Source organism: Streptomyces sp. NPDC001406, assembly GCF_042895285.1.
GTDB lineage: Bacteria > Actinomycetota > Actinomycetes > Streptomycetales > Streptomycetaceae > Streptomyces.
Map to the genome: position 1 here is coordinate 225710 of NZ_JBIAWG010000012.1, position 56107 is coordinate 281816.

At 70.0% G+C, this 56107-nt stretch carries 51 protein-coding genes, 1 tRNA gene and 2 pseudogenes (2 of these 54 cut by a window edge); 29 read left to right on the forward strand and 25 right to left on the reverse strand.

Going from position 1 to position 56107, the window contains the following annotated elements; translation table 11 throughout:
• From ACFY1J_RS28795 to ACFY1J_RS28805, 3 genes are all read right to left on the reverse strand, one after another.
• Positions 1 to 1613: the 5' portion of a polyamine aminopropyltransferase gene (locus ACFY1J_RS28795; protein ID WP_390708158.1), read on the reverse strand. 28 nt of this gene lie to the left of the window's left edge; 1613 of the gene's 1641 nt are visible here — the first part of the coding sequence; it begins with the start codon at positions 1611 to 1613; the stop codon falls past the left edge of the window.
• A gap of 87 nt (positions 1614 to 1700) precedes the next feature.
• On the reverse strand, positions 1701 to 2225 hold the full coding sequence (locus ACFY1J_RS28800; RefSeq protein ID WP_390708159.1) for a DUF2617 family protein: 525 nt from the start codon (positions 2223 to 2225) through the stop codon (positions 1701 to 1703).
• 374 nt (positions 2226 to 2599) lie between these two features.
• Positions 2600 to 2932 carry a hypothetical protein gene (locus ACFY1J_RS28805; RefSeq protein ID WP_390708160.1) on the reverse strand — a complete coding sequence of 111 codons (333 nt, stop codon included), beginning with the start codon at positions 2930 to 2932 and terminating at the stop codon, positions 2600 to 2602.
• A gap of 149 nt (positions 2933 to 3081) precedes the next feature.
• Between ACFY1J_RS28805 and ACFY1J_RS28810 the strand changes: the two genes are divergently transcribed.
• Positions 3082 to 4275 carry a pyridoxal phosphate-dependent aminotransferase gene (locus tag ACFY1J_RS28810; RefSeq protein ID WP_390732234.1) on the forward strand — a complete coding sequence of 398 codons (1194 nt, stop codon included), beginning with the start codon at positions 3082 to 3084 and terminating at the stop codon, positions 4273 to 4275.
• A gap of 1 nt (position 4276) precedes the next feature.
• Here the strand turns inward: ACFY1J_RS28810 and ACFY1J_RS28815 are convergent, their stop codons facing one another.
• Positions 4277 to 4591 (reverse strand): hypothetical protein, encoded by a 315-nt coding sequence (locus tag ACFY1J_RS28815; RefSeq protein WP_390708162.1) that lies wholly within the window; start codon positions 4589 to 4591, stop codon positions 4277 to 4279.
• A gap of 200 nt (positions 4592 to 4791) precedes the next feature.
• On the opposite strand from ACFY1J_RS28815, the gene ACFY1J_RS28820 reads away from it, so the two are divergent.
• Positions 4792 to 6012 carry a hypothetical protein gene (locus ACFY1J_RS28820; protein WP_390708163.1) on the forward strand — a complete coding sequence of 407 codons (1221 nt, stop codon included), beginning with the start codon at positions 4792 to 4794 and terminating at the stop codon, positions 6010 to 6012.
• A gap of 19 nt (positions 6013 to 6031) precedes the next feature.
• Here ACFY1J_RS28820 and ACFY1J_RS28825 read toward each other — a convergent pair whose 3' ends face one another.
• Positions 6032 to 6562 carry a YbjN domain-containing protein gene (locus ACFY1J_RS28825; protein WP_390708164.1) on the reverse strand — a complete coding sequence of 177 codons (531 nt, stop codon included), beginning with the start codon at positions 6560 to 6562 and terminating at the stop codon, positions 6032 to 6034.
• A gap of 139 nt (positions 6563 to 6701) precedes the next feature.
• On the opposite strand from ACFY1J_RS28825, the gene ACFY1J_RS28830 reads away from it, so the two are divergent.
• Positions 6702 to 7205 (forward strand): hypothetical protein, encoded by a 504-nt coding sequence (locus ACFY1J_RS28830; RefSeq protein ID WP_390732235.1) that lies wholly within the window; start codon positions 6702 to 6704, stop codon positions 7203 to 7205.
• Between the two features lie 62 nt (positions 7206 to 7267).
• Here ACFY1J_RS28830 and clpB read toward each other — a convergent pair whose 3' ends face one another.
• The gene (clpB, locus tag ACFY1J_RS28835) at positions 7268 to 9865 is read right to left on the reverse strand and encodes an ATP-dependent chaperone ClpB (protein WP_390732236.1); all 2598 of its coding nucleotides are present in this window, start codon (positions 9863 to 9865) and stop codon (positions 7268 to 7270) included.
• 167 nt (positions 9866 to 10032) lie between these two features.
• On the opposite strand from clpB, the gene ACFY1J_RS28840 reads away from it, so the two are divergent.
• Entirely contained in the window at positions 10033 to 10446 is a 414-nt protein-coding gene (locus ACFY1J_RS28840) for a pyridoxamine 5'-phosphate oxidase family protein (RefSeq protein WP_390732237.1), read from the forward strand.
• 146 nt (positions 10447 to 10592) lie between these two features.
• Here ACFY1J_RS28840 and ACFY1J_RS28845 read toward each other — a convergent pair whose 3' ends face one another.
• Positions 10593 to 10928 carry a hypothetical protein gene (locus tag ACFY1J_RS28845; protein WP_390708168.1) on the reverse strand — a complete coding sequence of 112 codons (336 nt, stop codon included), beginning with the start codon at positions 10926 to 10928 and terminating at the stop codon, positions 10593 to 10595.
• A 366-nt stretch (positions 10929 to 11294) separates the two neighbouring features.
• Here ACFY1J_RS28845 and ACFY1J_RS28850 point away from each other — a divergent pair, with 366 nt between their 5' ends.
• Complete coding sequence (locus ACFY1J_RS28850; RefSeq protein WP_390732238.1) at positions 11295 to 12266, forward strand: helix-turn-helix transcriptional regulator; 972 nt, start codon at positions 11295 to 11297, stop codon at positions 12264 to 12266.
• 613 nt (positions 12267 to 12879) lie between these two features.
• Here the strand turns inward: ACFY1J_RS28850 and ACFY1J_RS28855 are convergent.
• From ACFY1J_RS28855 to ACFY1J_RS28885, 7 genes are all read right to left on the reverse strand, one after another.
• Complete coding sequence (locus ACFY1J_RS28855) at positions 12880 to 13926, reverse strand: LuxR C-terminal-related transcriptional regulator (protein WP_390708171.1); 1047 nt, start codon at positions 13924 to 13926, stop codon at positions 12880 to 12882.
• Positions 13927 to 14270: 344 nt separating this feature from the next.
• Positions 14271 to 15377 (reverse strand): substrate-binding domain-containing protein, encoded by a 1107-nt coding sequence (locus ACFY1J_RS28860; protein ID WP_390732239.1) that lies wholly within the window; start codon positions 15375 to 15377, stop codon positions 14271 to 14273.
• A gap of 389 nt (positions 15378 to 15766) precedes the next feature.
• Complete coding sequence (locus ACFY1J_RS28865) at positions 15767 to 16213, reverse strand: heat shock protein transcriptional repressor HspR (protein WP_363296325.1); 447 nt, start codon at positions 16211 to 16213, stop codon at positions 15767 to 15769.
• 5 nt (positions 16214 to 16218) lie between these two features.
• Positions 16219 to 17403, reverse strand: coding sequence for a molecular chaperone DnaJ (dnaJ, locus tag ACFY1J_RS28870; RefSeq protein ID WP_390708173.1), 1185 nt, complete (start codon positions 17401 to 17403; stop codon positions 16219 to 16221).
• Between the two features lie 33 nt (positions 17404 to 17436).
• Complete coding sequence (gene grpE / locus ACFY1J_RS28875) at positions 17437 to 18090, reverse strand: nucleotide exchange factor GrpE (RefSeq protein WP_363296323.1); 654 nt, start codon at positions 18088 to 18090, stop codon at positions 17437 to 17439.
• Positions 18087 to 19937 carry a molecular chaperone DnaK gene (gene dnaK, locus ACFY1J_RS28880; RefSeq protein ID WP_390708174.1) on the reverse strand — a complete coding sequence of 617 codons (1851 nt, stop codon included), beginning with the start codon at positions 19935 to 19937 and terminating at the stop codon, positions 18087 to 18089. Before dnaK ends, grpE begins: the two co-directional genes overlap by 4 nt.
• A gap of 94 nt (positions 19938 to 20031) precedes the next feature.
• Complete coding sequence (locus ACFY1J_RS28885; protein WP_390732240.1) at positions 20032 to 21069, reverse strand: MraY family glycosyltransferase; 1038 nt, start codon at positions 21067 to 21069, stop codon at positions 20032 to 20034.
• A gap of 194 nt (positions 21070 to 21263) precedes the next feature.
• On the opposite strand from ACFY1J_RS28885, the gene ACFY1J_RS28890 reads away from it, so the two are divergent.
• Positions 21264 to 23546, forward strand: coding sequence for a (Fe-S)-binding protein (locus tag ACFY1J_RS28890; RefSeq protein ID WP_390732241.1), 2283 nt, complete (start codon positions 21264 to 21266; stop codon positions 23544 to 23546).
• A 107-nt stretch (positions 23547 to 23653) separates the two neighbouring features.
• On the opposite strand, the gene ACFY1J_RS28895 is transcribed toward ACFY1J_RS28890, so the two are convergent.
• On the reverse strand, positions 23654 to 23980 hold the full coding sequence (locus ACFY1J_RS28895) for an antibiotic biosynthesis monooxygenase family protein (protein WP_390708177.1): 327 nt from the start codon (positions 23978 to 23980) through the stop codon (positions 23654 to 23656).
• 110 nt (positions 23981 to 24090) lie between these two features.
• On the opposite strand from ACFY1J_RS28895, the gene ACFY1J_RS28900 reads away from it, so the two are divergent.
• From ACFY1J_RS28900 to ACFY1J_RS28910, 3 genes are all read left to right on the forward strand, one after another.
• Complete coding sequence (locus tag ACFY1J_RS28900) at positions 24091 to 25389, forward strand: FG-GAP repeat domain-containing protein (protein WP_390708539.1); 1299 nt, start codon at positions 24091 to 24093, stop codon at positions 25387 to 25389.
• Between the two features lie 194 nt (positions 25390 to 25583).
• Entirely contained in the window at positions 25584 to 27065 is a 1482-nt protein-coding gene (locus ACFY1J_RS28905) for an FG-GAP and VCBS repeat-containing protein (protein ID WP_390708178.1), read from the forward strand.
• Positions 27066 to 27117: 52 nt separating this feature from the next.
• Positions 27118 to 28128 (forward strand): YIP1 family protein, encoded by a 1011-nt coding sequence (locus tag ACFY1J_RS28910; protein ID WP_390708179.1) that lies wholly within the window; start codon positions 27118 to 27120, stop codon positions 28126 to 28128.
• A 73-nt stretch (positions 28129 to 28201) separates the two neighbouring features.
• On the opposite strand, the gene ACFY1J_RS28915 is transcribed toward ACFY1J_RS28910, so the two are convergent.
• Together ACFY1J_RS28915 and dcd are read right to left on the reverse strand one after the other, a co-directional pair.
• A complete protein-coding gene (locus ACFY1J_RS28915) occupies positions 28202 to 28699 on the reverse strand; it encodes a phosphoribosyltransferase (protein ID WP_390708180.1) in 498 nt (165 codons plus the stop codon).
• Positions 28700 to 28704: 5 nt separating this feature from the next.
• Entirely contained in the window at positions 28705 to 29280 is a 576-nt protein-coding gene (gene dcd, locus ACFY1J_RS28920; protein ID WP_225824744.1) for a dCTP deaminase, read from the reverse strand.
• Between the two features lie 555 nt (positions 29281 to 29835).
• Between dcd and ACFY1J_RS28925 the strand changes: the two genes are divergently transcribed.
• Positions 29836 to 29909: transfer RNA gene (locus ACFY1J_RS28925), tRNA-Gly, on the forward strand.
• 191 nt (positions 29910 to 30100) lie between these two features.
• Here ACFY1J_RS28925 and ACFY1J_RS28930 read toward each other — a convergent pair.
• Positions 30101 to 31540, reverse strand: a complete 1440-nt coding sequence (locus ACFY1J_RS28930) for a hypothetical protein (RefSeq protein WP_390708540.1) — start codon at positions 31538 to 31540, stop codon at positions 30101 to 30103.
• 266 nt (positions 31541 to 31806) lie between these two features.
• On the opposite strand from ACFY1J_RS28930, the pseudogene ACFY1J_RS28935 reads away from it, so the two are divergent.
• Together ACFY1J_RS28935 and ACFY1J_RS28940 are read left to right on the forward strand one after the other, a co-directional pair.
• Positions 31807 to 32463 (forward strand): annotated as a pseudogene (locus tag ACFY1J_RS28935) (HAD family hydrolase).
• On the forward strand, positions 32453 to 33064 hold the full coding sequence (locus tag ACFY1J_RS28940) for a hypothetical protein (protein ID WP_390708181.1): 612 nt from the start codon (positions 32453 to 32455) through the stop codon (positions 33062 to 33064). The pseudogene ACFY1J_RS28935 and the gene ACFY1J_RS28940 overlap by 11 nt, the downstream one beginning before the upstream one ends.
• Here ACFY1J_RS28940 and ACFY1J_RS28945 read toward each other — a convergent pair.
• Positions 32990 to 33910 carry an NADP-dependent oxidoreductase gene (locus ACFY1J_RS28945; RefSeq protein ID WP_390708541.1) on the reverse strand — a complete coding sequence of 307 codons (921 nt, stop codon included), beginning with the start codon at positions 33908 to 33910 and terminating at the stop codon, positions 32990 to 32992. The genes ACFY1J_RS28940 and ACFY1J_RS28945 overlap by 75 nt on opposite strands.
• 797 nt (positions 33911 to 34707) lie before the next feature.
• Between ACFY1J_RS28945 and ACFY1J_RS28950 the strand changes: the two genes are divergently transcribed.
• The gene (locus ACFY1J_RS28950) at positions 34708 to 36465 is read left to right on the forward strand and encodes a SpoIIE family protein phosphatase (protein WP_390708182.1); all 1758 of its coding nucleotides are present in this window, start codon (positions 34708 to 34710) and stop codon (positions 36463 to 36465) included.
• Between the two features lie 33 nt (positions 36466 to 36498).
• Here ACFY1J_RS28950 and ACFY1J_RS28955 read toward each other — a convergent pair whose 3' ends face one another.
• Complete coding sequence (locus tag ACFY1J_RS28955) at positions 36499 to 37173, reverse strand: hypothetical protein (RefSeq protein WP_390708183.1); 675 nt, start codon at positions 37171 to 37173, stop codon at positions 36499 to 36501.
• Between the two features lie 422 nt (positions 37174 to 37595).
• Here ACFY1J_RS28955 and ACFY1J_RS28960 point away from each other — a divergent pair, with 422 nt between their 5' ends.
• The 10 genes from ACFY1J_RS28960 to ACFY1J_RS29005 all read left to right on the forward strand — a co-directional run bounded on the left by ACFY1J_RS28960 (position 37596) and on the right by ACFY1J_RS29005 (position 43738).
• Positions 37596 to 37856 carry a hypothetical protein gene (locus ACFY1J_RS28960; protein ID WP_390708184.1) on the forward strand — a complete coding sequence of 87 codons (261 nt, stop codon included), beginning with the start codon at positions 37596 to 37598 and terminating at the stop codon, positions 37854 to 37856.
• A gap of 78 nt (positions 37857 to 37934) precedes the next feature.
• Entirely contained in the window at positions 37935 to 38234 is a 300-nt protein-coding gene (locus tag ACFY1J_RS28965; RefSeq protein WP_390708185.1) for a hypothetical protein, read from the forward strand.
• 133 nt (positions 38235 to 38367) lie between these two features.
• Positions 38368 to 38859: a DUF5994 family protein gene (locus ACFY1J_RS28970; RefSeq protein WP_390732242.1), complete on the forward strand. Its 492-nt coding sequence runs from the start codon at positions 38368 to 38370 to the stop codon at positions 38857 to 38859.
• 71 nt (positions 38860 to 38930) lie between these two features.
• Entirely contained in the window at positions 38931 to 39440 is a 510-nt protein-coding gene (locus ACFY1J_RS28975; protein WP_390732243.1) for an STAS domain-containing protein, read from the forward strand.
• Positions 39441 to 39822: 382 nt separating this feature from the next.
• Positions 39823 to 40239 carry a DUF5994 family protein gene (locus tag ACFY1J_RS28980; protein ID WP_390708188.1) on the forward strand — a complete coding sequence of 139 codons (417 nt, stop codon included), beginning with the start codon at positions 39823 to 39825 and terminating at the stop codon, positions 40237 to 40239.
• Between the two features lie 154 nt (positions 40240 to 40393).
• Positions 40394 to 40729, forward strand: coding sequence for a MerR family transcriptional regulator (locus ACFY1J_RS28985; RefSeq protein WP_390732244.1), 336 nt, complete (start codon positions 40394 to 40396; stop codon positions 40727 to 40729).
• A gap of 236 nt (positions 40730 to 40965) precedes the next feature.
• Entirely contained in the window at positions 40966 to 41169 is a 204-nt protein-coding gene (locus ACFY1J_RS28990; RefSeq protein ID WP_030736617.1) for a cold-shock protein, read from the forward strand.
• A 243-nt stretch (positions 41170 to 41412) separates the two neighbouring features.
• Positions 41413 to 42897 (forward strand): DEAD/DEAH box helicase, encoded by a 1485-nt coding sequence (locus ACFY1J_RS28995; protein ID WP_390732245.1) that lies wholly within the window; start codon positions 41413 to 41415, stop codon positions 42895 to 42897.
• A 78-nt stretch (positions 42898 to 42975) separates the two neighbouring features.
• Positions 42976 to 43383 carry a CBS domain-containing protein gene (locus tag ACFY1J_RS29000; RefSeq protein WP_390708191.1) on the forward strand — a complete coding sequence of 136 codons (408 nt, stop codon included), beginning with the start codon at positions 42976 to 42978 and terminating at the stop codon, positions 43381 to 43383.
• 67 nt (positions 43384 to 43450) lie between these two features.
• Complete coding sequence (locus ACFY1J_RS29005) at positions 43451 to 43738, forward strand: SCO5918 family protein (protein WP_390708192.1); 288 nt, start codon at positions 43451 to 43453, stop codon at positions 43736 to 43738.
• A 186-nt stretch (positions 43739 to 43924) separates the two neighbouring features.
• Here ACFY1J_RS29005 and snpA read toward each other — a convergent pair whose 3' ends face one another.
• Positions 43925 to 44695, reverse strand: a complete 771-nt coding sequence (gene snpA, locus ACFY1J_RS29010) for a snapalysin (RefSeq protein WP_390732246.1) — start codon at positions 44693 to 44695, stop codon at positions 43925 to 43927.
• 580 nt (positions 44696 to 45275) lie between these two features.
• Here snpA and ACFY1J_RS29015 point away from each other — a divergent pair.
• Positions 45276 to 48326 carry an FG-GAP-like repeat-containing protein gene (locus ACFY1J_RS29015; RefSeq protein ID WP_390708194.1) on the forward strand — a complete coding sequence of 1017 codons (3051 nt, stop codon included), beginning with the start codon at positions 45276 to 45278 and terminating at the stop codon, positions 48324 to 48326.
• Between the two features lie 198 nt (positions 48327 to 48524).
• Positions 48525 to 48950, forward strand: a pseudogene (locus ACFY1J_RS29020) (hypothetical protein); the annotation flags it as partial.
• Positions 48951 to 49183: 233 nt separating this feature from the next.
• On the opposite strand, the gene ACFY1J_RS29025 reads toward ACFY1J_RS29020, so the two are convergent.
• On the reverse strand, positions 49184 to 49315 hold the full coding sequence (locus tag ACFY1J_RS29025) for a hypothetical protein (RefSeq protein WP_390708195.1): 132 nt from the start codon (positions 49313 to 49315) through the stop codon (positions 49184 to 49186).
• Positions 49316 to 49495: 180 nt separating this feature from the next.
• Between ACFY1J_RS29025 and ACFY1J_RS29030 the strand changes: the two genes are divergently transcribed.
• Positions 49496 to 49825, forward strand: coding sequence for a hypothetical protein (locus ACFY1J_RS29030; RefSeq protein ID WP_390732247.1), 330 nt, complete (start codon positions 49496 to 49498; stop codon positions 49823 to 49825).
• 41 nt (positions 49826 to 49866) lie between these two features.
• Here the strand turns inward: ACFY1J_RS29030 and ACFY1J_RS29035 are convergent, their stop codons facing one another.
• Positions 49867 to 50379, reverse strand: coding sequence for a hypothetical protein (locus ACFY1J_RS29035; RefSeq protein WP_390732248.1), 513 nt, complete (start codon positions 50377 to 50379; stop codon positions 49867 to 49869).
• Positions 50380 to 50548: 169 nt separating this feature from the next.
• Here ACFY1J_RS29035 and ACFY1J_RS29040 point away from each other — a divergent pair, with 169 nt between their 5' ends.
• From ACFY1J_RS29040 to ACFY1J_RS29050, 3 genes are all read left to right on the forward strand, one after another.
• The gene (locus tag ACFY1J_RS29040; protein ID WP_390708198.1) at positions 50549 to 51907 is read left to right on the forward strand and encodes a chaplin; all 1359 of its coding nucleotides are present in this window, start codon (positions 50549 to 50551) and stop codon (positions 51905 to 51907) included.
• A 165-nt stretch (positions 51908 to 52072) separates the two neighbouring features.
• On the forward strand, positions 52073 to 53041 hold the full coding sequence (locus ACFY1J_RS29045) for an endonuclease/exonuclease/phosphatase family protein (RefSeq protein ID WP_390732249.1): 969 nt from the start codon (positions 52073 to 52075) through the stop codon (positions 53039 to 53041).
• A 222-nt stretch (positions 53042 to 53263) separates the two neighbouring features.
• Positions 53264 to 54181 (forward strand): peptidoglycan-binding protein, encoded by a 918-nt coding sequence (locus tag ACFY1J_RS29050; RefSeq protein ID WP_390708200.1) that lies wholly within the window; start codon positions 53264 to 53266, stop codon positions 54179 to 54181.
• Between the two features lie 66 nt (positions 54182 to 54247).
• Here ACFY1J_RS29050 and ACFY1J_RS29055 read toward each other — a convergent pair whose 3' ends face one another.
• Positions 54248 to 55453: an NAD(P)/FAD-dependent oxidoreductase gene (locus ACFY1J_RS29055; protein ID WP_390732250.1), complete on the reverse strand. Its 1206-nt coding sequence runs from the start codon at positions 55451 to 55453 to the stop codon at positions 54248 to 54250.
• 93 nt (positions 55454 to 55546) lie between these two features.
• A protein-coding gene (locus ACFY1J_RS29060; RefSeq protein WP_390708202.1) for an RNA polymerase sigma-70 factor crosses the window boundary here: on the reverse strand, positions 55547 to 56107 show its 3' portion. 384 nt of this gene lie beyond the right edge of the window; the window shows 561 of its 945 coding nt (coding positions 385–945); its start codon lies beyond the right edge, outside the window; the stop codon is at positions 55547 to 55549.

The window sequence follows — 56107 nt, forward strand, 5'->3', positions numbered from 1 at the left end:
GCCGCCGATTCCCCGAGCCGCATGCGCGCCGCCTCCTCGGCATCCGTCGCGAGGGTCCTCGCGGTGAGTGTGCGGAGGCGGGGGCCGTGGGGGTCCAGGCGGAGGGGAGGGGTCGAGGGGCCGGGGGCGGCCAGGATGAAGCCCCAGTCGTGGGGGGCCCGGGAGGTACCGGCCGAGCGGTCGGGGCCCGCGGCGAAGCCGGAGTCGTGACCGGGGACCCGGTAGGGGACCGTGGCGAAGCCGGCCGCGCGCAGCGTGGCGTCCACCGTCCAGAAGACATGGCGCCGGGCGGAGACCGGGCCCGCGTGCACGACAAGGCGACCGCCGGGCGCCAGGGCACGCCGGGCCAGGCCGTAGAACTCCTGCGAGTACAGCTTCGTGCTGGCGGTGATGCCGGGATCGGGCAGATCGGCGATCACGACGTCGTACGCCGCCCGGGGCGCCCCGCGCAGCCAGCCGAACGCGTCCGCGGTGGTGACGTGGACGCGTCCGTCGTCGTACGCGTGCCCGTTGAGGTGCGACAGCCCGGGGTCGTGGCGGGCCAGCCGGACGAGGCCCGCGTCGAGCTCGACGACGTCGACCCGCCGCACGTCCCGGTGGCGCAGTACCTCCCGCGCGGCCAGCCCGTCCCCGCCGCCGAGGATCAGCACGCGCGCGTGGGCGCCGTACATCGCGGGATGGACCAGCGCCTCGTGGTAGCGGCGCTCGTCGCGGCCGCCGACCCGCAGCCGGCCGTCCAGGAAGAGGTCGAGCGGGCGGCCGTGCGTGCCGCCGGTGAGGACGACTTCCTGGACGTCGGTCTGCAGGGCGACGCGTACGTCCTTGCCGTACACCGCGTGCCGGGCGGCGCGTTCGAAGTCGTCGACGAGTACGGCGGCCGAGGCGAGGACGCCGAGGACGGTGACGTTGGCGATCAGGAGCAGCCAGCGGGCGCGCCGGGTGAGGTCGCGGCGGAACAGCCCGAGCACCAGGGCACCGCCCGCGACGACGTTGACGGTGCCGGTGAGCAGGGTGCCGGTCAGCTGGCCCAGGAACGGCAGGAGCAGGAAGGGGAAGGCCAGGCCTCCGGCGAGCGCTCCGACGTAGTCCGCGGCGAACAGGTCGGCCACGGCGCCGCCCGCGTCCTGGCGCCGGATGCGCTGGATCAGTTCCATCAGCAGCGGGACTTCGGCGCCGATGAGCAGACCGATGGCGAGGGAGAAGGCGACGAGGAGGCCGCGGGGGCCGTTGGCCCACATGCCGCCCCAGCCGCCGGTCCAGGCGAAGGCCGCGTAGAGCGCCATCGCGCTGCAGCCGCCGATGAGCGCGAGCCCCGCCTCCACGGCGCCGAATCCGGCGGCGGCGTGCCAGCGCAGCCGTTTCGCGGCGAGGGAGCCGATGCCCATCGCGAAGACCATGACGGACAGGACGACGGATGCCTGGGTGACCGAGTCGCCGATCAAGTACGAGGCGAGGGCGACGAGTTCGAGTTCGTACACGAGTCCGCAGGCCGCGCAGACGAAGACGCACGCGAGGACGAGGAACCGGCCGGTCGCCGGCCGCACGGGCAGCCGCACGGGAGGGCCCCAGGGCGGCGGTGTGCCGGGTGGGGCGGGCGCCTGCGGTTCGATCACTCTGCGACGTTACGTCACACGCTCGGTACGCTTCGTCACCCACACGTGTGGATCTGAAGCACGTTGACACGCAAGGTGTTTGACGGCCTAGCCGAGTTGGGCCGCCGGCACCCGTACGCCCACCCGCGTCCGGGTCGCGACCAGTTGGCCGTCCTGCGGATACGCATGCCAGGTACGCCAGTGCACTTGGCCCTCGTGTCGCTGGGCGAGCAACGCCGTGAAGGCGTGCGGGCTGCCGGGGAAGACGCCGGCGAGGCCGTGCGGATGGTCGGAGACAAGGGCCAGCAACTCCTGGGCGCGGCCCGCGAACGATCCGGGCGAGAGCACCTCCACCCGGGCCGCGAACTCGTACTCCCAGTCACCGACCCGCTTGGCGACGCCGAGCGGCAGGGGCGTGCTGGACCCCGGAATGCACGCCACCGTCTCCGAACAGCCTCCCCGCTCCTCCTCGAGAAGTACCTGGTGGGACGCTCCGAGAAGTCTCAACTGGAGCTTCGCGCCGGTTAATTCGAGGTCGAGCGTGGCCAGGGCGGGGAGCGGCTCGCGCCCCAGGGCCCAGGCTAGGTCGGCCGCGCGCGTATCGGTGTAGGAGGTGTTCAGGGTCGTGAGCATGGATCGGCTCCGCTGGCACGCAAAGAGAAAAGGGAGTGTGGTCCGGCGCACCTCGGTCGGTACCGGGAGATCGGCCGCGTCTGCCGGTGGGGCCCCGCCTGCCCAGCCGGGGAGAAGGCTTCTGCAGGGCGTCCGAGGGGCTGCGTTGGTGATTTAGAGGGAATCATGAACTGTGGCGCCGCCACAGCGTTTTTACCCAACTTCGTGGGGTTTCCATCCCTCAGGGGGCTCCACAGCTCAACTGTTCAACAACAGAGTGCGCCTGGCGCCCCGCGCGTACGCCGGAGCGCCCGCCGGATGCCTTCTCCCGGCGGGCGCTCGGTGTGCGGCCCGGATACGGTTCCCCCTGTTCTCCGGAGCTCAGCTGCCCCGTGTCAGCTGCCTCCCCCGCATCCGCCCCCGCCGCCGCCACATCCGCCGCCCCCGCCGCAGGACGAGCCGCCCCCGCACGAGGAGTGACCACCGCCGCCGCACGAGGAGTGACCCCCGTGGTGCCCGTGGTGCCCGTGATGCCCCCCGGACGAGCCGCTGTCCGCGGCCCCGGCCGCCCACCAGCTGGCACTGCTGCCGCCGTCGTACGACGACGAGGACGACGAGCGGGAGCCACTGCGGTACCGCTTGCCGTACCGGTTCTTGCGCGATCCCTTCGCCACGGCCCCGACGAACAGGACCGCGGCGATCACCGCCAGGATGATGCCGATGACCATGGCGTCACCCTCCTTCCGTTCCCCCGAAGCGGCCCCCCGTGGGCGCCTCGCTCTCCCGCGGCCGCCGTGCGACTGCCGCGTGACACGGGGATGCCCGGCCGCTCCGCCGGCCAAAGCAGAGTTGAGGAACTCCAGAGCTTCGGCGCAGGATGGCCCGCATGACCTCCAGCGCACGCCCGCTCCTCAACCGCCGGCTCGCCGAGTTCGGGACGACGATCTTCGCCGAGATGTCCGCCCTGGCGGTACGGACAGGCGCGATCAATCTGGGCCAGGGCTTCCCCGACACGGACGGACCCGAGGAGATCCGGGAGGCGGCCGTGCGCGCCCTGCGCGAGGGCCGCGGCAACCAGTACCCGCCCGGTCCCGGCATCCCCGAGCTGCGCATCGCGATCGCCGCGCACCAGCTGCGCCGCTACGGCCTGTCCTACGACCCCGACACCGAGGTGCTGGTGACGGCGGGGGCCACCGAGGCCATCGCCGCCGCCCTCCTCGCGCTGCTCGAACCGGGTGACGAGGTCATCGCGTTCGAGCCGTACTACGACTCCTACGCCGCGAGCATCGCCATGGCGGGCGGCACCCGTGTGCCGGTCACCCTGCGCCCGCACCGCGAGCGGGGGGCGGGCTTCCGTCTCGACCTCGACGAGCTGCGCGCGGCGGTGACCGACCGCACCCGGCTGCTGCTGATCAACACCCCGCACAACCCGACCGGCACGGTCCTCACCCGTGCCGAGCTGACCGCGATCGCGGAGCTGGCGGTGGAGCGGGACCTGCTGGTGGTGACGGACGAGGTCTACGAGCACCTGGTCTTCGACGACGCCGAACACCTGCCCCTCGTGTCCTTCCCCGGGATGCGCGAGCGGACGGTGACGATCGGCTCGGCGGGCAAGACGTTCTCCTTCACCGGCTGGAAGGTCGGCTGGGTGACGGCCACACCGGAACTGGTGACGGCGGTGCGCTCGGTGAAGCAGTTCCTGACGTACGTGGCCTCGGGCCCGTTCCAGTACGCGGTGGCCGAGGCCCTGGCGCTCCCCGACGCGTACTTCACCGGCTACCGCGCGGACATGCTGGCCAGGCGTGATGTGCTGGCGGAGGGTCTGGCGGAGGCAGGCTTCGAGGTCTTCAGGCCCGCCGGCACCTACTTCGTCACCACCGACATCCGCCCGCTCGGCGAGAAGGACGGCTTCGCCTTCTGCCGTGCCCTGCCCGAGCGCGCGGGCGTGGTGGCCATCCCGAACGCCGTCTTCTACGACGACCGGGACGCGGGCGCCCCCTTCGTCCGCTTCGCCTTCTGCAAGCGGGAAGAGGTCCTGCGGGAGGCGGTGGAGCGCCTGCGCCGCCTGTGACTCAGGCCGCGGCCTGGGTCTGCTTGAGCAGGTCCACGGCCGCGGCGAGGCTCAGTCCCGGGAGGGCTTCGCGCAGGGCCTTGACGGCCTTGATCTCCTGTTCCCTGGCGTCCAGCTTGGCCTCGGCGAGCACCTGGGCCGCCCAGCGCACACGCGGGTCCCTGCCGTCGCCGATTCCGTCGACTATCTCCAGGGCCCGCCGGAGTCCGGCTGCCGTGTCGGTCCCGATGGCGTCGTTCAGTGCCCGCTGGATCGCGGCGCGCGCCTCGTCCAGGTCGTTCAGTACGACGAAGTGCGTTTCCTTCTTGCTGAACACTCTTCCCCCTTGGTCGGTCGGTGGGCCGATCGGTGTGTCGATCGGTGTATCGGTCACCGACGATCTTTGCCGAACCGCGGCCGTGCGGGCGTGAGGGACACGCCGCCCCGTGTCACGCAGCCACGCCGGACGGCGCGAAAACGCACCCGCACGGCCGCCCATCGCTCGCGACGGCCCGTTTCCTCCTGCAATGTGCGGGTGTGACCCACGCCACGACCGTCGCAACGCCCACCGTCACCGAACCCGAGACGCTGCACCGTGCGCGCCCCGGGCTGTCCACGGGCTCCGCGCTGTCCCTCGCCGCGGCGAGCGCGGTGGCCGTCGGGCTGTTCCTCGCCGCCCGGCTCGCCGGAACGGCCGTGCTCGCCGTGGCCGCCTGGGCCACCGGCAGGCAGCCGCTCGCCCTGCTCGGCCGGTCCTGGGACTCGGCCTGGTACCTGGGCATCGCCGCGCACGGCTACGGCCGCACCCTGTACTTCCACCCGACCGTCATCCACAGCGACCTGGCGTTCTTCCCGCTCTACCCGGCGCTGGTGCGGGTCATGACCGCCCTGACCCCGCTGAGCGGGGGCGCCGCCGGGCTGATCGTGTCGTGGACCGCGGCCGGGATCGCCGCCGGCGGGATCTACGCGATCGGGGCGCGGCTGCACGGGCGGGCGGTGGGCACGGCATTGGTGCTGCTGTGGGCGCTGCTCCCGCACTCCGTGGTGCTGTCGATGGCGTACACCGAGCCGGTGCTCACCGCCTTCGCCGCCTGGTCGCTGTACGCGGTCCTGAGCGGGAGCTGGCTGTGGGCGGGGAGCCTCGCGGCGCTGGCCGGGCTGTCCCGGCCCAACGGTTTCGCGGTCGCCGCCGCCGTCCTGGCCGCGGCCCTCTGCGAGGCGTACCGGACCTTCCGGCGCACCGGCCGGGTTTCCCACAGGCTGTGGACGGGCGCCGCGCTGGCCCCGCTGGGGTGGACGGCGTATGTGCTCTGGGTCGGCCGGCGCAAGGGGGATCTGCTCGGCGGCTACTTCGAGGTGCAGCGGCTGTGGGGGTCCCGGTTCGACTTCGGGCACGGGTCGCTGCACTTCGTGCGCCAGCTGCTGCTGCACGGCAACCGGTTCGTCTTCCCCATGACCATGGTGATCGTGGCGGCGGCCGTGCTGATGTACGCGCTGCTGATCGCCGACCGCGCCCCGCTGCCGCTCGTCGTCCACAGCGGGGTGCTGCTGCTCATCGCGCTCGGCGGCTCCGGCTTCTTCGAGTCCAAGCCGCGTTTCCTGCTGCCCGCCTTCCCGCTGCTGCTGCCGCTGGCCCGGGCGCTGGTGCGGACGGCGAGAGCCCGGCCCTGGCACGCGACCGTGGTGGTCTGCGCCCTGGCCGGGCTCTCCTTCGTCTACGGGGCGTATCTGGTCGTGATCGCCCACACCCCGCTGTAGCTCCGCGGAGCCGAGGGTTCTACTCCTCGTCGTCCTCGGGCTTCTCGGCCTCGTTGACCTCCTCCTCGAGGCCGAGCTGCTCGACCAGCCACTTGTCGAACTCGATCGCGGCCCGCACCCAGCTGACCGTGGAGGAGACGAAGTGGTTGAGGTCGACGCCGGTGCCGATCAGCATCTGCGCCTCACCGATGAGGCGGACGGTGCCGTCGTCGTGGGTGTGGCTGTACACCTTGGGCCACAGGGTCCGCCGGTTCCAGTCGTCGATGGACTCCAGCAGCAGCGGCTTCTCGTCGATCTTGTGGGGCCGGTCGTAGAAGGTCCGCACCGAGAAGACCGCCTGTTCGGCCTCCCCGCGGAACATGAAGTACGTACGGAACTGCTCCCACGGCGCCGCGAGGTCCCCCTCGTCGTCGACGACGTACTTGAGCTCCATCTGGTCGAGGAGCTGCTTCACGAGGTCCTGATCCGGGACGACGGGGCCCGCCGGTCCTTGGGGCTGCGGCTCGGGCTGGCCCCCGAAGTTCGGAATCGAGGACGGGTCGATGCTCACCGTGTATTTCCCTTCGTACGGATTCCGCCATCCTCCCCCATGCGGGGAGGGGGGTGGCAAGCCCCGACGTGGCCTGTCGGCTCCTGGCTGACATGATCTGGCCGGTCGACGACGATCCGGAGCGCGGGCAGGGGGTTCGATGGCGGGCGTGCGGGGCGGTACGGCAGGTGCGCGGGCGGGCCGGGGGCGGACCCGGTGGGGGGTGTTCGCGGCGGTCATGGCGCTGCCGGCGCTGATCCTGGCCGGGCTGGTCGCCATGGTGATCAGGTTCATGACCTCGGACTACCCCCTGGGCGGAGAGCCCGAGGCCGTGCCGTGCACGGAGGCGCTGGCGTTCGGCGGGGCGAAGCTGCCGAAGGGGGCGTACGACGGTCAGTGCACGGTGCAGACCTGGCTGGACACGGACTATCACGCCGTGTTCCGGATGCCGAGGGCGGCTGTGCGGACGTGGCTGACGGACACCTATCCCGAGGGCCCTGAGCCGGGTACCGATCTGTGCGACACCGGCGCCGATCTCTGTCTGAATCTGAACACGCAGTTCGCGACGCCTCCGGATGACGCGGGTGCCGACGCGGTGACCGTGAACGTGACCTACGAGGACGCCGGCACCGCGGTGGTGTCCTTCTCGGCGTTCACCGTCTGACCCACACCAGACGGCCCGCCCCCGGGGGACGAGGGGCGGGCCGTCGCGTGTGCCGGAACGGGTCAGAGCATCTTGCCGGTGGCCGGGCCGACGATCAGGCCGTCGCCGAAGGCGTCCACACGGACCGTGTCGCCGTCCTTGATCTCGCCGGAGAGGATCTCCTTGGCGAGGCGGTCGCCGATGGCGGTCTGGACCAGGCGGCGCAGCGGACGGGCGCCGTACGCCGGGTCGTTGCCCTCGTCGGCGAGCCAGGCCAGCGCCTCGGGCGTGACCTCCAGGCCGAGCCGCCGCTCGGCCAGCCGCCCGGCCAGCCGGTCGATCTGCAGCCGGGCGATCCGGGCCAGCTCCTCCTTGTCGAGCGCGGAGAAGACGACCAGGTCGTCGAGCCGGTTGAGGAACTCCGGCTTGAAGGCGGTCCGGACCGTCTCCAGCACCTGTTCCTTCTTCTCCTCGTCACCGAGGACCGGGTCGACCAGATACTGGCTGCCCAGGTTGGAGGTGAGGACGAGGATGGTGTTGCGGAAGTCGACCGTACGGCCCTGACCGTCCGTCAGGCGGCCGTCGTCCAGCACCTGGAGCAGGATGTCGAAGACCTCGGGGTGCGCCTTCTCCACCTCGTCCAGGAGGACCACGGAGTACGGCCGCCTGCGCACCGCCTCCGTCAGCTGGCCGCCCTCCTCGTAGCCGACATAGCCGGGGGGCGCGCCGACCAGCCGGGCCACGCTGTGCTTCTCGCTGTACTCCGACATGTCGATGCGGACCATCGCCCGCTCGTCGTCGAACAGGAAGTCGGCGAGGGCCTTGGCCAGTTCGGTCTTGCCGACGCCGGTCGGGCCGAGGAAGAGGAAGGAGCCGGTGGGGCGGTCCGGGTCGGCGATGCCCGCGCGGGACCGTCGTACGGCGTCGCTGACCGCTTGTACGGCCTCGCTCTGCCCGATCAGCCGCTTGCCGATCTCCTCCTCCATGCGCAGCAGTTTCCGCGTCTCGCCCTCCAGGAGGCGGCCGGCCGGGATGCCGGTCCAGGACGCGACGACGTCGGCGATGTCGTCGGAGCCGACCTCGTCCTTGACCATCGTGTCCTTGGCGGCCTCCTCCTCGGCCTCGGAGGCGGCCTCCAGCTCCTTCTCCAGGGCGGGGATCTCGCCGTACAGCAGCTTGGAGGCGGAGTCGAAGTCGCCGTCGCGCTGGGCGCGTTCGGCCTGGCCGCGCAGGTCGTCGAGCTTCTCCTTCAGCTCGCCGACGCGGTTGAGGGACTGCTTCTCCTTCTCCCAGCGGGCGGTCAGGCCCCGCAACTCCTCCTCCTTGTCGGCGAGGTCGCGGCGCAGCTTCTCCAGGCGTTCGCGGGAGGCCGGGTCGGTCTCCTTGCCGAGGGCCAGTTCCTCCATCTTCAACCGGTCGACGGCGCGCTGGAGTTCGTCGATCTCGACCGGGGACGAGTCGATCTCCATGCGCAGCCGGGAGGCGGCCTCGTCGACCAGGTCGATGGCCTTGTCGGGCAGGAAGCGGGAGGTGATGTACCGGTCGGAGAGGGTGGCCGCGGCCACCAGCGCGCTGTCCGCGATCTGCACCTTGTGGTGCGCCTCGTAGCGGCCCTTGAGCCCGCGCAGGATGGCGATGGTGTCCTCGACGGTCGGCTCGGCGACCAGCACCTGCTGGAAGCGCCGCTCCAGCGCCGGGTCCTTCTCGATCCGCTCGCGGTACTCGTCGAGGGTGGTGGCACCGACCATGCGCAGTTCACCGCGGGCGAGCATGGGCTTGAGCATGTTGCCCGCGTCCATGGCGGAGTCGCCGCCGGCGCCCGCGCCGACGACGGTGTGCAGCTCGTCGATGAAAGTGATGATCTGCCCGTCGGAGTCCTTGATCTCGGCGAGGACGGTCTTCAGGCGCTCCTCGAACTCACCGCGGTACTTGGCCCCGGCGACCATGGCGCCGAGGTCCAGCGCGACGAGCCGCTTGTCCTTCAGGGACTCGGGGACGTCGCCCTTCACGATCCGCTGGGCGAGCCCTTCGACGACGGCGGTCTTGCCGACGCCGGGCTCTCCGATCAGCACCGGGTTGTTCTTGGTCCGCCGGGACAGCACCTGCACGACCCGCCGGATCTCCTGGTCCCGCCCGATGACGGGGTCGAGCTTGCCGTCGCGCGCGGCGGCGGTGAAGTCGGTGCCGAACTTCTCCAGGGCCTTGTACTGCCCCTCCGGGTCGGCGGTGGTCACGCGGCGTCCTCCCCTGGCCTTCTGAAAGGCGTCCAGCAGCTTCTTCGGTGTGGCCCCCTGCCGGGAGAGCACCTCGCCTGCCGCGCCGCCCTTCGCGGCGACGCCGATGAGCAGGTGCTCGGTGGAGAGGTACTCGTCGCCGAGGTCCTTCGCGGTGTCGGCCGCGTTCGCGATGACGGCGAGCAGCTCGCGGTTGGGCTGCGGGGGCGCAACGGTGGATCCGGCCACACTGGGCAGCGCGGCGAGCGCCTTCTCCGCTCCGGCCCGTACGGCGGCCTGGTCGGCGTCGACGGCGGCCAGCAGGTCGATGATGTTCTCGTTGTCCTGGCCCTGGAGCAGAGCCAGCAGCAGGTGGGCAGGCGTCAGATCCGCATGCCCCTCGGTCACGGCCCGGTTGGTGGCCGTGTTGATCGCGTCCCGGCTCCTGTTGGTCAGCTCGGCGTCCACGTTCGCGTTCTCCTCCTCGGCGTCGGCTCGTCGGCCATGTCTCCCAGGTCTCTCATGTCTCCCAGTGCTGACATGTCTCCCAGTGCTGACTTAACCAACGTACACAAAGTTGAGTCTATTCCACTCAAGGTGGGTCCGGGAGGACTTCGAGGGCTAACTTCCGGGCCATGAGCACCTACTCCGTGGACCCGGTCGCCCCGAACGCGCCGTACCTCGCCTTCTGGCGCGAGCGCCATCTGTGCACGCTGACGACGCTCCGCCCGGACGGCAGCCCGCATGTCGTCCCCGTCGGAGTGACATACGACCCCGGGGCGGGACTGGCTCGGGTACTGACGAACCGGACGAGCACCAAGGTGTCCCATGTCCTCGCGGCCGATCCGCTCGGTGCGCGGGTCGCCGTCTGCCAGGTGGACGGCCGCCGCTGGGCGACGCTGGAGGGGCGGGCCTTCGTGCGCACCGACCCGGACCTGATCGCGGAGGCGGAGCGGCGCTATGCCGAGCGCTACGAGAGAACGCCCTCGCCGAACCCCAACCGGGTGCTCATCGAGATCGAGGTGGAGCGGGCGCTGGGGCGGGGCTGACACACGGCGGGTTTCGGTCACCGTGGAAGCGCACCCATACCCTGAAATGTCGCCAGAAACTGCAGCGGCGTCACCGTGTTCAGGTCACGGTGACGCCGCTGCGGGGGGAAGTACCTGAGCGATCTTTTTACGACGGGGGAATCGCGTCAGGCACTGCGGGGGGTGGCAGAGATGGTCCTTACGTCCGGGATCTCCGGCTCGGCGAGCCGGTGATCCCGCTGGTCCAGGTTCACAAAGATCATTCCGTACCGGATGGCGCATCGCACGGGCTGCGGTGCGCCTCGGGGTTTGCGCAGGCATCGGTAGGCCCGTACGTCCTCGTCCTCGTCCCGCGTGACGACGACCGGCTCTCCGAAGACGGTCACCATCAACGAGTCACCGCTGTGGGGGATGGCGGTGACCAGGTCGATGAAGTGCCAGCCGGAGCGGTAGGCGGTGGCCATTTCGCGGCGGAAGGATCGGTCGTCGGGTGGAGTGGTCACTTCAGCTCCCGGCTCCATCGGTCATCGAGATCTGCCCATTGGTGTCGCCCGTGGTCACCGCATCCGCCACGACACTCGGCCACGTGGTGTTGGCACGAACGTCACCCTTCGCCTCGGAGTAGCCACTCCACACTCCGGCAGTCGCCATGACGGAGAGAGCGGCGACAAGTACCGAGCGAAGCACTTTGTTCCGCATGTTCGGCTTCGTCCTCACTTGAAGGTCCCCTTTTCCCCCGTCAGGTACGACGATGGCTCATTCGGGCACGTGGTGGCCACACAATCGGTGCATCATGTTCCTGCATGTTCAGGACCCTGGGGGGTGGAGATTTGGCAACGAATCGGGCGAAAGCAACACATCCCCACTCGATGGCGGATCTGTGCGAGGAAGGACGCCGACTTTACGCCGTCGCCCTGCGCACGGGACGCGTCGCCCGGTCCGATGTCACGGACGCCCCCTGCCTGATGGAGTTCGCCCTGCTCCATCCGGATCCGGACGACGCCGACTGGCTGCGCCCGGTACCGCCGGCGATCGCCCTGGCGCACCGGCTCAACCCGATCGAACGCGAGATAACCGAGCGCCGGCGTCTGTCGATCGAACTCGCCGACGTGTTCGAGCCTTTCATGTCACTGAGCACACAGGTGATGGCGACCAGCGATTCACTCACCATCCTTGAGGGCGGTGACCGTATCAACGTGGCCCTCAATCTCGCCACCGAGCAGTGCCAGAGCGAGGTGCTCACGATCCAGCCGAGCGACCGCGTCTCGGAGGCCAGCGTGCTGCGGGGGCTGGAGCGCGACAGACCCCTCATCGAACGGGGCGTCCGGATCCGCACCCTGTACCAGCACACCGCCCGCTACAGCCCGGAGAAGCTGGCCTACGCGTCCCATCTCGCCGACGGCAAGGCCGAGTACCGCACCATCGACGAACTCGTGGAGCGGCTCATCATCTGCGACGAGAGCGTCGCCTTCATCCCCATACGCGAGGACCAGCAGGTCGCGCTGGAGCTCCGCCAGCCGGGCCTGGTCCGCTATCTGATCAAGGTCTTCGAGTTCATGTGGAGCCGCGCGGTCCCGCTGAGCATGGGCGGGCCCTACGAGGTCGCCTCCCACGGCATCACCGAGATCCAGCACTCCATCGCGAAGCTGCTCGTGGAGGGCCATGTCGACGAGGCCATCGCCCGCCGGCTGGGCATGAACGTCCGGACCTGCCGCGCCCACATCGCCAAGCTGGCCCAGGCCCTGGGCAGCGGCAGCCGAGCCCAACTCGGCTACCTCATAGCCCAGTCGGGCATCCTCAAACAGGACACATCACTCCCGGACGAGGGCGCACACCGGTGAGCGCGCCCTGACGGCGGCGCTACGAACTGGCCCTGAATGAGGGCCGGTTGCCCGACACCCTGAAGGGGACGGTGCGCACCTGACCGGCACGCGTCGCGGACCAACACCCGTTCGGGGACGGGCTGGTGGAGCAGTGCGGGCCGCCGCCGCGGATCGAGCGAGCGCGGCCGGGCCGCGCTGACGGTCGCCCCGGCCCGCGACCAGGCCCTGCTCGACCGCAACGGCCGTATCCGCGCCCTCCACCGCACGCGCAGCGCCATGCGCCGCTGGTCATCGGCCGGTACGAGCCGCTGCTCGCGGACTTGGAGCCGAGCACCCTGGACGAAGTGCCGGACCGGCACCTCGGCATCGACCGCACGGTGGCGTTCCTGCCCGCCGACGATGTCGGGCGGCTCGCCCTGGAAGTGGGCCGCCCGGCGCTGCTCCGGTTCTTCACGGCGGCCTTCGGCCGGCTGGGGCGGCCGGCCACGCCGATGCGTCCGCAGGCCGTCCGGCGCCCCCGCCCCGAACGGTGTTCGCCGACCGGCTGGGCATTACGTGCACGCCGGCCGCGTCCACATCGCCCCACTCGCCGCGCCATCCGGCAGCGAGGGCTGGGCCCGACTCCGCTGTCTCAGCGCACGCTCGGGGATTCCTGGTCGGGGATGGTGACCGTGGGGACGTCGGCGGTGCGTGGGGGGCCGTCCAGGCCCACCTGGGCTATCCGTACGCCCAGTTGGGTGCGGCTCGCCGCGCCCAGTGTCTCCGACAGGCGGGCGATATGGGCCCGGCAGGTGCGGACGCTGATGCCCAGGCGCTCGGCGATCACCGCGTCCTGGTGGCCCTCCGCCAGCAGCGCGGCGATGGACTGCTCGCGGTGGGAGATGCCCTCGATGCCGGTGTCCGGCAGCGCGGCCGTCAGCGGGACCGCGAGGCGCCACAGCCGCTCGAAGACCGTCACCAGGTACTCGACCACCGCCGGGTGGCGCAGTTCCAGGGCCATCGTGCGGTCGGCGTTCGCGGGGATGAAGGCGACCGTGCGGTCGAAGAGGATCAGCCGGTCGATGACCTCGTCGAGGGTACGGGCCTCGACCGCGTCGCCCATCAGCTCCAGGTAGTTGAGCAGGCCCTGGCCGTGCCGGGCCACGTGCGTGTACAGGTCCCGCATGCGCACGCCCCGGCCGCGCAGCGCCACCGCGCGGTGCAGACCCTCCGTGAGCTCGGCCTCCCGCCGGATGCCGCCGGGCTGCACCGTCAGCACCTCGGTCGTACAGGCCTCGGTCGCCTCGTCCATCGCGGCCTGGATCCGGGACAGCCCGTCCAGCACGCGGATCGCCGTACCCTCCGTCGAGGGCGACGCCGAGGCCTGGAGCTGGCGCCCGAGACCGGCGTACCACTCGACGGCCGCCACCGCCGAACCCACCCGCCGCTGGCTGTCCCTGACCTCGTCGTACACCCCGCGCAGCAGCCGGGTCATGACCTCCTGCGGGGAGGTCGGCACCAGCCAGTCCATGTCGTCGGGGTCGGGGTGCAGCAGGGCGAGCTCAAGGAGGCAGGGCACCGGCTCGGCGTCGGTGCGCGGCACCCGGCCCCGCCGTACGGCCCGGGAATACACGCGATCCCCGGCCTCGCACAGGCGGTCGGCACCGTGTGGATGCTCCTCCGTTCCGTGCCCGGCCATCGCCCATTCCACCCCCGGTTTGCTGCCACTTCCGTGGCGCAACTATGCGCGGACGGATGCGGCTCCGCAACACGGCTCTCCACGCCATGGCCGCCGTAAACCGCCGGTATCGCCCCTTTCCTCCCGGCCTCCTCCCCTCCCCTTGCAACAAGCTGACGGTGGAGAGGCCACGGTCACGGGTGCATCGGGGCAACCCGCTTCCCCGGGGGTCACAACACCCGGCGGGGTACGCAACCAAGTGGCCGAAATCGATCCGGCCCGGGCGGCGGGCGGAGGGCACGCCCCGGCGTGCGCTCCCCACCCTCGCGGGTGAACCCCTCGCTCCCCGCCGCATTGACCGCCGGCTACTTGAGGCCGAGCGTCGCGCAGGCCGTCTTGTACTTGGGGGCGCAGATCTCGGAGGTCTTGTAGATGCCGTCCGCGATGACCGTGTCCTTGATGTTGTCCTTCGTCAGGGCGGTCACGGTGACGAGCTGGGCCGGGATGTCCTTGTTGGTCGGGCTGTCGACGCGGTCCTGGGTGAGGGCGTCGAACTGGATGTCCCTGCCCTGGACCTTGGCGACAGCCATCTCGGCGGCGCTCTCGGCCTCGGCCGGGTAGGACTTGTAGACGGTCATGTACTGCTCGCCGATGACGATCCGCTGCACGCCCTCCAGCTCGGCGTCCTGGCCGGTGATCGGCGGCATCTCGGTGACGCCCGCGGCCTTGAGGGCCTTGATGACACCGGACGCCATGCCGTCGTTGGCGGAGTAGACGGCCGCGATGTTGTTCTTGCCGATCTTGTTGATCGCCTCGGTCATTTCGGCCGTGGCGTTCTCCGGCTTCCAGTCCTTGGTGTCGTACGTCTCCGCGATCGTCACCTTGCCGTTCAGCTCGGAGAGGGCACCCTGCTTGAACTGCTTGGCGTTCGGGTCGGTCAGCGAGCCGTTCACCATGACGACCTTGTCGGAGGTGTCGACGTTCGACCCCAGGGCGTCCAGCAGGGTGCGGGCCTGCACCTCGCCGACGAGCTCGTTGTCGAAGGAGATGTACGCGTCGATCGGACCCTCGGCGAGACGGTCGTACGCGATGACCGGAATGCCCGCGTCCTTCGCCTTCTTCACATCGCCCGCGATGGCGTGCGAGTCGACCGCGTCGAGCAGGATGACGTCGACCTTGTCGGCGATCATCTGCTGCATCTGCTGCGACTGCTTGCCGGCGTCCGCCCCGGCGTTGGCGTACTCGACCTTGCCCTGCTTCCTGGTGAGCTCGGCGACCTTGTTCTTGATGATGGGGTAGTCGAACTTCCCGTACCGCGTGTTCGCCGTCTCCGGCAGCAGAAGCCCCACCGTGAGGTCGTTGCCCTTGGTCGGGCTTGCGTCGGTCGAACTCCCCGAAGCGTTCAGCACGCCGCAGCCGGCGAGCGAGAGGGTCATCGTGGAGGCTGCCACAGATATGGCGATACGACGCATTCGGGGGCTCACTTCAGGTGCGTTCCGGATGTGGGGCTGCTTGCGACCCAGATGTCTGAAAAGACAACGCGGCCGCAACACCCGGCGTCAAGCCGAACTACTTAACGAGTGCGCAACACCACGCTCCGCTTCGCTTGTGGAGGTCCAGCGGAATCACCTCCAAACACCCTTTACGGACCCTCCACTCAACGGAAGTTCACGGCACGGCAAAGATCAGTACAACCAACTCCAATCCTCACGAGTCGTGATCATCGGCGGCCGTGCACCGCCTTCCGATTCGACCAGAGGATCGAATGAACCCAGCCAGCCGCGCGACCACCGCCACGCAGTGGGAGCGCATGCGAAAGGGGCCCGGAGGGTCTCCTCCGGGCCCCTTTCGCAGATCGGTGTCAGTCCTGCTGCCGCTTCGGCCGCCACACCACCAGCGCGCTGGTCTGCTGGACCTCCTGGTACGGGACCAGGTCCCGGCGGTAGGAGGCGTGCACGGCGGCCTCGCGCTGCTGCATCGCGGCCGCCGCGCCGTCCAGGGCCGCCTGCAGTTCCGCGACGCGGGACTGGAGCGCGGCGACCTGGTTCTCCAGTTCGATGATGCGCTTGATGCCGGCCAGGTTGATGCCCTCGTCCTGGGACAGCGCCTGCACCTGACGGAGCAGTTCGATGTCCCGGGCCGAGTAGCGGCGGCCCCGGCCCGCGGTGCGGTCCGGGGAGACCAGGCCCAGGCGGTCGTACTGGCGCAGCGTCTGCGGGTGGAGTCCGGAGAGCTGGGCCGCCACCGAGATGACGTAGACCGGGGTCTCCTCGGTCAGTTCATACGGGTTACGCCGACGGCCGTCCATCACTCTCAAGCTCCCTTCGCGGCCTCGAACAGCTCCGCACGCGGGTCCTCACCCGCGGTCGCCTCGCGAAACGCCTCCAGTGCGTCACGAGCCTTCCCCGACAGGTCCTTGGGAACACGCACCTCGACGGTGACCAGCAGGTCCCCGCGGGTGCCGTCCTTGCGGACCGCGCCCTTGCCCCGCGCCCGCATGGTGCGGCCGTTGGGCGTGCCCGGAGGCAGCTTCAGGGTGACGGCGGGGCCGCCGAGGGTCGGGACCCGGACCTCGCCGCCGAGCGCCGCCTCGGTGAACGTCACCGGGACGGTCACCGTGAGGTTGTCGCCCTTGCGGCCGAACACCGGGTGCTCCCCCACGTGCACGACGACATACAGATCGCCGGCCGGGCCGCCCCGCTCGCCGGGGGCTCCCTTGCCGCGCAGCCGGATGCGCTGACCGTCGGTCACCCCCGCGGGGATGCGGACCTGCATGGTCCGGGACGACTTGGCGCGGCCGCTGCCCTTGCACTCCATGCAGGGGTGCTCGGCGATCAGACCGCGGCCCTTGCAGTCGGGGCAGGGGTCGGTGAGCGAGAAGCCGCCGCCCGAACCCCGCGCGACCTGGCCCGTGCCGACGCAGGTCGGGCACACGCGCGGTGTGCCGTTCTTGTCGCCGGTGCCGGAGCAGGCCTTGCACGGGGCCTGCGAGGACATCCGCAGCGGGACCGTGGCGCCCTCGATGGCCTCGGTGAAGCTCAGCGTGACCTCGGACTCGATGTCCTGGCCGCGCCGGGGCTGCGTGCGCGTGCCCGCGCCGCCGCCCCGGTTGAACAGGCCCCCCAGGACGTCTCCGAAGCCTCCGCCGAAGCCCCCTTGGCTCTGGGCGCCGCCGCCTGCGCCGCCGCCTCCGAAGAGGTCGCCCAGGTCGAAGTTGAAGGAGCCGCCGCCCGCGCCCGGCCCCGGGCGGAAGCCGCCGTTGCCGAAGAGGGCGCGTGCCTCGTCGTACTCCTTGCGCTTCTTGGGGTCGCCGAGGACGTCGTTCGCCTCGGAGATCTCCTTGAAGCGCTCTTCCGCCTTGGCGTTGCCCTTGTTGGCGTCCGGGTGGAACTCGCGGGCGAGCTTCCGGTACGCCTTCTTGATCTCGGCCTCGGTGGCGTCCTTGGGGACGCCGAGGACCTTGTAGTAGTCCTTCTCGATGAAGTCCTTGGTGCTCATCCCCGACGTCCCTCCTTCCGTTCAGTGTTTACGTCAGCCCTCCTCCGGGCCACCGTTCTCCTTGTCGTCGGCCGCGGTGCCCTCGTCGGCACCCTCGGCCTTGACCGTCTGCGCGCCGGGCTGCGGCTCGGCGACGGCCACCCGCGCGGGGCGGATGGTGCGCTCGCCGATGCGATACCCGGGCTGCAGAATCGCCACGCACGTCGTCTCGGTGACGTCCGGCGCGTACGAGTGCATCAGGGCCTCGTGGATCGTCGGGTCGAAGGGCTCACCCTCCTTGCCGAACTGCTGCAGTCCCATCTTCGCCGCGACGGTCTCGAGCGACTCGGCGACGGACTTGAATCCGCCGACCAGTTCGCCGTGTTCCCGCGCGCGGCCGATGTCGTCGAGCACGGGCAGCAGTTCGGTCAGGAGGTTCGCGATGGCGATCTCCCGGACCGCTACCCGGTCGCGCTCGACGCGGCGGCGGTAGTTCTGGTACTCGGCCTGGAGGCGCTGGAGGTCCAGCGTGCGCTCGTTGAGTGCCGTGCGCACCTGGTCCAGCTGGGCCACCAGGCCCGCTGTCTGGTTCGCGTCCCCGGCCGGGGCCGCCCCCTCCTCGGAGGCGGCCTTCGGCTCGGCGTCGTCAGGGGTGGCGCCGGAGGGGACGTCGGGCTTCTCCTCGAAGCCCGGGGTCTCCTCCGTCACGCGGCACCGTCCTTGCGCTCGTCGTCGACGATCTCGGCGTCCACGACGTCGTCGTCGGCGCGCGGGGCCTCACCGGCGCCGCCCGCGGCCTGCGCGGCCTGGGCGTCGGCGTACATGGCCTGGCCGAGCTTCTGCGAGACGGCCGCGACCTTCTCCGTGGCCGTGCGGATCTCGGCTGTGTTGTCGCCTTCGGCGGACTCGCCCTTGAGCTTCTCCTTCAGCTCGGCGATCGCGGCCTCGACCTCGGTCTTGATCTCGCCGGGGACCTTGTCCTCGTTGTCCTTGAGGAACTTCTCGGTCTGGTAGACGAGTTGCTCGCCCTGGTTGCGGGTCTCGGCGGCCTCGCGGCGGCGGTGGTCCTCCTCCGCGTACTGCTCGGCCTCCTGGCGCATCCGGTCGACCTCGTCCTTCGGGAGCGACGAACCGCCGGTGACGGTCATCTTCTGCTCCTTGCCGGTGCCGAGGTCCTTCGCCGTGACGTGCATGATGCCGTTGGCGTCGATGTCGAAGGAGACCTCGATCTGCGGGACGCCACGCGGCGCCGGCGGCAGACCGGTCAGCTCGAACATACCGAGCTTCTTGTTGTACGCCGCGATCTCGCGCTCGCCCTGGTAGACCTGGATCTGCACCGACGGCTGGTTGTCCTCGGCCGTCGTGAAGATCTCCGAACGCTTCGTCGGGATCGTGGTGTTGCGCTCGATGAGCTTGGTCATGATGCCGCCCTTGGTCTCGATACCGAGGGACAGCGGGGTCACGTCGAGGAGCAGGACGTCCTTGACCTCACCCTTGAGGACACCGGCCTGGAGCGAGGCGCCGATGGCGACGACCTCGTCCGGGTTCACGCCCTTGTTGGCCTCCTTGCCGCCGGTCAGCTCCTTGACGAGCTCGGCGACGGCGGGCATACGGGTGGAGCCACCGACGAGGACGACGTGGTCGATCTCGCCGAGGGAGATGCCGGCGTCCTTGATGACGTTGTGGAACGGCGTCTTGCAGCGCTCCAGCAGGTCCGCGGTCAGCTGCTGGAACTGAGCGCGGGTCAGCTTCTCGTCCAGGTGCAGCGGGCCCTCGGCGGACGCGGTGATGTAGGGCAGGTTGATCGAGGTCTCGGTGGACGAGGACAGCTCGATCTTCGCCTTCTCGGCAGCCTCGCGCAGACGCTGCAGCGCCATCTTGTCCTTGCCGAGGTCCACGCCGTGGCCGGCCGCGAACTGCTTGACCAGGTAGTCGACGACGCGCTGGTCCCAGTCGTCACCACCGAGGTGGTTGTCGCCGTTGGTGGCCTTCACCTCGACGACACCGTCGCCGATCTCCAGCAGCGAGACGTCGAACGTGCCGCCACCGAGGTCGAAGACCAGGATGATCTGCTCGTCCTTGTCGAGGCCGTACGCGAGCGCGGCCGCGGTGGGCTCGTTGACGATGCGCAGGACGTTCAGACCGGCGATCTCGCCGGCCTCCTTCGTCGCCTGGCGCTCGGAGTCGTTGAAGTAGGCCGGGACGGTGATGACCGCGTCGGTCACCTTCTCGCCCAGGTAGGCCTCGGCGTCGCGCTTCAGCTTCTGCAGGATGAAGGCGGAGATCTGCTGCGGGTTGAAGTCCTTCCCGTCCAGCTGGATCTTCCAGTCGGTGCCCATGTGACGCTTCACGGAGCGGATGGTCCGGTCCACGTTGGTGACCGCCTGGCGCTTGGCGACCTCGCCGACCAGCACCTCGCCGTTCTTGGCGAAGGCGACGACGGACGGCGTGGTCCTGGCACCCTCGGCGTTGGTGATGACGGTGGGCTCGCCGCCCTCCAGAACGCTGACGACGGAGTTAGTCGTGCCCAGGTCGATGCCGACCGCACGTGCCATGGTGATTTCCTCCAGCTGACTTGAGTGGAACGGACTCAAGTGTGCACGAGGCTCGCCACTGGGTCAACAGACCTGAGTCGTGGCGACTCAACTCTTATCCGTTCCTTACACGCAACTGCCGTGTGACCTGCGAAGATGCCATACGGCGGACCCCGTAGACAGGGATTCGAAGGAGTAGAAGTACGACCACGAGCGCCCCGCCGGCCACCCAGAGGACGGCACCGTCCCCGGCCCGGCCGGTGTGGGCGAGCACCCCGACGAGCACCCCGGAGAAGGCTCCGGTGCCGAGCAGGACGACGGTTCCCTGCGGGGTGAGCCCGAGGCGGCGCAGCCGGTGGCCGAGATGGTCGGGCCCGCGCCTGAGCAGTGGGCGCCGGGCCGTGCGCCTCGACACGGCCACCAGGGCGAGGTCGGCCGCACCGAGGGCGGTGAGGCAGAACAGCACGCCCGCGCTGTCCCCGAGCCCGTGCCCGGCCCGGGCGAACACGGCGGCGGAGGCGAGCACGAACCCCGTGAACAGCGATCCGCACGCGCCGAGGCCGATCCGCGCGGGATGCCAGTTGTGCATGAGGAACCCGGTGAGGGCGGCGGCGAGCACACTGAGCAGCACGGCCAGCCCGTCCATCAGCTCGGCCGCGGCGCAGGCACCGACCCCGAAGGCGGTGATCACCCCGACCGTGCCGGCGAGCCCGTCGGCGTGATCGAGAGCCCGGAAGGCGAAGGCCACGAGGACGATCCAGCCCACGGCCAGGCCCCCCGCGGGTACGCCCGTCTCCTCGTACGGCACGACACACACGGCGGCCACCGCCGTACCGGCGACGAGCACCCGCGGCCGCAGCCGCCACACGTCGGCGACCAGCCCGAGCAGGGCGACCCCGACACCCGCGCACAGCAGCCTGCCGACCCCGTCGCCCAGCGGCGCGACCCGCGTCCACTGCCCCGCCCCGGCGACCAGACAGGTGGCGGACAGCACGGCCACGCCCCCGAGCAGGGGCACGGGCCGCCGGCGTCGGGCCGGATCCGGCTGCCTCCGCTCGACGATCCCGGCCCGCAGGCCGGGCGCGCGGAGCAGCGCCGCGAGGACGGCGGTGAGCAGCAGGGCGGAGGTGGCGGCGATGATCCCGTAGAGCACGGCTCTAAATTAGGGGTGAATGGAGCAATTCGGTATGAATAACACGATCGGATTGCCGGTCCGGTTCAGGTGCCCCTCAGCGACCCAGATCACCTCGCTCCTGGCTACAGCACGGGGGATGATGCGGGTAGTGTCGAACGGACCGCATAAGTTACCGCTTAGTAATGTCCCTCGCAGGCCCGAGGAGCCCCGAAATGCAACTCGCCGCGATCATCGTGTCGCTGGTTCTGATCGTGGTCGGCGTCGCCCTGTTCGCCCGCGCCGTCCTGCAGATCTTCAACTTCATGCGGCTCGGCCAGAGCGTGCCCGCGGGCACGCGCACCGACGAGCCCGGCCGGCGCACCCTCACCGTGGCCAAGGAGTTCCTCGGCCACACCCGGATGAACCGGTGGGGCATCGTCGGTATCGCGCACTGGTTCGTGGCGGTGGGCTTCTTCACCCTGCTGCTGACGATCGTCAACGCCATCGGCCAGCTGTTCCAGGCCGACTGGATCCTGCCGGTCATCGGCGAGTGGGCGCCGTACAACGTCTATGTCGAGTTCATCGGCACCATGACGGTGCTCGGCATCGCAGTCCTGATCGTGATCCGTCAGCTGAGCAAGCCGAACAAGCCGGGCCGCAAGTCCCGCTTCGCCGGCTCCAACTTCGGCCAGGCGTACTTCGTCGAGTCCATCATCCTCATCGTCGGCGTCTGCATCTTCATGCTGCACGCGCTGGAGGGCGCCCAGCACCACGTCGACGGCTACGAGGCCTCGTTCTTCATCTCGTACCCGGTGGTGTCGTGGCTGGAGGGCCTGGACGTCTCCACGCTCCAGAACCTCACCTACCTCTTCGCCGGCCTGAAGATCGCGGCGTCCTTCATCTGGATGATCACGGTCGCCCTGATGACCGACATGGGCATCGCCTGGCACCGCTTCCTCGCCTTCCCGAACATCTGGTTCAAGCGGAACGCGGACGGCGAGACCTCGCTCGGCGCGCTGCTGCCCATGACCTCCGGCGGCAAGCCGATCGACTTCACCGACCCCAGTGACGACGACGTCTTCGGCGTCTCCCAGGTCGAGCAGTTCTCCTGGAAGGGCCTGCTGGACTTCTCCACCTGCACCGAGTGCGGCCGCTGCCAGTCGCAGTGCCCCGCCTGGAACACCGGCAAGCCGCTCTCCCCCAAGCTCTTGATCATGTCGCTGCGCGACAACGCGCACGCCAAGGCGCCGTACCTGCTGGCCGGCGGCGGCAAGACCATGGAGGGCGAGGAGAAGGCCTCGGCCGAGGCGCTGAAGAACGTCCCGGCGTCCGCGCTGGCGGAGGCCGAGCGCCCGCTGATCGGCACCGCCGAGGAGAACGGCGTCATCGACCCGGACGTCCTGTGGTCCTGCACCACCTGCGGCGCCTGTGTCGAGCAGTGCCCCGTGGACATCGAGCACGTCGACCACATCGTCGACATGCGCCGCTACCAGGTCATGATCGAGAGCGCCTTCCCCTCCGAGGCGGGCACGATGCTCAAGAACCTGGAGAAGAAGGGCAACCCCTGGGGCCTGGCCAAGAAGCAGCGCCTGGAGTGGACCAAGGAGGTCGACTTCGAGGTCCCGGTCGTCGGCAAGGACATCGAGGACCTCTCCGAGGTCGAGTACCTGTACTGGGTCGGCTGCGCCGGCGCCCTGGAGGACCGCGCCAAGAAGACGACGAAGGCCTTCGCCGAGCTGCTGCACATCGCGGGCGTGAAGTTCGCGATCATGGGCGGCGACGAGAAGTGCACCGGTGACTCCGCCCGCCGCCTGGGCAACGAGCCCCTGTTCCAGGAGCTCGGCATGGAGAACGTCATGGCCCTGAACACGGCGTTCGGCGAGGAGCTGGACGACGACGGCAAGGTCACCGCGGAGTCGAAGAAGCCGAAGTCGGCGAAGAAGATCGTCGCCACCTGCCCGCACTGCCTGAACACCCTCGGCAACGAGTACCCGCAGCTCGGCGGCGACTACGAGGTCATCCACCACACCCAGCTGCTGCAGCACCTGGTGGACGAGGGCAAGCTGATCCCGGTCACCCCGGTCGAGGGCATCATCACCTACCACGACCCGTGCTACCTGGGCCGCCACAACAAGATCTACACGCCCCCGCGCGAGATCATCGGCAAGGTCCCGGGCCTGCGCAACGAGGAGATGCACCGCCACAAGGAGCGCGGCTTCTGCTGTGGCGCCGGTGGTGCCCGAATGTGGATGGAGGAGCGGATCGGCAAGCGCATCAACAACGAGCGCGTCGACGAGGCCCTCTCCCTCAACCCGGACATCGTCTCGACGGCCTGCCCCTTCTGCCTCGTGATGCTCACCGACTCGGTCAACGGCAAGAAGAACGACGGCAAGGCCAAGGAGTCCATCCAGGTCGTGGACGTCGCCCAGCTCCTCCTCGACTCCGTCAGGACGCCGGTGGACCCGGCGGGCACCCCGGAAACGGAGAACGAGCCGGAGCCGGAGCCGGTGAAGTAGCCGGCCGCTGAACAGCCCGACGGCGCCCCCTGACCCATACAGTCAGGGGGCGCCGTCGTACATCCGCTGCCGCTGCCCGCTGCCCGCAGTCCGCAGTCCGCAGTCCGCTAGGCGCCCTTCGGGCCCGCCTGCTGGACCACCTCGAAGGACCACAAGGTCGACCCGGAGGCGGCGGGCCTCGGCCGCTCGCCGCCCTCGCCGCCGCCCTGGTGGGCGGACTTCATCGGCCCCTCCATCCACGCCTGGAACGACTCCTCGTCACGCCAGCGCGTGTACACGAGGTACTGGTCGGTGCCCTCGACGGGCCGCAGCAGCTCGAACCACTCGAACCCGTCGGAGTTCTCCACGGCGTGCGCCCGCGAGGCGAACCGCTTCTCCAGGGTCTCCCGCTGCTCGGCGGGCACGGTCAGTACGTTGATCTTGACTACGCTCATGCCCCCATCCTGCCCGGTGCCTCCGGCGGACGGGGGCGCCAGGGTGTCGCGTCGTGTCGGACGCGGGCATCATGGCCCAGGCGTTGCCGAGGGTGTGGACGGGATGGGCGGTGCGTGTGCGCAGGGGTGGAAGAGCCGGGACGGTGACCGCTGTGATCGGCGGGCTGGGGCTGCTGCTGGCCGCCTGTGGGCCCACGGAGGACACGGGGACCGCCGAGCACACCCCGGTGACCGTCGCGGACGCCCCGGCGAAGATCCCCGTACCGCACGGCAGGGGCAGCAAGGTCCCGGGCGACTTCAACGGCGACGGCCATCCCGACCTCGTCCTCGACGACCTGGTCAAGGAGCAGAGCCACGCCGACGACGCCGGCATCGGGATCGTCTACGGCAGCGCGCGCGGACTCACGCCCGGCGCACGGCAGTTGCTCGGCCCGAAGACGCACGCCGCGCCGACCAAGGGCCAACTCCCCGCCGTCTTCGACGCGGAGGCGAGCTGCGACCTGGACGGCGACGGCTTCACCGATCTGGTCGTGTCCACCGATCCGCCGTACGACGGGCAGGGACAGCCCCCGGTGCCGCTGCAGATCCTGTTCGGGTCCCCGGACGGGCTGACCGGCAGGGCCGTGAAGCTGACCGTCCCCGCCCGCGCCCGCTTCGGCAACGACTGGCCCGACCAGCCGGTGTGCGGCGACTTCGACGGGGACCGCAGGTCCGACCTGGTACTGCACGCGTCGGGCGGCCGACTGTCGTATCTGCGGGGCCCGTTCAGCCGCAAGGGCGCCCCGCACGCGGCAGCCGCGCCGCTCCCGTCACCGGGCGAGGTCCCGGTCGGCCCCTCCGCCGACGTCAACCGGGACGGCTACGACGACCTGGTCGTCCGTACGGCGGAGGGCACCGCCAAGTCGGCCCTGCTCCTGGGCGGCCCGGACGGACCGACCCGCACCGGTGCCGTCCTCCCCAGCGGTGTCGATGTCGTCCTCGGCCGCTTCGGCCGGGGCAAGGCGCTGGACGCGGCGGTGGGCGGCATGGCGGAAACGTCCCTGCGCTACGACCTCCCGGCGGCCGCCCGCGCCACCCTCGCCACGCCCGGCTCGATGCTGGACGCGGCCGACTTCGACGGCGACGGCCGGGACGAACTGGTCTCCAGCGGCTCGCGGTTGCGCATCCTGCGGGGCCGTACGGAGGGACTGTCACCGGCGGGCACGGTCACCGTCGCCCCGCCCGCCCGGGGGACCACCCGCGTCCTGACGGCCGGTGACTTCGACGGCGACGGACGGGCCGACCTGGTGGTGCGGACGTACCGGGGGGAGACCGAGGACACGGTGGCCGTGTACCGGGGAGCGGAGAAGGGACTCGTGGCGGCGAAGCCCGCGGTGACCTTCTCGACGTCGGAGTTCCTGGTGCCGTAACACACGCACCGTCCGCATACAGCCGTCGTGGAGGTTTACCGAACTTCCGTACAACCCTTGCCCGTCGACGCAGGTCTCATGATCGGCGACCGCTCCATGAACCCCGGGACAACCCGAGGCGAACACGGACGGTCCGCACACCATTGACTGCGGATGCCCGCCAGGCATCCCCCGCATGCCGCAGGAGACCCCGCATGCACACGCACCTGCGACTCGCCCTCGCGACGGCCACCGCGGCCGCGCTGACGGGCGGTCTGCTCTCGATCTCGGCCGCCACCGCCACCGCCGCGGACTCCGTCAGGGTCGCGCAGGCCGACTTCAACGGCGACGGCATCGGCGACGTCGTCACCTCGGCGGCCACCGCCTACGTCAGCGGCCACCAGAACGCCGGCCAGATCGTCGCCCTCTACGGCACCACCTCCGGCGTGACCTACGCCAAGCACACCACCATCAGCCAGAACACCGCCGGCGTCCCGGGCACCGCCGAGGCCGACGACATGTTCGGCGGCGAGCTGGCGTACGCCGACTTCAACGGCGACGGCTACGACGACCTCGCCGTGAGCTCCCCGAGCGAGAAGGTCGGCACCGACACCAACGGCGGCGCCCTCGCCATCCTCTGGGGCTCCGCGAACGGCCTCACCGGCAAGGCGATCGACGTCCCCGACCCGGCCACCGGCTCCCACGACTACTGGGGCAAGAACCTGGCCGCCGGCGACTTCGACGGCGACGGCAAGGCCGACCTGGCCGTCGGCAGCTCCGCCAGCACCCTCTACGTCTACAAGGGCGGCTTCAGCACCAGCGGCACGCCCGGCGGGCGGACCACCGTCAAGCCGCCGATCCAATCGGGCACCAACGACTTCCCGTACGGCCCGATGCACCTGACCGCCGGTGACGTCAACGGCGACGGCCGCACCGACCTGATCGTCGACGGCTACGAGACGGCCACCTCGCACGGCTGGAACACCAACTACTGGCTGCCCGGCACCGCGAACGGCCTGAGCGTCGCGTCCGCCAAGAAGCTCAAGACCGGCACGGTCACCGGCATCGGCGACATCAACGGCGACGGCTTCGGGGACATCGTCAGCGGCGCCTCCTGGGACGCCACCACCGCCGACGGCACCGCCATCCCGGACTCCGCCAAGGGCGGAAAGGTGAACATCACCTACGGCTCCGCCTCCGGCCCGGCGAGCACCACCGGCATCACCCAGGACACCGGCAACGTCCCCGGCACCTCGGAGAAGGCCGACGGCTTCGGCTGGGACCTCGACCTGGGCGACGTCAACGGCGACGGCTACCAGGACCTGGTCGTCTCCACCCCGAACGAGGACATCGGCGGCGTCTCCAACACCGGCCAGGTCACCGTCCTGTACGGCTCGGCGTCCGGGGTGAGGACCGCCTCCGGCGCGCAGGCCTTCGCCCAGAGCACGGCGGGCGTCCCCGGCAGCGACGAGAAGAACGACCTGTTCGGCGCGGACGTCAAGCTCGACGACGTCAACGGCGACGGCAAGGCCGACCTGCTGGTGGGCTCGTACGAGAACAGCGCCGACGGCCAGGTGATGTATCTCCCGTCCAACGGCACGAAGATCGTCACGACCGGCGTCCACACCGTCGCCCCGGGCTCCGTCGGCGTCTCCACGTCGGGCACACCCCAGTTCGGCGCCCTGTTCGCGGACTGAGCGGCCGTACGCGTCCGGGCACTTACGGGTTGCCCTCGACACCCCCTAGGGGATGTCACAGCTCGGCAGCAAAGCCGGGCCCGAACCGCCGGGCCCGGCACGTCACTCTTCAGGACCAGGTACGTTCGAAGACGTGGCTGGATTCAGGATCGGACGCGGCGGCCGGGACAACCGTGCCCCGCAAGGACAGCAGGGACCGCAGGGACCGTCGTACGGCGGACGGGCGCCGCAGGGACCGCCGCACGGCTACCCGTCGGCACCGCAGGCCCACCCGCGGCAGCGGCCGCAGTACGGCGGCGGTGCCCAATGGCCGCAGGCGAACGGCGGCTACCAGGGCGGCCGGCCCGGCGACGGACCGGAGTACTTCGGCGACGACTACGGCGGCTACCCGGGCCAGGGCGGCGCCCCGGACCCGTACGCGGCCAACAACCCGGGCCACACCCAGGCGTTCTCGGTCGACGACCCGTACCACCAGGGCGGGACCTACCGGGCGGGCGCGACCGCACCGGCCGGCCCGATCGGGCCGCGCCTGCACTGGAAGGAGCTGCTGCGGGGGATCGTGTTCGCCCCCAACCAGACCTTCCTGCAGATGCGGGACTACACGATGTGGGGCCCCGCCCTCGTCGTGACGTTCCTCTACGGCCTCCTCGCCGTGTTCGGCTTCGACGGCGCCCGCAAGGACGCGATCAGCGCCACGCTGTCCAACGCGGTGCCCATCGTCCTGACGACGGCGGTCGCGATGGTGCTGAGCGCGTTCATCCTGGGCGTGGTCACCCACACCCTGGCCCGCCAGCTGGGCGGCGACGGGGCGTGGCAGCCCACGGTGGGCCTGTCCATGCTGATCACCTCCATCACGGACGCCCCCCGCCTGGTCGTCGCGATGTTCCTCGGCGGCGACGCGGGCTTCGTACAGCTGCTGGGCTGGGCGACCTGGGTCGCGGCCGCCGCGCTCCTGACCCTGATGGTCAGCCGCTCCCACGACCTGCCCTGGCCGAAGGCGCTGGGCGCGTCGGCGATCCAGCTGATCGCGCTGCTGTCGATCGTGAAGCTGGGCACGTTCTAGCGGGCCGCAGACACACGAAAGGGCCCCTGGAATCCGCCTCTGCGGCAGGGGCCCTTTTCCGTGCTCACCTTGGTCAGGCGTCCAGCACCTGCCCGGCCCGCTGGACGACGGGCGACTCGACACTCCATGGGAAGTTGATCCACTCGTCGGTCCGCTTCCACACGTACTCGCACTTCACGAGGGAGTGGGACTTCTCGTAGATCACGGCGGACCGCACCTCGGCGACGGTGTCGAGGCAGAAGTCGCGCACCAGCTTCAGCGTCTTGCCGGTGTCGGCGACGTCGTCGGTGATCAGGACCTTCTTGTCGGAGAAGTCGATGGCGTTGGGGACGGGCGCAAGCATGACCGGCATCTCCAGCGTGGTCCCCACACCGGTGTAGAACTCGACGTTCACCAGGTGCAGGTTCTTGCAGTCGAGGGCGTAGGCGAGCCCGCCGGCGACGAAGACTCCGCCGCGCGCGATGGAGAGCACTATGTCGGGCTCGTACCCGTCGTCCGCAATGGTCTGGGCGAGCTCGCGGATGGCCACACCGAACCGCTCGTAGGTCAGGTTCTCGCGCACGTCGCTCATGGCGCTCACACCTGCGTCCGGTGGAAGTTCAGGAAGGACCGCGAGGCGGTGGGCCCGCGCTGGCCCTGGTAGCGGGAGCCGTACCGCTCGCTGCCGTAGGGGTGCTCGGCCGGCGAGGTGAGCCGGAACATGCACAGCTGCCCGATCTTCATGCCGGGCCACAGCTTGATCGGCAGGGTGGCGAGATTGGACAGTTCGAGGGTGACGTGCCCCGAGAACCCGGGGTCGATGAACCCGGCGGTCGAGTGGGTGACGAGTCCGAGGCGCCCGAGGGAGGACTTGCCCTCCAGCCGCGAGGCGAGGTCGTCGGGAAGCGTGATGACCTCGTACGTCGAGGCCAGCACGAACTCCCCGGGGTGCAGGATGAACGGCTCGTCCCCCTCCGGCTCCACGAGCCTGGTGAGGTCGGCCTGCTCCACCGAGGGGTCGATGTGCGGGTACCGGTGGTTCTCGAACACCCGGAAGTAACGGTCCAGCCGCACGTCGATGCTCGACGGCTGCACCATGGATTCGTCGTAGGGATCGATCCGTACCCGCCCGGCGTCGATCTCGGCCCGGATGTCCTTGTCTGAGAGAAGCACGTCCAGAGGATACGCAAGGCGCGCGGAGCCGTGACAATCGTGACGACCCCGCGCGCCGATGACTACAGACTGCGACCGGCCACAGCCTTCCCTACCGCTATTGCCGCTACTACCGCTACTACCGCTACTACCGCTTCTCGAGAGAGACAGGCACGACGCTGCGCAGCCGGGCACACCGTGGACACCGGAGGAGCCGGCCGGGGCCGAGCCGCTCGGCCTGCTGCATCGGGAACGAAGCGGTGCTGAACACGTGCCCATCGGCACAGCGGACGACGGTGCGTTCCATCAAGTCCTAGAGTCCCTTCCCCAAGAGCCGCGTCTGGCTTACTGCCGCGACGACAAAAGCCACATTACGGGATCAAAGAGACGACTCTCCAGGCGGCACTCCGGCCTCGCCGAGACCCTCTCCCACGCCCCCACGGTACGCCCCAACTCCGTTCCCCCGCAGCCGGATCCACCCCTCGAAACGCGCGCGGACCCCACGGCGAGAGCACCGGGGGTCCGCGATGAGGTACAGTGAGCGAGCGTTCGGACACCGACCCGTCGGCGTCTTACGCGGGTGTAGTTTAATGGTAGAACATCAGCTTCCCAAGCTGAGAGCGCGAGTTCGATTCTCGTCACCCGCTCCACTTTGAACCCCCAGGTCATCGACCCGGGGGTTGTTTGTTGTCTGATCCAATCCGGGGGCGGCGTGCCCTCCATGTGCCCTAAATGCAGGTGGGCACTGACCTGGCGCATCCGCCGCCTCGGCCAACGCCACGCCCACGAGCCCACGAGCCCACCAACCAACACCCGCCACCCCGGAACGCATCGGCGGTGATCAGGCGTCGGCCGACTCGTCCTGTGGTTCAGGCTGCTCAGGGACGGGCGCTGTGTGAGTACAGCGGACCATGGCCCCCGTGTCCGTCTCGCGCAGCCCCTGGTGGTCACACTGGGGGCAGGCGCTGATCACGGAGCGGTCCCGTACTCGCTTCACCTCGGCATTCAGCTGCCTGAGCACGGCGAGCGCAGGTGGTTGTTGGTGCCAGCGCGGTGGGTCGTACTCCGGGATGGAGTGGTGGACCTCGATGGCGTTGTCGATCTTGTTGTTGAGAATGGTGACCGCACCGGACGATGCCTCGGGTGGGCCCATGTGCGCGTTGCGTTCTTTCCAGGCCGCCGCCGAGTCCGCTGCCCGCCAGGCGAAGCAGATCATCTGCCCCGACGTGTATCCCGCCGCGAATCCCTTCCTGACGATGTCGGCCAGTTCCTGGCGCCGGCCTTCAGGCACTGTGGGGTAGTCGTACTTCTTGGTCAGCAGCCCGTCGAGGTAGGAGATGACGTTGATGATCTCCATGCGGTCGACGAGTTCAGCCAGTGCCTGACGGTCATCGTGAACTTCCTGGCCGGGAGCGGTCATGAAGTGTGCCCTGACAGCCCGCGCGTTGGCTGTGTCCGTCGGGCTTCCGCCTACCAGGCGCCACTTCACCTCCGTACCGAAGAATCGGAGTTTGCCGTCCTCCTCGGAGACGTCGAATGCCTTCCTCGGCGTCTCGGAGGCGATGGCCACCAGGTGGGCGCGGTACAAGTCGAGAAGCGCCTCTGCATCCCGTTCTGTGTCGCCGGTCCATCCGAGCGAGCCCAGGTCGGCCACACTGGGCAGGGGCTTGCCAGGGTTGTAGGCAGCGTGATTGACCAGGACCAGGTACAGGGCGAGGGCAGTCGGGCGGCCGTTGGGCAGGCGGCTCGTCGATCCGTCCTTGGCCTCTTCGTCGGCGAGGGCCTCAGCGATGGTCCGAGCCTCTTCCTCGGCCTTCAGCTTCTCCCGTTCCTTCTCGGCGCGCGCCGCCTGCAGTCTCCGCTCGCGCTCACGTTCCTCGTCCTGCCGCTGAACGTCGCTGCATTCTGGACAGAGATACCTGTCGTTGGGCCGGTCCAAGTACTTGCCGCCGACCTTGACGGCCCACGATCGGTTGGTGACCCGGATCGGTTCATCACAGTTCCGACAGAGCGACTTGAGCAGCACGGCGTGGGAGACGGACGTAGCCGTCGCTGCAACCCATTGTTGCTCACCGATGCTCCCCACCGTGCGGGCCCAGGTGCCGCCCTCGGTGATCTCCCAGTACTGGGCGGCGACTTCCTGCGCCTGCTTGGGACAGTCGGCCTTGACGACGGCGCGAATACGCGGCTCGCCGGACGGGAACTCGAGGACCAGCGGAGATGGGGCGGTCGGCTTCTTCTTCGCCTGTTCCCGCTGGCGACGGCGTTGGCGCTTACCCATGCGACTCACTGCGGCTCATGTCATCAGATGCTCTCTGATGTCGGACACGCCGGTGGCCGTTTTCGGAAGTACGAAAGGGTGATTGGACGACCTGCGAAGTGACGCGCGCACCTGACCGGTGGCGGCCTGCGGAACAGCCTCTCTCAGTGGACTGCGGGAACCTCTCCGGGTTGGAGCACGGCCATGAGATGCATCAGGGGCCGTAGTCGTCAGACGAAGTGCAGGGCTTGTCGGCATCCGCGGTCTCGGCGCACGGTAGCGTCCTTGTGAGGCCAAGGAAGAGGGAGCACTCAGCATGCCGCAGCCTGTTGACCGCTGATCCGCGTGCAGTGCATCGCGCTTGGTGCGAGTCTGAAGGGCTCCACCCAGAAGCATGGCGTGCCACTCTCAACGATGAGCCTGAAGGCCGGCGGTTGTACGCGGCGCTGGAGGTCGGTGAGACTGACCAGGCGGAGTGGAACAGGCGCGCTGCGGCTCTGCTCGGTGCGCATGTCGCACCGGGCAATCTGATGGGGCGGGCCTGGGCCGAGGTGCCCCCGGCTCGGCGCATGGCCGCGCTCGCACGAGCCGCCAAGAGTGCGGGGTACCGCCTCGCCCTCTTGTCGAACAGCTTCGGCACGGATCCGTTCAATCCGTAGGAGCAGGCCGGGATTTGGGACCTGTTCGGTGTGCGCGTCATCTCGGAGCAGGTCCGCATGGCGAAGCCCGACCCCGCCATCTACGAGCTGACACTGGAACGTCTCGGGCTTCCTGCGCAGAAATGCGCCGGTCGGGGAGGAGTTGCTGTCATTCAGTGGTCCGAGTACAGCACTGCGGGGCGGCACCGCTTCTCTTCCATCGCTTCTGTCCATCGCTTCCGCCCTCGGGACGGACATCGCCGTCCTTCTCGGCCAGCAGGCGCCCCGTCGCGCCATGGACCGTGACGAGCGCGCAGCGCTGCGCGTGTTGTCTGCTGCCACGCAGGACGCCGCGATCGGCGTTCCCAGCGACAGCTTGCCGGGCACCGTCGAGGAGCTCCGCGCTGTCGTTCGGCGTGCTGACACCGCCTACTGGGCAGGCCGCCACACGGAACTCGGTGCGCTGCTCGGGGCCTTGCTGCCCGAAGCCCGCGCCCGATACGACGCGGCGGACGCCGACGAGCGGGAGGCCGCGGCCGGCGTCCTGGCCGATGTCTTCCAGACTGTCGGGGTGGCCGCGAATGTGTGGGGTTCACGCGACCTGGCCTATGCGGCGCTCACTTACGGCCGGCAGATCGCCGGCCAGGCCGGCGACGATCTGCGGGATGCCCACCTCGCCGCCACCACGGCTTGGGTGAATCTCCGCGACGGGCGGACCGCGCAGGGCTTCGCGCTCGCCGCGGCCCAGGCCGACCGGATCGAGCCGAAGATGTCCGAGCACGTGGCCCGTCGCTCGCCGCTGCGCTCCGCGCGGATGGCGGACGCCTCCCATTCAGCCCTCCACGACCCTGATGATCGTCTTGCCGGGGGTGCGCCGGTCGCGGGCGAACGCGGCGGGCGCCTCTGAGAGCGGCCGCACCGCTCCGACGACGGGTTTGAGCCGTCCGTCCCGGAGCCACTGGACGAGGTCAGTGAGCTGGGCACGATCGGGTTCGACGACGAAGAAGAGGGCCCGTCCGTCCTTGGGATGGACCTTGGGGGGCGCAGCGATGGTGACGAGCGTGCCGCCGGCGCGCACCAGCGCGGCCGAGCGGTCGAGGATCTCGCCGCCGATCACGTCGAACACCACGTCGACTTCGCCGGCACCCTCCAGTTGATCGGCCTGCAGGTCCAGGAAGGCATTCACGCCCAGACCGAGTGCCGTCTCCCTGTCCGCCGCCCGGCCGGTACCGATCACCCGGGCTCCCGCCTCGCGCGCAAGCTGCACCGCGATCGACCCGACGCCGCCCGCAACGCCGTGGATCAGGACGGTCTGGCCGGTCAGGAGGCGCGCATGGCCAAACAGGCCCTGCCATGAGGTCAGCCCGGAGATGGGCAGCGCGGCGGCCACGGTGTGGTCGACGTCCGCAGGAAGCGGAGCGAGGTTGCGGGCCTCCACCGCGACGTACTCGGCCAGTGACCCGTTACGGGCCCAGTCGGTCAGTCCGAATACCCGCTGGCCGACGGTGAGGCCGGTGGTTCCATACCCCAGCTTGGCGACGACACCCGACACTTCGTGCCCGGGCACGCTCGGGGTCCGTGCGCGGCCGGCGCGGTCCGTCCAGGTTGCCGGCCAGTCGAGCTCTCCGGGGGTGAAACCGGCGGCGTGCACCTGCACGATGACGTCGTTCTCAGCGGCCTGGGGATAGGGCATGTCCGTCAGGGAGAGGCCGCCGACGCCGGCGTCAGGGTCTCGGACAGTGACGGCTCGCATGGCAACTCCTTGTTCGGTGCAGTTTCCGGAATCCGAGAAGTGCGGCCCGTCTGCGCGTGGCGTGGTCAGTCGGAGGAGCCGTGACTGGCCATGACCCATCTCAGCGCCTGGTCCACCGCGAAGCCACTTCAGGCGGTGTATCCGGGGCAAACGATGGACGCTGGTGTGGTCGTGATCTCGACCGACATACGCGCGAGGTCTCGGAAGCGTCGGCAGGCTCGTAGAACCAAGCGATCGCGCTGAGCGGCCACAGGCCACGAGCGGCCGACAGCCGGTCGTAACGGCCCTCTGACTGCTTCGGGACGAAGGGCATGGGCGAGGAGATCCCGGAGGACCGCTCGAAGAGTTTCGGCGAGCGGCTGCTCGGCGTACTGCTGGACAGAGCGCCGCATTTGCCGCCGCAGCTGATCGCGGAGGAGGCGGCCGGGATCGGAGGCCGTGACGTCTCCATCCTGCTCCAGGACTGCGCGCAGAAGCTGCTGGTGCCGCTGCCGGGCAGAAAACTGCACGTCAGCGAGGTCCAGCCGCCCCGTGATCGAGGCCCAGGTCGGAGACCTGGCCTTGTTGTTGTGTCTGGTGATCAGCCGCCGCGGGCCGGCCGGCCTTCCGTGACAGGAAAACCGCCGTGCCCGGCCGGAGCCGCCGTACAGCGGTGTCACGGAGGCGTCGTCGTGTCGGCCGTGCGGCCGAGTACTCGCAGAGGGACCATCGGGGTACCGACGTCTCCGTGCTCCCGGGGCCGGGACCCCGGCGGCGGTGCGGTCTGTGCAGGGAAGGGCGGCGGCGCGGTGGAGGGCTTGAGTTCCGGCGGAGAGCACGAGTGGCGGCTGTCGGCAGCGGAGCCGCGTCTGTGGCAGCGGGTCGTCGAGCAGCTGGGCACGGCCGTGGCCGTGATCGACCCGGCGGGGCGGATCGTCGCGGTCAATCCGGCCGCCGAGCGGCTGCTGGGGCGCGCGGCAGCGGTGGTCTACGGGCAGGACCTGCACGACCTTTGCCATCGGGACCCGGGAGGCGCCCGGATCCCACGGGAGCGCTGCCCACTGCTGCGCGCACTGGCCGAGGGGCGTTCGGCACTCGGGGACGACGACAGGTGTCTGCGGGGCGACGGACGGCTGACCCGGATCTCCTGGTCGGCTACGCCCCTGACGGACGACGGCGTCTCCCAGGGCATGGTTCTGCTGATCGTCGAGACGGCGGTGGACCGCCATGCCCGTAGAGAACGCGCGGAACGTGCCGAGCAGGCGGAACGGGCGGAACAGGCGGAACGAGCCGCCCATGCGCGCGCTCTGGAGAGTCTCGCCGAGCGGCTGACGCTCGTCGCGGAGATCACCGACGTGCTCGGTCAGACCCTGGAGGTTGATGAGGCCCTCGCCCGGCTGAGCCGACTTCTGGTTCCCCGCCTTGCAGACTGGGCGGCCGTGGACCTCCGGGTCGGCTCCCGTCAGGTGCACCGGGTGGCGGTGACCGGCCCCGAGGGCCGTGACGCCGGGCAGGAGGACTGGCGCGGTCATCTTCCGCCGGCCGGGGCGGCGGCCTACTCGCCCCTGGTCCACGTGCTGAACGGAGGCGGCCCCGTCCTCCAGGACCGGGCGGACATGGACCTATCAACCGACTCCCCTCTGGCCGCCGCCCACAGCGCCTTCCTCGGAGCAACCGGCGCGGCATCCGTCATCACGGTGCCGCTGGGCCCCGCACGGCAGGTCACCGGTGCCCTGACATTGGTGCGCACCGACCCGGCACGTCCCTTCGACACCGGTGACCTGAACGTGGTGAGCGACATCGGCCGCCGGGTCGGCCTGGTCATCGACAACGCCCGTCGGTTCGGCCGACAGCGCGCGGTCGCCGAGGCCATGCAACACAACCTCCTCCCCCCGCTGCCCCGGCACGGCCGCTTCCAGCTGGCCGCCCGGTACCAGCCCGCTCCGGCCGGCTCGCAGGTCGGTGGCGACTGGTACGACGCGTTCACACTCAGGGACGGCACGCTCGCCCTGGTCATCGGCGACGTCGTAGGCCACGATCTGACCGCCGCGGCCGGCATGGCGCAGCTGCACGGCATCCTGCGCTCACTCGCCTGGGACCACAGCGGGCCGACCGGTGCCGTCGTGGACCGGCTCGACGACGCCATGCACGCCATCACCACTGTGTCGATGGCCACCCTCGTCCTCGCCCGGGTGGAAGGCCCGGACACCGGCCCCTGGACGCTGCACTGGACCAGTGCCGGGCACCCGCCGCCCCTGCTGCTGACCCCCGACGGGAACGCGCAGTACCTCGAAGCCGGGCAGGGACTGCTCCTCGGAACCCAGCTGGGCGCCGGCGGTCATCGCCCGAGCGCCTCCCACGCCCTGCCGCCGGGGTCCACGCTCCTGCTCTACACCGACGGCCTGATCGAGGTTCCCGGCAGCGACCTGGAGACGGGGCTCGGCCGACTGCGCCGTCATGCCCTCGCCCTCGCCCACGAACCGCTGGGCACCCTGTGCGACCAGCTGTCGGCCCGGATGCCTCCCGGCAGCACCGACGACATCGCCCTCCTCGTCCTGCGCCTGCCCGTGCCCTGACCAGGGCCGAGGCGTGAGGGATGACGGGGGTGCTCACGTCTCCGGAGCCAGCACCAGAACGCGGAACGGGCCGAGCGGCAAGGCCGTAAGGGCGTCGTCTCCGGCGCTTCGCCACCCCCAGGACCACAGCGCCTCAACGGTCCCGTCGTCCCCGGAATCCACCAACGTGACGCCGAGCACGGCGCCGTGGTCGGCCAGCAGTCGCCGCTGCAGGCGCCGGGCGAGGTTCCAGGCACGGTCCTGGTACTCCCGGCGCACGCGGGGCGGGACGACGATCCCGGAGACGACGAAGAGCCGCCCGGAGGCGGCGCGGCGGAGCAGACTCCCCGGGAGACGGCCGTCGAATCCCTCCCACCACGGACCGGCGTTGCCCGCGGGAAAGCCGTAGGCGCATCCGGTCAAAGCGGTGGTCTCCGCGATCAGCAGCGAGAACCCCGGCCGTCTCGCGTCGGCCGCGAGATGCCGCAGAAAGGCGGTACGCGCCTGGTTCCACGCCCATGGGCCGCCACCGGAAGCCTCCGCGTACAGGTCGCCCAGCTCCTGCAGGCGGTCCTCGACCTGGCAACGTGTCAGCGGGCGGAGGCGTTCTCCCTCGTGGGGCGAGGATCCTTGCTCCCGCTTCGGTCGTCCTGGCGTGCGCGACTTGCCCGGTGCGAGTCGGGGCGCGGGGAGGTTCGAGGTCGTCGGGAGAATCATGTGCGCGGTCATGACACGAACCCTGCCCCGGGTACGGACGAAGGCCGCCCCGGCGTAGTCGGTCACCGAGAGCGGCACCGGTGTCGGAGCCGGTACGCGGCATGCCCTCGGTGTCTCCACCGTACTCCGGGCCGGGCCCGCCACAGTGGCCCGGCGGTCGCCGACGACTGCGGCAGCCGACGCCGAGAAGGGCACCGGCCTTCCGCAAGCGTTCGCTGCTCTCCGGCACAGGCCGGCCCAGGCCGGCTCCGATCGGCCACGGAGGTCTGGCGCCGGCGGGCGGCCGGAGCGCCGGTCGGCCGTGGTACGCACGGCCGACCTTACCCGGCATACCCTTCAAAAAGGGGCCGCCGTGGAAACACGTCGCGCCCGCGCCGTCGCCCGGCCTGCCGGACAGCGACCGCTTCGTGCCCGTCGCCTGCCAGGAGGTCCGTATGGATCACGAGCCCTTGCCCTCCGAGGGCCACGCCGAGGTCCGCATCGTCGCCGCGACGCCGGAGGTCGCCCGTCGCGTCGCCGAAGTGCTCCGGCGCTGCTTCGCCTCGACCGAGCAGCGCAGCTACCCCGCCGGCCACGGAGGAGGGACCCGGCTCCATCTCACCCTCGACACCGCGCACGCCGCGGAACCCGCACGGTCCTGGCTGGCGACCAGCGAATCGACAGGCAATGACCAGACACACGCCGACGAGGTGTGACCCGGGTCTGCGAGGCCACCAGGATCCGCCGTCGCATCCGTCCCCGCACGGCCGTCAACACCTCGGAGAACGACAGCCATGACGAAACTCCACGAACGCAAGCACAACCGCGAGTTGGTCCTCAGATCCCTGTACGAGGCTGCGGAGCACAACCGCCCCGAGGTCAGCGGATCGGCGCTTCGCACCGAGCTGGGCCTGCCCGACGAGGACCTCTTCGCCGCCTGCGCCTATCTCGCCGACGAGGGCCTGATCAGCGTGGACTGGACCTCGCACCGGACCCCCGCGGCCGTGTCGCTGACCCACGAGGGCATCCGCCTGATGGAGGAGCAGGAGGAGGAACAGGAGGAACAGGCAGAGAAGACACAGTCGGACGACTGACCCGCCCGCTTCTCCTCGACCGGGAGTAGCCTGGCCCTACCGAGGGCTTTTCGCGCAGCGCGACCGGCGGTGCCGTTCCCGGCGAGTGACGAAACCGGTTGTCGTCCCACGACTCCCGGGACGGGACCGCACGATGGAACCCAGAACGCCGGGGGAATGCACGTCCGCGGACGACGCGCACACGTACCGCATGCCCCTGCCGCGCCTGACCCTCACCCCGGACGTCAGCCATGGCCCGCTGGACGGGGCGTGGTGGCCGCGCTGCGACGCGCTGGAACTCGAACTGCCCGCGCTCGTCTGCTCGTTGGAGCCGGACGCGGGCACCACGGTACGGGTCACCGTGGACCCCGCCGAATGGCCCGACGCGCCGCACACGGTCATGGCGCCCGGCCGGGTGATCGCCGTGGAGCCGGCCGGACCCGGAAGCGAGGCACACGTCATCACTCTGGACTGCGGCACCGTGGGACGCTGGGCGCTCCTGGTCGTCCCGCCCGAGGAGCCCGCGGGAACAGCCGCCCGGCTGCTGGCCGCCGCGGCCGACCCCGAGAACCCGCTGACCGCCGCACGGATGCTGGCGCTCGCCGAGACCGGTCGCCTCGGGGGCATGGCAGGGGAGGCGGAATGAGGCAGGCGGCCCCTTGGACGCCCACGGGCGGAACTGCCGTCCGACCTCAACCACCCTCCTCTCGCGAGCCGTTGATCACTCAAGAGGAACCGCCCGCGCTCTTCGAGGAGTGCCGCATCGTCCGCGCACACGGCGAGCTGGACGCGCAGACCGTGGCGCCACTGGTCCGCGCCCTGGCCGAGGCCCGCGCCGCCCGACCCGGACGACTCCTCCTCATCGTGGATCTGAGCAAGGTGACCTTCACCGACTGCGGCATCCTGCCGCCACTGTGCGAGGCGTGGTCCGACTGTCGCGCCCGGGACGGCTGGATACGCGTCGTCTACGACAACCGCACGACCGACCTGGTCTTCCGCTGCACCGGTCTCCTCGACCTCTTCCCCCTTATGCCAGCGCGCAGGACGCCTGGGAGGGACGAACGGCCGACGCCGACGCACCGGGCCAGGTCAGCACACGTCCGAGGACTCGGCCGGACGGGCCCCGATGCCGACCGGAGCTACCCGGCCGGCACGAGTGACCGCGCGGCACCGGATCACCGCACGGCGGCCCGGAGACAGGGGCCGCGACATGAACGCGCCCAGTGACAAGCCCGCTCGGTCCAGCCGGAGCCCCCCGCTCCTTCGACTCCCGCACGGCTCGCCCTGCGCCCACCGACCTTCCCACCCGGCCCCGGGTACGGCGCCTGCCGACCGCGCTCCGACGACCTCGCAGCCGAACTCCCCGCGCTTGCCGAGGTCTTCGACCCGAAGGGTAGGTCGCGTCAGGCAGGTCGCCGTCGGCCGCAGCACCCGGCCGACCGCCCCGTGCGACCCGCCCGTGACGGGCCACGCCGCGAGGGTCACCTGGTTCACCTCCGCCGCAGCCGCCGACCCCGCCCTTCGTCTCACCGCGAGCGCACTCCTGGCCGCCGGAACACCGTCCGGCCGAGGACGACGTACCGCGCCGAACCACTCGACAGGACGCCTCATGAACAACGGACTACGGCCCCCGCACCCAGCCCGGCCCCTCCTCCGCCTGTACCTCGCGCCCGAGAGCACCGTGCCACGCCGTATCGACGGGGCCTGGTGGCCGCGCACCTTCGATCTCCTGGCGGAACTCCCGCAGCTGCTCTCCGGCCTGCCGCGTGCCTGGGGCCAGATCGTCAGTGTCCTGGTGAACGGCACACTGTGGACGGGGGCACCGGGCCGCATGCTCGTCTGCAACCAGGTCGTACGGCTGCGCAGGACCGCCACGGCGCACGCACCCAGCACCATCGTCCTGATGGCCCCCGGCCATGGGCGTCGGGACCTGCTGGTCGTGCCACCGGAGGCGACCGAACGGGCCGCCGAATCGCTCATGTCCACCGCCGGGCTGACACCGGAGCCGGGCCACTTCGCGAGCTGAGTGAGCGGGTCCGAGGGAATCTGTCACGGCGAGGTCACATGTCCGTGCCCGCCGGAGTTAGGGTTGTGGCACGAGGCAAATGGTGCTGACTCCTTCGGAGCACGGCTGCCACGCGCACCCGGGTCCCTCGCCGCGTCCCCGAAACGAAGGTGCTATGCCCGCTGAGAACGCCTCTGTCGCCGGCAACCTCGACGACGACTATCCCGCCTACACCATGGGGCGGGCCGCGGACGTTCTCGGCACCACCCCCGCCTTTCTCCGTGCCGTCGGCGAAGCCGGGCTGATCACTCCCCTGCGTTCGGAAGGCGGCCACCGCCGCTACTCGCGCCGCCAGTTGCGCATCGCCGCCCGCGCCCGTGAGCTGGTCGACCAGGGCACCCCCATCGAGGCCGCGTGCCGCATCATCTTGCTCGAGAGCCAGCTCGACGACACCCTCCACCTGAACCGGGAAATGCGCCGGAAGCTGGACGAGCACGGCGCGGATACCTAGTCCCGCCGGTACAGAAATACGGACCACAGCGATATGAGGATTACCGGGCGATCCCGAAATCACGGTGCCGGTTCCTCCTGACCTGTGTTAACTTGATAGCAGTTGCAGTTTTGGTTGCCATTGCCAGAGGTTTTTTCTTTGCAAAGCTTTCCGGATCTTTCCGGAGGGGTGATCATCGCGGCGACTCGACTCCGCAAAGTGCGGAGTCCGGCACTGCCCCCCAAGGGAGATTCAATATGGCATCTGGCACCGTGAAGTGGTTCAACGCGGAAAAGGGCTTCGGCTTCATCGAGCAGGACGGCGGCGGCGCCGACGTGTTCGCCCACTACTCGAACATCGCCACCACCGGCTTCCGCGAGCTTCAGGAAGGCCAGAAGGTTACCTTCGACGTCACGCAGGGCCAGAAGGGCCCGCAGGCCGAGAACATCGTTCCCGCCTGACACTGACGCGAATCGTCGCGAGCCAGTGGTTCGCGCATCATGTGGCTGGGGCCCGCACTCTTGGGGTGCGGGCCCCAGCTCATTGCTTTTCTCGCTTTCCGGATTTCCCGGACCGCCGGCCGTCCCGCCTCAGCGCCACGAGACCCGGCTCTTCTTATTTTTCGGCTCATTCTTGCGAATCCTCGTGCGGTTGTCGCCACTGGACGGAATTCCTCGATACGCCGCATCGAGGAAGGTTCCTCCATGAACCGCACCCGCCGCACCGGCGGCACTCCTGGCAGCCGCTTCCGTACGCAGGGGACGGGCCGCCAGGCTCCCCGTCCGGGCACCGGACGAAGGAGCGGCCAGGGCGCACGCCCTTCCCCGCGCCGACAGGAGTTCGCCCTGCCGGTCACCCACACCGAGCCGCTGCCGGCGGTCGAGACGTTCGGCGAACTGGACATGCCGGCACGGCTGCTGGCCGCGCTCGGCGCCGAGGGCTTGACCGTGCCCTTCCCGATCCAGGCCGCCACGCTGCCGAACGCGCTGGCCGGCCGGGACGTCCTGGGCCGGGGCCGTACGGGCTCGGGCAAGACGCTCGCCTACGGCCTGCCGGTGCTGGCCCGCCTGGAGGGGCAGCGGGCACAGCCCCGGCAGCCGCTCGCCCTGGTCCTCGTACCGACCCGGGAACTGGCCCAGCAGGTCACCGACGCGCTCACCCCCTATGCCCGCGCCCTGCGGCTGCGACTCGCCACCGTGGTGGGCGGCATGTCGATGGGCCGTCAGGCGAGTGCGCTGCGGGACGGCGCCGAGGTCGTCGTCGCGACGCCCGGCCGTCTCAAGGACCTCATCGAGCGGCGAGGCTGCCGGCTGGAACAGGTCGCCGTCACCGTCCTGGACGAGGCCGACCAGATGGCCGACATGGGCTTCATGCCCCAGGTGACCGCGCTGCTCGACCAAGTCCCCTCCCACGGCCAGCGGTTGCTGTTCTCCGCCACCCTGGACCGCAACATCGACCTCCTGGTGCGCCGCTACCTCCACGACCCCGTCGTGCACTCGGTCGACCCGCCTGCGGGCGCGGTCACCACCATGGAGCACCATCTGCTGCACGTGCGCGACGCCGACAAGGACACCGCCGCGACCGAGATCGCCGCTCGCGACGGACGGGTGCTGATGTTCCGGGACACCAAGCACGCGGTGGACCGGCTGGCCGACCACCTGCTGTCCGTCGGGGTGCGTGCCTCGGCCCTGCACGGCGGCAAGTCCCAGACAGAGCGCAACCGGACGCTCGCCCAGTTCAAGGACGGCCACGTCACGGTCCTGGTGGCCACCAACGTCGCCGCCCGCGGAATCCACATCGCGGGCCTCGACCTCGTCGTGAACGTCGACCCTCCCGGCGACCACAAGGACTACCTCCACCGCGGCGGCCGTACGGCACGCGCCGGCGAGTCCGGCACCGTCGTCACCCTCGTCCTGCCGCACCAGCGGCGCGCGGTGGACCGCCTGATGGCCGATGCCGGTATCGCTCCGAGTGCCGTCCGGATCCGCCCGGGCGAGGCGGAGCTGCATCGCATCACCGGCGCCCGGCCCCCCTCCGGCGTGCCCGTCGCCCTCGCCGCACCGGTCGACGGACGACGCGAGGGCAAGGGAGCCGCCGGCCAAAAGCGCAGGGGCCGGGGTGCCGGCAGTGGCGAGAACGGCCGGGCCGCCGGCCGGGCCCGTCGGCCTGCCCCGAGGAACAACCCATAGCCCAAGCACGGGATGCGCTCCCTGCGGTCGGGACGAGCCGTCCCCCGCCCTGCCCGCCCCGACGAAGAGGAGAAGCCCTTGACGCCGTTTCCGCCCCGAACGCAGCAGGCCGACGACGCCGACGGCACCGGTCTGACCGCCCGCGACGCCATGCACGCTCCCGGACCGCAGGTCGACGACCACATGGCGGTGGACGTGGCCCTGTCCGTGCTCATCGGTGCGCGCGTCCCGCACCTGCTCCTCCAGGACGAGGACGGGCGGTGCGTGGGCCTGGTCACCCGGGCCCAGCTCGCCGCGCACCGCGGCGGCTCGTGGTACAGCGACCGGACCCGGCTGCGGGACATCCCGCTCGACCGCGGACCGTTCACCTCGTCCAGGGCAGCGCTCGGCGAGGCGGAAGCCGCCATGCGGCACCGGACCCTGGACGTGTCCCCCGTGATCGACGAACACGGCTACGCCCTGGGCGTCCTCGCCCTCACGCCCTGACCGCCGTCCGACCGCCGTGGCGCGGTCGGCGTCTCCGGTGTTCTTCCCCACCCCTGCGGAGGCATCCATGCGCTGTGTCATCGCCCGTTACCCCTTCGACCTGACCAAGATCGAGGTCGAGCAGTCGATGAGTGGCATCACGCCCGAGCCCGTCACCGGCGTGTCCGTGACCATCGACCGCCGTGTCTACCCCGTGATGCAGGTCGGGGAAGTGATCACCAGGCAGAACCGCCGGGACTTCACGACGGGTGAGATGCGCCGGGCACTGACCCGCCTCGGCTTCACCTGCCACGACGCGCGCCCGGTCATGCCGACCCGAGACGCGCGAGCCGACGAGGACGCGCTCGGTTGGTGACGCTTTCCGGTGCGACGCCAGTCATGCGCCGTTTCGGGTTGGAAAGCCGAGAATGTGGCAACCGGTGTGGCCTGTCCGAGCCACACCCACAGCGCTCCGCATGTGCGCGCGCAACCGCCAACTGGGCGGGCACCGCCAGAGCAAGCGCCGTCGCTTCCCAAGCTGAGAGCGCGAGTTCGATTCTCGTCACCCGCTCCAGCAGGGCGTGCTGCGGAGCGGACGCCACGGACCGCGGCCCGGTGTCAGGGTCGGTACCGGCGGCACAGTGCTCAGCCGGCCAGAGGGCTGGTTCACCGTGCCCGGGGCCTGCGCGAGTCCGGTGGCCCACAGCTGGTCGACACGCGAGCGCTCGGTGGCGTTCGGGTAGCGGTTGGTGCAGGACGGGCCGGCGGTGCCGCCCGACATCAGCTCGCTGCACGGCCCGCCGTAGTCGTCCGGCAGGCCCAGCACGTGCCCGGTCTCGTGGGTGACGACGCGTACCGCGTCGTACTGCCGGCTCTGGGTGTAGTCGAGGAAGACGTAGCCGCTTCCGTGGCCGTTGGTGGAGGCGTAGGACCCGCGCGGGTCGTTGCCCTCGTAGTAGGAGAAGTCGGCACCGCTCGACGCCTCCTGGAGCCTGACGTTGGACTCGGAGCTGTTCCAGATCGAGGCCGCGCTCGATATCTGCGAACGGAAGCTCGGTGCCCGGGAGGCGTTGTAGTAGACGGTCACCGCCTGCGCGTTGGGCTGGGCGGCGCGCTTCTGGGCGACCGACTTGAGCACGGCCTCGAAGAACGCCTTGTTGTTCGCGGCCGCCTCGACCGACCCGGCGTACCGCGCCACGGAGGCACCGGCGGAAGCGGACGGGGTGGCTGCCGTCCGGGCGCTCGCCGGCACCGCCGCGCCCAGCGCGCTGGAGGCCAGACCCAGGCCGAGAGCGAGAGCGAGGAGTCTCGCGGAGGTTCGGGACGACTTCATGTGGGGGCTCCTACTCACTCGGTGACGCCGAGCGCCTCACCTCGGTGACGCCGAGCGCCAGGTGCGCGGTCGACTCTGCGTGAAAACCGGTTCCGAACTGCGGCGACGTCCTGTGGGTCGTCATTCTTAGAACTGCTCCACAGGGAGCGCAAAGGGTCCCCACCACTACGTCGCCTCGTAGGCCCCGGAACCTCGCCAGGGCAGTGCGCGGGTCTCCGGTCCGCCGACGGCGGCGGGAGGGAGAGCTGTCGCGGCGTCAGAAGCCTTGCCTCAGGAGGGAGTGGGCGTGCGGGCCGGCCGGGCGGAGTTCCGGGACGCGCGTCGGGATCCACATCCGGGCCAAGACGGACAAATGGCTAAATGTCTGCCGCGTAACGTCTACTAAGGGCGCCGGTTGATTGGTGGAGCGATGTGACCGACGTCATAGAACATGGGCTTTTGTTCGTTTCGCGCTCGGGCCGGCCGGCCGACCGGCTCGGCAAGGACATCCGTCTTGAACAAGTGCTAGTATCCGCGCGCTTGTTCGGGGGGATGGGGCCCTCCGCCGGGGGAGGGGAAGCAAGTGACTCGTCGTACCTTCATGCGTGGCTCCCTTGTCACGCTCATCGGGTTGGCGCTCTCCGTGTCCGCCGTGCCGCCGGCGGCGCCCGCGCACGCGGATACCGCAACGGAGATCATCGTTCCGGCCACCATGCGCACGGCTCCGCGCATGGCGTATCTGCAGAGCGTGGGGGCTTCCGGCTTCCTCGAGTACCGCTCCACCGCCGAGGGTTCCGGCCTCTGGTGGACCGGCTACGACGGCAGCCGAAAGCCGGTGGAAGGTGGCGAGGGACTCGGGCCGCGCACCGCGGGTGCGTACGGCACCGGTTCGGACGTCGTCGCCCTTCGCCCGTCCCGGAGCAGTGGTGGGCAGGTCCTGCTCCGGGACATGGGAACCGGTACGACGGAGACCGTGGCCGTCCCGGCGGGCCAGAGCTATCTGCAGACGTACGGACGTACTGTCCTGACCAGCACGTCGACAGGTGGGGAACGAACTCGGCTGTTCCTGCTGCACAACGAGAACGGCAGCACGGTGCAGAAGCCCGTGACCGGGCTCCCGGACGGGACGGTCTTCCCCTTCTACCCCACGGGCTCCGCCTCCGGCATCCTCGTCGACTACTACGGCCCGGACCGGGTCCTCCAGTATGCCTGGGTGGATACGGAGACCGGTGCTGCCACGATCCTGCCTCCACCGGTGGCGAACCAGGACACCGTGGTGGGGTCCGACCACCTGGTCAGCTGGTACGGCACGTCCCGGGTGCGGGTGTACGCCCAGGGTGCCTACGACGCGCCCACTCACGAGGTCGTGTTCCCCCACACCTCCGACAACAAGATCCTCGGCGTCGTCGGTGACGCGCTCGTCGTCGCGCGGCGCAGCGGCTCCTCCGTCTGGAGTGTGTCAGCGCTGCCCTTCGACGGCTCCGCGGAACTGCCCCTGTTCAAGCGGGCGGATCCCGCTGCCGTCGTGACCCCCGACGGCGGGCTCGTCCTCGCCGGCGGGGAATCCGCTCTGGACTACGGCATCGCCAAGGTCCAGGCGGGCGGCGACGGTCTGCCCCGGGTCCGCCGGATCGTGGACCTTGCGGCCGTGCCCATGGGGATCGAGTCGCTCGATCTGAGCGGCGGTGAGCTGATGACCTACGAGTCCGGCGACGGGGCGACGCACCTGTACAGCCGCTCGCTGGCCACGGCGGAGGCTCTGACGGCGGGCACGCGCACGGACCGGGGAGCGACCCAGCGGTGCGGGGTCATGGCCGGGGACTTCGGGCGCTGTCCCGACTTGATGGGTACGGGTGACGGCCGGGCGGTCATCCGGAACACGGCCGGGGAGGTCTCCGTCCTGGACCGGGGTCAGTCCCTTCCCGGCACCGTGGTGACCTCCGGCCTCCAGGACAACCACGGCCTCGTGGACGTCGCGGGCCGGTATGCGGCCTGGCGTGGACCCTCGCCCGCGGGAGACGGTCTGGTGGTGGCGGATCTGGACACACGGAAGGTCGTGCTCACCCGTACGGGCGCCGCCGGTGCGGTCCCCTCCGCCCTGTGGGGGGAAACGCTGTGGGCGGCGGCCGCGGACGGCACTGTCTCGGCCACGGAAGTGCGTTCGGGAAACACGATCACGTCGTTCCGGGTGCTCGGCAGCGGCAGCGGCTGCGATGTGGGCGACTTCCAGGCGGTGGGACGCTGGGTGTACTGGTCCGGCTCGTGCGATCTTCCCCAGGGCAGCGTGCGGAAGGCCTTCGTGTACGACACCCGCAGGAAGACGCTCATCGCCGTGCCCGCCGGCGGAGAGACGCACCTGGGCGACGGCTTCCTGGTCACGCGTGACTCCAGGTCCGGAGCGCTGACCCTCACGGACGTCACGAGCGGCTCCGCGGTGAGCCGGACCCTGGCGGACAAGGCCGGAAAGTGGGACGTCGATCCGCACACCGGCCTGGTCGGCTATGTGGACCCGGCCTCCCAGGACATCCACGTCCTACGCAGTGGCGTCCCCGCCACGGACATCGCGGTCCTGGGAGCGCGGACGGAACCTTCGGTCAGCCTGGTGAACTCGTCGTCCTCGTGGGACGGCACGTGGTGGCTGTCGAAGCCGGCCGCGTCGTGGACGCTGGTGCTCAGGAACAAGGCGACCGGGGCCACCGTGCGCACACTGTCCGGTGGCGCCGCTCACGACGCGGTCCGTACGTCCTGGAACGGCAGGACGTCGACGGGCGCGTATGTGCCGAACGGCACGTACAGCTGGACGCTGACGGCGGCCCCGGCCGACGGGCACGGTGCGTCGGCGACGGCGTCCGGCACGCTGAAGCTGACCGGTGGTGCCGCGGTGAGACGCGACCATGTCGGGTCCGACGGCATCGGTGACCTGCTCACGCTCACCTCCCAGGGTGCACTCTCCTTCCATCGGGGCGACGGCGCAGGGAAGTTCTCGACGAAGACCTCGGCTTCGGGATGGCCGGCCTCGATCACGGTGGTGCCGTTCGGAGACCTGAACGGTGACCGCTGCAATGACGTGCTCGTGCGGTTCAGCAGCGGTGCGCTGCGGGCGTACCGCCCGGGGTGCGGCAAAGCCCTGACGACATACACGCCGTACACCACACTGGGGACGTCGGGCTGGAACCAGTACAACGTGCTGACCTCACCGGGCGACATCACCGGTGACGGCCGGGCGGACCTGATCGCCCGCCAGGCGTCCACCGGTGACATCTACCTGTACAAGGCCACAGGCAGCGGAAAGCTCTCGGCACGGGTGAAGATCTTCTCCAAGTGGTCCGGTTACAGGAAGATCGTCGGCGTCGGCGACCTCAACGGTGACGGGTACGGAGACCTGCTGGCGCAGGACACGTCGAACAAGCTGTGGCGGTACGCGGGCACAGCGACCGGCGGCTTCAGGGCGCGGGTCGAGGTGGCCGACAACTGGGGTGCTTCCTACAACGTCGTGGTGGGCGCCGGTGACGTCACCGGGGACGGGAGGGCGGACATCGTCTCCCGCGACACCTCCGGCAAGCTGTGGCGCAACAACGGCGACGGCAAGGGCTCCTTCGGTCCTCGCACCGGGATCGCCGCTGGGTGGCAGGGCTACAAGGCCCTGTACTGACCGCCCGCGGCAGGTCGCGTCCGAAGGACGGCACCGATCACCAGAGGCGCGGCGCGGAGCCGCGGTGCGCCGCGACTTCGTCAGCCCCGACGGCCCGGACGGCCGCGGCGACCTGCTCACCCTGAACTCCTCGGGCGGGCTGACCTTCCACAGCGGCACGGGGACGGGCAGGTTCGGCGACAAGTACACGGGCACCGGATGGCCCACGACCATCATGGCGATCCCCTTCGGCGACCTCAGCGGCGACCTCAGCGGCGACCGCTGCAACGACGTCCTCGTCCGCTACAGCAGCGGCGCGCTGCGGCTGTACAAGCCGGGCTGCGGGGCGGCGGTCAAGCCGTCGACCTCGTACACGACCCTCGCGACCAGCGGCTGGACGCAGTCCAACGCGCTCACCTCGCCCGGCGACGTGAGCGGCGACGGACGACCGGACCTGATCGCCAGGAACTCGTCCACCGGAGCGGTCCACCTCTACAAGGGGACGAGCGACGGCAAGCTCGCCTCCGGCGTCAAGCTCTACGACAACTGGAAGGGCTGGACACGTCCAACAACGTCTACCGCTACGACGGCAAGGGCGACGGCACGTTCGCGGCCCGCGTCAAGGTGCTGTCGAACCGGGGCGGCTCGTACAACGCGGTCGTCGGGGTCGGCGACATCACGGGCGACGGCAGGCCGGACCTGGTCTCCCGCGACACCAGTGGCAAGGTGTGGCGCAACAGCGGGGACGGAAAGGGCTCGTTCGGTCCGCGGACACAGATCGCAAGCGGCTGGAGCGGCTACAAGTTCCTTTCGCAGGGGGTGAGTTCGGTCCGCCAAGGCGCCCGGCGACCGGGCGCCTCTCGTCACCCGCTCCATTCTCAGTGCTTGTTGACCGCCGAGGCCCAGTCGATGTTCACGCCCATGTCGGAGTACATCTTCGTGTAGCCGACGAAGCAGTTGAACTTCTCGACCTTGCCCTTGTGCAGGTACCAGAAGTCGGCGGTCGGCACGTCGATCTTCGCGCCGTTCGGCTTGACGGTGCCTGCCGGCGTCCGGCCGCGGCCGACTTCCAGGTGCCGGTGTAGTGCAGTGTCGCCGCACGGTCGTCGAGCGGGATGCCGCTGGTCGCCGCCCTGCTCCAGGAGCCGGTCTGGCCGGCGTCGTCGTGAGCGCGGACGTAGAAGCGATAGGTGAGTCCGGGAACCGGCTTCACGGGGCTGCCCGCTTTGCCGAAGACCGCGGAGGTGGCCGTGGTGCCGGTGCGCCAGGTCTGCAGCGGTCCCAGCTTCCAGACGCCCGCGCTGTTACGGGTGGCGACGCGCCGGCCGACGTCGTACGACTTCACACCCGCTGGACTAGCCATCGACGCCCTCGACGCATGGGGCGAGGACTCTTCGGGCTTGGTAGGCCAGCAGAACCCGTTCCTGTTCTGCGATTCCGATCTGCCGCACGATGGCCGTTCAGCTTGGCTCACCGACCCCAACACCACCGAGGGGTACTGCGAAGAACCGCCGCTCTGACCGCGAAGCTCCGTTACGGGCCATGCGTTCGACGGCGACGATCACCTCTCCCCCAGAGTCACGCGGGCCAACCTGAGGAATCGATCCTCACATCGCCGGTACTCACGGTATGCCTGGTCGTATTCGGCCCTGAGCGGATCTCGGCCATCGGTCAACGCGGACAGCGCGTGGTGTGCCAGAACCGCTCTGAAGCACAGCTCCGACGCCGCCTTGGAGACCTCCTCAGGGCCATCGATCTCAACGCCCCGCGTAGCCTCCTCCACGTCGTCCAGGGCCGTGCGCGCATCACTTCGGATGCTGTCCACCAGGCCACGACGGATGGCGTCGTCCGCCTCCTGATCGACCTGAGCCATGCGCCAGAGAACCTTGGAGAACCCACTGACGCACCTGGTCATCGCGCGATAGGACTCCCGTCGGCGCTGGTTCGTCGCCTCCGCCCTACGAGTCCTGGCCTCGGTCCGGGCCTGCGAACGGGCGCTCCAGGTGGCGACCACGCTGGCGACAATCGCCGTCGCCGCGGTGAGGCCGGCCACCCCTAAGCTGCTGTCCCCCATATACGCAGTGTTACATGCCCGTTACGCGCGCGGCCAGAAGAGGGCCAGCGCGGCTCGGCGTTGGTTCGGTTCGACCAACGCGGTGAAAGATGTGATCGTCGAGTTCGCCGGCCATTTTTCTTTTGGGGTGCGTGCTTGAATGTGCGCGACCTGCTCATGGGAAAAAGAGGTGGCAGTGATTTCCGCAGTGAAGTCTTCCTGGTGGGCGCGCGCCGCCGCTTCTGTTTCCTTGGTGGCACTTGCTATTGCTGGTGCTTCGCACGCGGCTCAAGCACGAGCCCAGGCCCTGGGCCAGGTTCAGGTCCAGGGCCAGGCTCCGGGTACTCCTGGGGTTCCGCAAGCCCCGGTCACTGTGTTCGTCGAGGACTTTGAAAAGGCGGGTGACAGCCCGGTATTTTTGGAAAAGTACGTCGGGGCTCCGCCGCTGAACGAGACCTACACGGCCGACCCGCCGTGGCTCGACCACGGGCAGTGCAATGGCATCGTCCTCAGCCGTGCCGGTGCTGATCAGCCCGGTTGCCGGTGGGTGTCGTATCTGAAGGACATGACCGATGCGCTGGGTCAGGTCGGTGGGACGAATCCGCCGGCCAACCACGCGGTGTCGGCGTACAGCGACACTGTGGATCCCGGCGTCGACCGGGTGGAGTTCCGGACCGAGCAGCCGATCCCGATCCCGAGCGCGAAGCCGAATCGGTATATCACCTTCGCGGTGGACGTGGCGGCGGACAATTGCCGTTACGAGGATCCACTGCTGAAGTTCTACCTCACGGGCAGCGGTCCGGATATCCCGACCTTCACCACTCCCATCGATCCCTGTACCGATGCCAGAGCCAAGCCCTATTCCGGGGGAATGAGCGGGCTCATGGCCGGGTCGTTCGCCGGGGACCGAGCCGTGCTGTTCAGCGGTACCGAGTTGGGCATCAAGATGCTCAATGGGCAGGGCCACGCGTTCGGTAATGACCACGCGTTCGACAACATTCGGATCCTGGATGCCACCCCGCAGCTGGACAAGGCGTTCGGTCCCGCCACGATCGACCAGGGCGGCACCTCGACGCTCACCATGACGGTGACCAACACCAGTGAACTGGCGGCGAAGAACGACTTCGGCTTCTCCGACAGCCTGCCCGCCGGGGTGACGGTGGCCGCGAACGCGAACGCGTCGACGAACTGTGGGAACGGCACGGTCTCCGCGACCGCGGGGGGCTCCTCCGTTGCTCTGGCCGGTGGTGACCTGGCCGCCGGTGAGAAGTCCTGCACGGTCACCGTGAATGTCACCGCCGACAAGGCGGGAACCTACGTCAACGGTCCCGACGCGATCACCACGGTTGGTCTGGATCTTCCGGCCGCCGCGACCCTGACCGTCAACAGCGAGAGTGGGGCCGTGGGCACCGCTACGGGTTCGCCCGGTCTGCTGTCCGGCAACGTCGTACAGGTTCCGCTGGACATCCCGGTGAACGCCTGCGGCAACACCGTGAACGTCGTCGGAGTGCTCAACCCGGCGGCGGGCAACACCTGCGCCAACCGCTAGAGAGGGTTCGATCCGATGCATTGGCTTTCTCGCGCCGTCAACGCACTTCTGGTGAGTGTGCTTCTCGGTGTTGTCGTGTTGCCGAGCGATGCCGTGGCACTCGCGGGCAGGGGCGGATTTCGGGGTGGGGGTGGGGGTGGGGGCGGCAGTGCCAGTGTCCGCTTCATGACTCAGAACATGTATGTGGGCAGTGATTTCTCTGCCCTTGCCGCCGCGCGGACGCCGCAGCAGTTCTTTGCCGCGGTGACGCTGACCTACCAGAACATCCTGGCGTCACAACCGAGTGAGCGCGCCGCCGCCGTGGCCCGCGAAGTCGCCCGGAACGAGCCCGATCTCGTCGCCCTGCAAGAGGCCGACATCGTGCGCACGGGGGCTCCGCCCGCGACGGACGTGCGGTCGGACCAGCTCAAGGCGCTCCTCGCCGCGCTCGACCGGCTCGGCCGGCATTACGAGGCGGTGGCGATCGTGCCCGAGGACGATGTCGAGGCCCCGAGCACGCTCGGCTTCGACGTACGCCTCTCCGTGCGCAACGTGATCCTCGCCCGGGTCAGTCCGTCCCGGCACGTCAAGGTGTCGAACCTGCAGGTGCAGACGTACGCCGCCCAGCATGTGCTCCAGTCGCCGGTCGGCTCGATCACCAGCCGGAACGGCTGGGCGTCGGTCGACGCCACGGTCGACGGCCGCACGTTCCGGTTCGTCACCACGCACTTGGAGCCGCTGCCGCCGTTCGCCGTCCAGCGAGCGCAGGCTCAGGACCTCGTCGCGAGTGCGGCGGACACCGATCTTCCGGTGGTGTTCGCCGGTGACTTCAACACGGCCGCCAATGATCCGCAGAACCCGACCTATCCGACGTATCAGTTCCTGATCGACTCGGGGTTCACCGATGCCTGGCGCGCGGCGCACCCCGGCGATCCCGGCTTCACCTGCTGTCAGGCGCCCGACCTGAGGAATCCGGTCTCCGCCTTGAGTCTGCGCATTGATCTGGTCCTGTTCCGCGGGGACTTCGAGGTGAGGAACATCCACCTGGTCGGGAACGAGCAGAGCGACCGTACGCCGTCGGGGCTGTGGCCCTCCGACCATGCCGGCGTCGTCGCCACGCTGCGCGTGCCGAAGGCGCGGCTGTCGGTGTCGTAGCCGCTGACCGACCACGGGCAACCCCTGCTTGCCGCAAAGGGCTGCGCGAAAGGCGCATTTCGCGGGATTATCGCTGTGGGCCGACGCGGACAGCACTCGGCCCGCAGCGGAGCAACGGGGGTGGCCCGCCATTGAACTCACGTCACGGACACGCGATGCGATTCGGCGTGCTCATCGATGAAAGACCGCCCCGTCTCGACACACTCACCTCAGGAGTCTGTGATGAGCACCAAGACGGGACCCCAGCGTTACCCCGGCGCCAGCCGGGCGAACTGGTATCAGGACGACTTCGGTGGGGACCCGATGGAGGTCAACGTCGTCGTCCTGCACACGACGGAGAGCACCGGGCTGCCCGGTTACGACGGCGGCTCCACCGCGCCGAACCTGACGGCGGTCCCCGATCTCGCCGGCAAGAAGCTGAAGTGGTATCAGCACTTCGACATCGAGACCTCCTCCCGGGCGCTGGTCAATCTGCGGGGCGGCGTCGAGACGAACACCCTGAACGTGTGTCAGGTCGAGCTGGTCGGTACGTGTGATCCGAAGACCCACTCGAAGTGGCAGGGCGCCGGCCAGTCTCACATCCACTGGCCGGACGCGCCCGACTGGGCCCTGCAGCAGGTCGCCCGCTTCCTGGCCTGGATGCACGAGGAACACGGCGTGCCGCTGTCCGGTCCGAAGGCGTGGCCCGCCTACCCCACGTCGTTCGGGAAGGGCGGCGGGCAGCGGCTGACGGGCGCGCAGTGGACGGGCTTCAAGGGCGTCTGCGGGCACATGCACGTGCCCGAGAACGACCACGGCGACCCGGGAGCGATCGACTTCTCCCTGCTGGTCGAGCACGCGAAGGCCGACCTGGATCTGGACGACGACGGCCCGGCGCCGAGCACGCCCCCCAAGCCGAAGATCCCCGTGTTCCCGGGACGCAAGTACTTCGTGGACGGGGCCTCGAACGACTACGTCCTGCAGCTCGGGCGGCAGTTGGTCAAGCGTGGCTTCGGCGACCACTACAAGGTCGGCCCGAGCAGACACTGGAGCGAGGCGGACCGGCTGAACGTGCGGGACTTCCAGAAGTCGCGCAAGGAACTGCGCGGTGACGCCGACGGCCGGCCCGGACCGCTGACCTGGCGTCTGCTGTTCTCCTGACGCCTGCTGTTCTCCTGACGCCTGACGGAGTTCCGGCGTCGGTGTGAAGGGGTTCCGCCGTGCGTGTCAGGCCGTTGCCTCGGCCGTCGCCTCAGCCGTCGCGACCGCCTGGGCCGGCTGCCGTACGACGCGGCGGCGCCGGGTCGGCAGGACCGTCGGGTTGGCGACGCCCCAGGCCGCGCCCTTGCAGACCAGCTCCTTGTAGACGGCGGCGAGCCGTCCGGTCAGGGCCGCCCGGACGGCGCGGTCGTCGGCGGTGACGTACTGGATCAGGCCTTCCTTGCGTCCCAGCGAGATGCACTGGTTGAAGTAGCGCAGCGGCACGTTCGGGAGCTTTCCGCCGGTCAGCCGCGCCGCGATGGCGTCGGCGGCCTGCCACGCGGTGGGCACGCCCGAGGCGCACGACATCCGCAGCGGCTTGTCGCCGGGGCCCGCCACCAGCGCCGCGTCGCCGATGGCGTACACGTCCGGGTGCGAGACCGAGCGCATCGTCCGGTCCACCACGATCCGGCCGGTGTCGGTGACCTCCAGGGTGGTGGCCCTGGCGATCGGGTGGACGGCGAAGCCGGTGGTCCACACGGTGACCGCGGCCGGGACGGACGTGCCGTCGGCGGTGGTGACGCGGTCGGCCCCGACCGTGGTGACGGCGGCGTGCTCGTGCACGGTGATGCCGAGCCGGTCGAAGACCTTCCGCAGGTGCCGGCGGCCCTTGGGCGAGAGCCAGTCGCCCAGGCCGCCGCGGGCGGCGAGGGCGACATCGAGGTCCGGGCGGGCCTCGGCGATCTCGGTCGCGGCCTCCAGGCCGGTGAGGCCGCCGCCGACCACGACCACGGGCTGTCCGGCGTCCAGCCGGGCCAGGCGCTCGCGCAGCCGGAGCGCTCCGGGGCGGCCGGCGATCTCGTGGGCGTGCTCGGCGGTGCCGGCAACGGCCTGGTCGTTCCAGCCGCTGCCGAGGGCGTACACGAGGGTGTCGTACTCCAGTTCCTCGGTGCCGTTCGCGTCGCTGACGGCGACGGTCCTGCGGTCGGCGTCGACGCCGGTGACCTTCGCCAGCCTCAGTTCGACCCCCGTGTCCGCGAACATCTCGCTGAAGGGCCGGGGCTTGAGGTCCTGGCCGGTGGCGAGCTGGTGCATCCGGACGCGCTCGACGAAGTCGGGCTCGGCGTTGACGAGGGTGATGGCGACGTCTTCGCGGTGCAGCCGCTTGGCGAGGCGCCCGGCGGCGATGGCTCCGGTGTACCCGGCTCCGAGGACGATGATGCGGTGCTGCATGTCCGTGCTCCTGTCGTGGGCGGATTCGCCTCTTGAACCGGGCGGTCCGCCGTTTCCTGACAGGTACGTGGTGTGAAGCACCTCACATCGGGGTCAGAAGGCGTTGAGCAGGGGTTCGCCGTGGTCGGCGGCCGCCCAGCGCCTGGTCGCGCGTTCGAGCTTGTCGGGGTTGACCTGGTTGCGGAACCCGGCGATGCCCTCGGGGGTGATCTCCAGGCACATGACGCCGATGACCCGGCCGTCGAGGACCGCCACTACGGCGGGGTCGCCGTTGGCGGTCGTGGCGTAGACCTCGGGCGATCCGCCGGCCAGGTCGCGCTTGGCCTTGCTGGGCTTGAACAGGCCCCGCAGGAACTTGGCGACCGCGAGGGCGCCCTCGAACGCCTTGGCGCGGGCCGGGACCTTCCCGCCGCCGTCGCCGATGGAGACGGCGTCCTGGGTGAGCAGCCGTACGAGCGGCTCGGTCCGGCCGCTGGTGGCGGCCGCGAGGAACTCGTCGATGATCCGCCGGGCGGCGGCCTCGTCGATCTCGGTGCGGGCCCTGCCCTCCGCGACATGCTTCTTGGCACGGTGGAAGATCTGCTGGCTGGCGGCCTCGGTGACGTCGAGGATCGCGGCGATCTCCCGGTGCGGGTAGTCGAAGGCCTCCCGCAG

Excerpts from the sequence above, each read along its gene's own strand:
- ACFY1J_RS28960 (WP_390708184.1), top strand. The coding sequence starts at position 37,596 with ATGGATCACGAGCCCTTGCCCTCCGAGGGCCACGCCGAGGTCCGCATC.
- ACFY1J_RS28910 (WP_390708179.1), top strand. The coding sequence starts at position 27,118 with ATGTCACAGCTCGGCAGCAAAGCCGGGCCCGAACCGCCGGGCCCGGCA.
- ACFY1J_RS28895 (WP_390708177.1), bottom strand. The coding sequence starts at position 23,980 with ATGAGCGTAGTCAAGATCAACGTACTGACCGTGCCCGCCGAGCAGCGG.
- dnaK (WP_390708174.1), bottom strand. The coding sequence starts at position 19,937 with ATGGCACGTGCGGTCGGCATCGACCTGGGCACGACTAACTCCGTCGTC.
- ACFY1J_RS28840 (WP_390732237.1), top strand. The coding sequence starts at position 10,033 with ATGAGCACCTACTCCGTGGACCCGGTCGCCCCGAACGCGCCGTACCTC.
- ACFY1J_RS28970 (WP_390732242.1), top strand. The coding sequence starts at position 38,368 with ATGGAACCCAGAACGCCGGGGGAATGCACGTCCGCGGACGACGCGCAC.
- ACFY1J_RS28805 (WP_390708160.1), bottom strand. The coding sequence starts at position 2,932 with ATGGTCATCGGCATCATCCTGGCGGTGATCGCCGCGGTCCTGTTCGTC.
- ACFY1J_RS28940 (WP_390708181.1), top strand. The coding sequence starts at position 32,453 with ATGGACCGTGACGAGCGCGCAGCGCTGCGCGTGTTGTCTGCTGCCACG.
- snpA (WP_390732246.1), bottom strand. The coding sequence starts at position 44,695 with ATGAAGTCGTCCCGAACCTCCGCGAGACTCCTCGCTCTCGCTCTCGGC.
- ACFY1J_RS29015 (WP_390708194.1), top strand. The coding sequence starts at position 45,276 with ATGCGTGGCTCCCTTGTCACGCTCATCGGGTTGGCGCTCTCCGTGTCC.
- ACFY1J_RS28930 (WP_390708540.1), bottom strand. The coding sequence starts at position 31,540 with ATGGGTAAGCGCCAACGCCGTCGCCAGCGGGAACAGGCGAAGAAGAAG.
- ACFY1J_RS28855 (WP_390708171.1), bottom strand. The coding sequence starts at position 13,926 with ATGGCCGGGCACGGAACGGAGGAGCATCCACACGGTGCCGACCGCCTG.
- ACFY1J_RS28850 (WP_390732238.1), top strand. The coding sequence starts at position 11,295 with ATGGCGGATCTGTGCGAGGAAGGACGCCGACTTTACGCCGTCGCCCTG.
- ACFY1J_RS29055 (WP_390732250.1), bottom strand. The coding sequence starts at position 55,453 with ATGCAGCACCGCATCATCGTCCTCGGAGCCGGGTACACCGGAGCCATC.
- dnaJ (WP_390708173.1), bottom strand. The coding sequence starts at position 17,403 with ATGAGCACCAAGGACTTCATCGAGAAGGACTACTACAAGGTCCTCGGC.
- ACFY1J_RS29050 (WP_390708200.1), top strand. The coding sequence starts at position 53,264 with ATGAGCACCAAGACGGGACCCCAGCGTTACCCCGGCGCCAGCCGGGCG.
- ACFY1J_RS29035 (WP_390732248.1), bottom strand. The coding sequence starts at position 50,379 with ATGGGGGACAGCAGCTTAGGGGTGGCCGGCCTCACCGCGGCGACGGCG.
- ACFY1J_RS28990 (WP_030736617.1), top strand. The coding sequence starts at position 40,966 with ATGGCATCTGGCACCGTGAAGTGGTTCAACGCGGAAAAGGGCTTCGGC.
- ACFY1J_RS29005 (WP_390708192.1), top strand. The coding sequence starts at position 43,451 with ATGCGCTGTGTCATCGCCCGTTACCCCTTCGACCTGACCAAGATCGAG.
- ACFY1J_RS28965 (WP_390708185.1), top strand. The coding sequence starts at position 37,935 with ATGACGAAACTCCACGAACGCAAGCACAACCGCGAGTTGGTCCTCAGA.
- ACFY1J_RS28945 (WP_390708541.1), bottom strand. The coding sequence starts at position 33,910 with ATGCGAGCCGTCACTGTCCGAGACCCTGACGCCGGCGTCGGCGGCCTC.
- ACFY1J_RS28860 (WP_390732239.1), bottom strand. The coding sequence starts at position 15,377 with ATGCGTCGTATCGCCATATCTGTGGCAGCCTCCACGATGACCCTCTCG.
- ACFY1J_RS28865 (WP_363296325.1), bottom strand. The coding sequence starts at position 16,213 with ATGGACGGCCGTCGGCGTAACCCGTATGAACTGACCGAGGAGACCCCG.
- ACFY1J_RS28955 (WP_390708183.1), bottom strand. The coding sequence starts at position 37,173 with ATGACCGCGCACATGATTCTCCCGACGACCTCGAACCTCCCCGCGCCC.
- ACFY1J_RS28985 (WP_390732244.1), top strand. The coding sequence starts at position 40,394 with ATGCCCGCTGAGAACGCCTCTGTCGCCGGCAACCTCGACGACGACTAT.
- ACFY1J_RS28830 (WP_390732235.1), top strand. The coding sequence starts at position 6,702 with ATGGCGGGCGTGCGGGGCGGTACGGCAGGTGCGCGGGCGGGCCGGGGG.
- ACFY1J_RS28810 (WP_390732234.1), top strand. The coding sequence starts at position 3,082 with ATGGCCCGCATGACCTCCAGCGCACGCCCGCTCCTCAACCGCCGGCTC.
- ACFY1J_RS29045 (WP_390732249.1), top strand. The coding sequence starts at position 52,073 with ATGACTCAGAACATGTATGTGGGCAGTGATTTCTCTGCCCTTGCCGCC.
- ACFY1J_RS28890 (WP_390732241.1), top strand. The coding sequence starts at position 21,264 with ATGCAACTCGCCGCGATCATCGTGTCGCTGGTTCTGATCGTGGTCGGC.
- ACFY1J_RS28905 (WP_390708178.1), top strand. The coding sequence starts at position 25,584 with ATGCACACGCACCTGCGACTCGCCCTCGCGACGGCCACCGCGGCCGCG.
- ACFY1J_RS28995 (WP_390732245.1), top strand. The coding sequence starts at position 41,413 with ATGAACCGCACCCGCCGCACCGGCGGCACTCCTGGCAGCCGCTTCCGT.
- ACFY1J_RS28915 (WP_390708180.1), bottom strand. The coding sequence starts at position 28,699 with ATGAGCGACGTGCGCGAGAACCTGACCTACGAGCGGTTCGGTGTGGCC.
- ACFY1J_RS28800 (WP_390708159.1), bottom strand. The coding sequence starts at position 2,225 with ATGCTCACGACCCTGAACACCTCCTACACCGATACGCGCGCGGCCGAC.
- ACFY1J_RS28980 (WP_390708188.1), top strand. The coding sequence starts at position 39,823 with ATGAACAACGGACTACGGCCCCCGCACCCAGCCCGGCCCCTCCTCCGC.